The organism is Phorcysia thermohydrogeniphila, from assembly GCF_004339575.1.
GTDB lineage: Bacteria > Aquificota > Aquificia > Desulfurobacteriales > Desulfurobacteriaceae > Phorcysia > Phorcysia thermohydrogeniphila.
Genome location: NZ_SMFV01000001.1, coordinates 453,365 through 508,253, shown reverse-complemented (window position 1 = coordinate 508,253; position 54,889 = coordinate 453,365). Strand labels below are relative to the sequence as shown.

General features: G+C 45.7%; 57 protein-coding genes, 3 tRNA genes and 1 other RNA gene (2 of these 61 cut by a window edge). 26 read left to right on the top strand and 35 right to left on the bottom strand.

What is annotated here, in order from left to right:
* A protein-coding gene (locus CLV27_RS08615) for a septal ring lytic transglycosylase RlpA family protein (protein ID WP_132525494.1) crosses the window boundary here: on the top strand, positions 1-443 show its 3' portion. 253 nt of this gene lie to the left of the window's left edge; the window shows 443 of its 696 coding nt (coding positions 254-696); its start codon lies off the left edge, out of view; it ends in the stop codon at positions 441-443.
* Positions 444-451: 8 nt separating this feature from the next.
* Entirely contained in the window at positions 452-2,011 is a 1,560-nt protein-coding gene (gene nadB / locus CLV27_RS02540) for an L-aspartate oxidase (RefSeq protein WP_132525492.1), read from the top strand.
* Position 2,012: 1 nt separating this feature from the next.
* On the opposite strand, the gene dapE is transcribed toward nadB, so the two are convergent.
* From dapE to CLV27_RS02515, 5 genes are all read right to left on the bottom strand, one after another.
* On the bottom strand, positions 2,013-3,074 hold the full coding sequence (dapE, locus tag CLV27_RS02535; RefSeq protein WP_132525490.1) for a succinyl-diaminopimelate desuccinylase: 1,062 nt from the start codon (positions 3,072-3,074) through the stop codon (positions 2,013-2,015).
* A gap of 24 nt (positions 3,075-3,098) precedes the next feature.
* A tRNA-Ile gene (locus tag CLV27_RS02530) sits at positions 3,099-3,175 on the bottom strand.
* A 5-nt stretch (positions 3,176-3,180) separates the two neighbouring features.
* Positions 3,181-3,256: a transfer-messenger RNA gene (gene ssrA / locus CLV27_RS02525) on the bottom strand.
* A 12-nt stretch (positions 3,257-3,268) separates the two neighbouring features.
* Positions 3,269-3,346, bottom strand: a tRNA-Glu gene (locus tag CLV27_RS02520).
* Positions 3,347-3,353: 7 nt separating this feature from the next.
* Positions 3,354-3,429 (bottom strand) — tRNA-Lys (locus CLV27_RS02515).
* Between the two features lie 187 nt (positions 3,430-3,616).
* On the opposite strand from CLV27_RS02515, the gene CLV27_RS02510 reads away from it, so the two are divergent.
* Positions 3,617-4,738, top strand: a complete 1,122-nt coding sequence (locus CLV27_RS02510) for a KamA family radical SAM protein (RefSeq protein ID WP_132525488.1) — start codon at positions 3,617-3,619, stop codon at positions 4,736-4,738.
* A 37-nt stretch (positions 4,739-4,775) separates the two neighbouring features.
* Here CLV27_RS02510 and CLV27_RS02505 read toward each other — a convergent pair whose 3' ends face one another.
* The 4 genes from CLV27_RS02505 to sdhA (CLV27_RS02490) form a co-directional block, all read right to left on the bottom strand.
* Positions 4,776-6,938 (bottom strand): IGHMBP2 family helicase, encoded by a 2,163-nt coding sequence (locus CLV27_RS02505; protein ID WP_132525486.1) that lies wholly within the window; start codon positions 6,936-6,938, stop codon positions 4,776-4,778.
* A gap of 206 nt (positions 6,939-7,144) precedes the next feature.
* Positions 7,145-8,005, bottom strand: coding sequence for a CoB--CoM heterodisulfide reductase iron-sulfur subunit B family protein (locus CLV27_RS02500; RefSeq protein ID WP_132525484.1), 861 nt, complete (start codon positions 8,003-8,005; stop codon positions 7,145-7,147).
* Positions 8,005-8,970 carry a succinate dehydrogenase/fumarate reductase iron-sulfur subunit gene (locus CLV27_RS02495; protein ID WP_132525482.1) on the bottom strand — a complete coding sequence of 322 codons (966 nt, stop codon included), beginning with the start codon at positions 8,968-8,970 and terminating at the stop codon, positions 8,005-8,007. The genes CLV27_RS02500 and CLV27_RS02495 overlap by 1 nt, the downstream gene beginning before the upstream one ends.
* A 25-nt stretch (positions 8,971-8,995) precedes the next feature.
* The gene (gene sdhA / locus CLV27_RS02490; protein ID WP_132525480.1) at positions 8,996-10,696 is read right to left on the bottom strand and encodes a succinate dehydrogenase flavoprotein subunit; all 1,701 of its coding nucleotides are present in this window, start codon (positions 10,694-10,696) and stop codon (positions 8,996-8,998) included.
* 195 nt (positions 10,697-10,891) lie between these two features.
* On the opposite strand from sdhA (CLV27_RS02490), the gene sdhA (CLV27_RS02485) reads away from it, so the two are divergent.
* From sdhA (CLV27_RS02485) to CLV27_RS02475, 3 genes are read left to right on the top strand one after another with little or no spacing between them, the layout of a single operon-like run.
* On the top strand, positions 10,892-12,586 hold the full coding sequence (gene sdhA, locus CLV27_RS02485) for a succinate dehydrogenase flavoprotein subunit (RefSeq protein ID WP_132525478.1): 1,695 nt from the start codon (positions 10,892-10,894) through the stop codon (positions 12,584-12,586).
* A gap of 30 nt (positions 12,587-12,616) precedes the next feature.
* Positions 12,617-13,738, top strand: a complete 1,122-nt coding sequence (locus tag CLV27_RS02480) for a succinate dehydrogenase/fumarate reductase iron-sulfur subunit (RefSeq protein ID WP_132525476.1) — start codon at positions 12,617-12,619, stop codon at positions 13,736-13,738.
* Complete coding sequence (locus tag CLV27_RS02475; RefSeq protein WP_132525474.1) at positions 13,731-14,579, top strand: CoB--CoM heterodisulfide reductase iron-sulfur subunit B family protein; 849 nt, start codon at positions 13,731-13,733, stop codon at positions 14,577-14,579. Before CLV27_RS02480 ends, CLV27_RS02475 begins: the two co-directional genes overlap by 8 nt.
* A gap of 2 nt (positions 14,580-14,581) precedes the next feature.
* Here CLV27_RS02475 and CLV27_RS02470 read toward each other — a convergent pair whose 3' ends face one another.
* Both CLV27_RS02470 and CLV27_RS02465 read right to left on the bottom strand, forming a co-directional pair.
* Positions 14,582-15,631: an SO_0444 family Cu/Zn efflux transporter gene (locus tag CLV27_RS02470; protein ID WP_165863664.1), complete on the bottom strand. Its 1,050-nt coding sequence runs from the start codon at positions 15,629-15,631 to the stop codon at positions 14,582-14,584.
* Positions 15,628-16,281 (bottom strand): endonuclease III domain-containing protein, encoded by a 654-nt coding sequence (locus CLV27_RS02465; protein ID WP_165863663.1) that lies wholly within the window; start codon positions 16,279-16,281, stop codon positions 15,628-15,630. The genes CLV27_RS02470 and CLV27_RS02465 overlap by 4 nt, the downstream gene beginning before the upstream one ends.
* 134 nt (positions 16,282-16,415) lie before the next feature.
* Here CLV27_RS02465 and CLV27_RS02460 point away from each other — a divergent pair, with 134 nt between their 5' ends.
* Complete coding sequence (locus CLV27_RS02460; protein ID WP_132525470.1) at positions 16,416-17,186, top strand: hypothetical protein; 771 nt, start codon at positions 16,416-16,418, stop codon at positions 17,184-17,186.
* Here CLV27_RS02460 and CLV27_RS02455 read toward each other — a convergent pair.
* Genes CLV27_RS02455 through CLV27_RS02430 form a run of 6 tightly spaced genes read right to left on the bottom strand, consistent with a single transcriptional unit; the run spans position 17,179 to position 21,282 of the window.
* Positions 17,179-17,853, bottom strand: coding sequence for a uracil-DNA glycosylase (locus tag CLV27_RS02455; protein ID WP_132525468.1), 675 nt, complete (start codon positions 17,851-17,853; stop codon positions 17,179-17,181). The two genes, CLV27_RS02460 and CLV27_RS02455, sit on opposite strands and share 8 nt — an antisense overlap.
* Positions 17,846-18,661 carry a diaminopimelate epimerase gene (dapF, locus tag CLV27_RS02450; RefSeq protein ID WP_132525466.1) on the bottom strand — a complete coding sequence of 272 codons (816 nt, stop codon included), beginning with the start codon at positions 18,659-18,661 and terminating at the stop codon, positions 17,846-17,848. Before dapF ends, CLV27_RS02455 begins: the two co-directional genes overlap by 8 nt.
* Positions 18,662-18,665: 4 nt before the next feature.
* Positions 18,666-20,258 (bottom strand): AMP-dependent synthetase/ligase, encoded by a 1,593-nt coding sequence (locus CLV27_RS02445; protein ID WP_132525464.1) that lies wholly within the window; start codon positions 20,256-20,258, stop codon positions 18,666-18,668.
* 16 nt (positions 20,259-20,274) lie between these two features.
* Entirely contained in the window at positions 20,275-20,562 is a 288-nt protein-coding gene (locus tag CLV27_RS02440; RefSeq protein WP_132525462.1) for an RNA-binding S4 domain-containing protein, read from the bottom strand.
* Entirely contained in the window at positions 20,492-20,809 is a 318-nt protein-coding gene (locus tag CLV27_RS02435; RefSeq protein WP_132525460.1) for a lipopolysaccharide assembly protein LapA domain-containing protein, read from the bottom strand. The genes CLV27_RS02440 and CLV27_RS02435 overlap by 71 nt, the downstream gene beginning before the upstream one ends.
* A gap of 11 nt (positions 20,810-20,820) precedes the next feature.
* A complete protein-coding gene (locus CLV27_RS02430; protein ID WP_132525458.1) occupies positions 20,821-21,282 on the bottom strand; it encodes a DUF4149 domain-containing protein in 462 nt (153 codons plus the stop codon).
* A 123-nt stretch (positions 21,283-21,405) separates the two neighbouring features.
* On the opposite strand from CLV27_RS02430, the gene CLV27_RS02425 reads away from it, so the two are divergent.
* Genes CLV27_RS02425 through CLV27_RS02380 form a run of 10 tightly spaced genes read left to right on the top strand, consistent with a single transcriptional unit; the run spans position 21,406 to position 30,745 of the window.
* A complete protein-coding gene (locus tag CLV27_RS02425) occupies positions 21,406-23,877 on the top strand; it encodes a homocysteine S-methyltransferase family protein (protein WP_132525544.1) in 2,472 nt (823 codons plus the stop codon).
* Between the two features lie 58 nt (positions 23,878-23,935).
* Positions 23,936-24,457, top strand: coding sequence for an adenine phosphoribosyltransferase (locus CLV27_RS02420; RefSeq protein WP_165863667.1), 522 nt, complete (start codon positions 23,936-23,938; stop codon positions 24,455-24,457).
* 35 nt (positions 24,458-24,492) lie between these two features.
* Entirely contained in the window at positions 24,493-25,101 is a 609-nt protein-coding gene (thyX, locus tag CLV27_RS02415) for an FAD-dependent thymidylate synthase (RefSeq protein ID WP_132525454.1), read from the top strand.
* A complete protein-coding gene (locus tag CLV27_RS02410) occupies positions 25,101-26,429 on the top strand; it encodes a TldD/PmbA family protein (protein WP_132525452.1) in 1,329 nt (442 codons plus the stop codon). Before thyX ends, CLV27_RS02410 begins: the two co-directional genes overlap by 1 nt.
* Positions 26,429-26,728 (top strand): 30S ribosome-binding factor RbfA, encoded by a 300-nt coding sequence (gene rbfA, locus CLV27_RS02405; RefSeq protein ID WP_132525450.1) that lies wholly within the window; start codon positions 26,429-26,431, stop codon positions 26,726-26,728. The genes CLV27_RS02410 and rbfA overlap by 1 nt, the downstream gene beginning before the upstream one ends.
* On the top strand, positions 26,725-27,720 hold the full coding sequence (locus CLV27_RS02400) for a DHH family phosphoesterase (protein WP_243644840.1): 996 nt from the start codon (positions 26,725-26,727) through the stop codon (positions 27,718-27,720). The genes rbfA and CLV27_RS02400 overlap by 4 nt, the downstream gene beginning before the upstream one ends.
* 41 nt (positions 27,721-27,761) lie before the next feature.
* On the top strand, positions 27,762-29,021 hold the full coding sequence (gene ahcY / locus CLV27_RS02395) for an adenosylhomocysteinase (RefSeq protein WP_132525448.1): 1,260 nt from the start codon (positions 27,762-27,764) through the stop codon (positions 29,019-29,021).
* 7 nt (positions 29,022-29,028) lie between these two features.
* Entirely contained in the window at positions 29,029-29,382 is a 354-nt protein-coding gene (gene hisI, locus CLV27_RS02390) for a phosphoribosyl-AMP cyclohydrolase (RefSeq protein WP_132525540.1), read from the top strand.
* Positions 29,375-29,665 carry a phosphoribosyl-ATP diphosphatase gene (gene hisE, locus CLV27_RS02385; RefSeq protein WP_132525446.1) on the top strand — a complete coding sequence of 97 codons (291 nt, stop codon included), beginning with the start codon at positions 29,375-29,377 and terminating at the stop codon, positions 29,663-29,665. Before hisI ends, hisE begins: the two co-directional genes overlap by 8 nt.
* A 6-nt stretch (positions 29,666-29,671) precedes the next feature.
* Positions 29,672-30,745 (top strand): GGDEF domain-containing protein, encoded by a 1,074-nt coding sequence (locus CLV27_RS02380; RefSeq protein WP_132525444.1) that lies wholly within the window; start codon positions 29,672-29,674, stop codon positions 30,743-30,745.
* A 2-nt stretch (positions 30,746-30,747) separates the two neighbouring features.
* On the opposite strand, the gene CLV27_RS02375 is transcribed toward CLV27_RS02380, so the two are convergent.
* Both CLV27_RS02375 and CLV27_RS02370 read right to left on the bottom strand, forming a co-directional pair.
* Positions 30,748-31,089: a histidine triad nucleotide-binding protein gene (locus tag CLV27_RS02375; RefSeq protein ID WP_132525442.1), complete on the bottom strand. Its 342-nt coding sequence runs from the start codon at positions 31,087-31,089 to the stop codon at positions 30,748-30,750.
* Positions 31,089-32,351, bottom strand: a complete 1,263-nt coding sequence (locus CLV27_RS02370; RefSeq protein WP_132525440.1) for a penicillin-binding transpeptidase domain-containing protein — start codon at positions 32,349-32,351, stop codon at positions 31,089-31,091. The genes CLV27_RS02375 and CLV27_RS02370 overlap by 1 nt, the downstream gene beginning before the upstream one ends.
* A gap of 48 nt (positions 32,352-32,399) precedes the next feature.
* Here CLV27_RS02370 and CLV27_RS02365 point away from each other — a divergent pair, with 48 nt between their 5' ends.
* Genes CLV27_RS02365 through mnmH form a run of 3 tightly spaced genes read left to right on the top strand, consistent with a single transcriptional unit; the run spans position 32,400 to position 35,176 of the window.
* Positions 32,400-33,470 carry a DNA double-strand break repair nuclease NurA gene (locus tag CLV27_RS02365; RefSeq protein ID WP_165863662.1) on the top strand — a complete coding sequence of 357 codons (1,071 nt, stop codon included), beginning with the start codon at positions 32,400-32,402 and terminating at the stop codon, positions 33,468-33,470.
* Entirely contained in the window at positions 33,460-34,194 is a 735-nt protein-coding gene (locus tag CLV27_RS02360; RefSeq protein WP_165863661.1) for a class I SAM-dependent methyltransferase, read from the top strand. The genes CLV27_RS02365 and CLV27_RS02360 overlap by 11 nt, the downstream gene beginning before the upstream one ends.
* The gene (gene mnmH, locus CLV27_RS02355) at positions 34,151-35,176 is read left to right on the top strand and encodes a tRNA 2-selenouridine(34) synthase MnmH (protein ID WP_132525434.1); all 1,026 of its coding nucleotides are present in this window, start codon (positions 34,151-34,153) and stop codon (positions 35,174-35,176) included. The genes CLV27_RS02360 and mnmH overlap by 44 nt, the downstream gene beginning before the upstream one ends.
* Here the strand turns inward: mnmH and CLV27_RS02350 are convergent.
* The gene (locus CLV27_RS02350; protein WP_132525432.1) at positions 35,168-36,301 is read right to left on the bottom strand and encodes an SPOR domain-containing protein; all 1,134 of its coding nucleotides are present in this window, start codon (positions 36,299-36,301) and stop codon (positions 35,168-35,170) included. The two genes, mnmH and CLV27_RS02350, sit on opposite strands and share 9 nt — an antisense overlap.
* Positions 36,302-36,388: 87 nt before the next feature.
* Between CLV27_RS02350 and amrS the strand changes: the two genes are divergently transcribed.
* Genes amrS through CLV27_RS02335 form a run of 3 tightly spaced genes read left to right on the top strand, consistent with a single transcriptional unit; the run spans position 36,389 to position 40,192 of the window.
* Positions 36,389-37,390, top strand: a complete 1,002-nt coding sequence (amrS, locus tag CLV27_RS02345) for an AmmeMemoRadiSam system radical SAM enzyme (protein WP_132525430.1) — start codon at positions 36,389-36,391, stop codon at positions 37,388-37,390.
* A 19-nt stretch (positions 37,391-37,409) separates the two neighbouring features.
* Positions 37,410-38,666: an MBL fold metallo-hydrolase gene (locus CLV27_RS02340; protein WP_132525538.1), complete on the top strand. Its 1,257-nt coding sequence runs from the start codon at positions 37,410-37,412 to the stop codon at positions 38,664-38,666.
* Positions 38,663-40,192, top strand: a complete 1,530-nt coding sequence (locus CLV27_RS02335; protein ID WP_207891592.1) for a hypothetical protein — start codon at positions 38,663-38,665, stop codon at positions 40,190-40,192. The genes CLV27_RS02340 and CLV27_RS02335 overlap by 4 nt, the downstream gene beginning before the upstream one ends.
* On the opposite strand, the gene CLV27_RS02330 is transcribed toward CLV27_RS02335, so the two are convergent.
* Genes CLV27_RS02330 through pgsA form a run of 9 tightly spaced genes read right to left on the bottom strand, consistent with a single transcriptional unit; the run spans position 40,094 to position 47,055 of the window.
* A complete protein-coding gene (locus tag CLV27_RS02330; RefSeq protein ID WP_132525428.1) occupies positions 40,094-40,465 on the bottom strand; it encodes a hypothetical protein in 372 nt (123 codons plus the stop codon). The genes CLV27_RS02335 and CLV27_RS02330 overlap by 99 nt on opposite strands.
* Positions 40,440-41,366, bottom strand: a complete 927-nt coding sequence (gene lpxC, locus CLV27_RS02325) for a UDP-3-O-acyl-N-acetylglucosamine deacetylase (protein ID WP_132525426.1) — start codon at positions 41,364-41,366, stop codon at positions 40,440-40,442. Before lpxC ends, CLV27_RS02330 begins: the two co-directional genes overlap by 26 nt.
* 59 nt (positions 41,367-41,425) lie before the next feature.
* Positions 41,426-43,084 (bottom strand): radical SAM protein, encoded by a 1,659-nt coding sequence (locus CLV27_RS02320; protein ID WP_132525424.1) that lies wholly within the window; start codon positions 43,082-43,084, stop codon positions 41,426-41,428.
* Between the two features lies 1 nt (position 43,085).
* Positions 43,086-43,280, bottom strand: coding sequence for an ATP-binding protein (locus CLV27_RS02315; RefSeq protein ID WP_132525422.1), 195 nt, complete (start codon positions 43,278-43,280; stop codon positions 43,086-43,088).
* Positions 43,277-44,134 carry a bifunctional methylenetetrahydrofolate dehydrogenase/methenyltetrahydrofolate cyclohydrolase FolD gene (folD, locus tag CLV27_RS02310; RefSeq protein ID WP_132525420.1) on the bottom strand — a complete coding sequence of 286 codons (858 nt, stop codon included), beginning with the start codon at positions 44,132-44,134 and terminating at the stop codon, positions 43,277-43,279. Before folD ends, CLV27_RS02315 begins: the two co-directional genes overlap by 4 nt.
* Positions 44,100-44,909: a TIGR00282 family metallophosphoesterase gene (locus tag CLV27_RS02305; protein ID WP_132525418.1), complete on the bottom strand. Its 810-nt coding sequence runs from the start codon at positions 44,907-44,909 to the stop codon at positions 44,100-44,102. The genes folD and CLV27_RS02305 overlap by 35 nt, the downstream gene beginning before the upstream one ends.
* Positions 44,900-45,478: a dephospho-CoA kinase gene (gene coaE / locus CLV27_RS02300; RefSeq protein ID WP_243644850.1), complete on the bottom strand. Its 579-nt coding sequence runs from the start codon at positions 45,476-45,478 to the stop codon at positions 44,900-44,902. Before coaE ends, CLV27_RS02305 begins: the two co-directional genes overlap by 10 nt.
* Complete coding sequence (locus CLV27_RS02295) at positions 45,462-46,523, bottom strand: AI-2E family transporter (protein WP_132525414.1); 1,062 nt, start codon at positions 46,521-46,523, stop codon at positions 45,462-45,464. The genes coaE and CLV27_RS02295 overlap by 17 nt, the downstream gene beginning before the upstream one ends.
* The gene (pgsA, locus tag CLV27_RS02290; protein ID WP_132525412.1) at positions 46,504-47,055 is read right to left on the bottom strand and encodes a CDP-diacylglycerol--glycerol-3-phosphate 3-phosphatidyltransferase; all 552 of its coding nucleotides are present in this window, start codon (positions 47,053-47,055) and stop codon (positions 46,504-46,506) included. The genes CLV27_RS02295 and pgsA overlap by 20 nt, the downstream gene beginning before the upstream one ends.
* Before the next feature lie 25 nt (positions 47,056-47,080).
* On the opposite strand from pgsA, the gene nadC reads away from it, so the two are divergent.
* The gene (gene nadC / locus CLV27_RS02285) at positions 47,081-47,923 is read left to right on the top strand and encodes a carboxylating nicotinate-nucleotide diphosphorylase (RefSeq protein ID WP_132525410.1); all 843 of its coding nucleotides are present in this window, start codon (positions 47,081-47,083) and stop codon (positions 47,921-47,923) included.
* On the top strand, positions 47,920-48,507 hold the full coding sequence (locus CLV27_RS02280; RefSeq protein ID WP_132525408.1) for a CvpA family protein: 588 nt from the start codon (positions 47,920-47,922) through the stop codon (positions 48,505-48,507). The genes nadC and CLV27_RS02280 overlap by 4 nt, the downstream gene beginning before the upstream one ends.
* On the opposite strand, the gene gap is transcribed toward CLV27_RS02280, so the two are convergent.
* The gene (gap, locus tag CLV27_RS02275) at positions 48,485-49,489 is read right to left on the bottom strand and encodes a type I glyceraldehyde-3-phosphate dehydrogenase (protein ID WP_132525406.1); all 1,005 of its coding nucleotides are present in this window, start codon (positions 49,487-49,489) and stop codon (positions 48,485-48,487) included. The two genes, CLV27_RS02280 and gap, sit on opposite strands and share 23 nt — an antisense overlap.
* A 74-nt stretch (positions 49,490-49,563) precedes the next feature.
* On the opposite strand from gap, the gene CLV27_RS02270 reads away from it, so the two are divergent.
* Entirely contained in the window at positions 49,564-50,193 is a 630-nt protein-coding gene (locus CLV27_RS02270) for a Uma2 family endonuclease (protein WP_132525404.1), read from the top strand.
* Here the strand turns inward: CLV27_RS02270 and CLV27_RS02265 are convergent.
* The 5 genes in view from CLV27_RS02265 to CLV27_RS02245 are tightly spaced (at most 12 nt apart) and all read right to left on the bottom strand, a layout consistent with a single transcriptional unit that may run on beyond the window.
* Positions 50,172-50,591 carry a hypothetical protein gene (locus CLV27_RS02265; protein ID WP_132525402.1) on the bottom strand — a complete coding sequence of 140 codons (420 nt, stop codon included), beginning with the start codon at positions 50,589-50,591 and terminating at the stop codon, positions 50,172-50,174. The genes CLV27_RS02270 and CLV27_RS02265 overlap by 22 nt on opposite strands.
* Positions 50,592-50,603: 12 nt before the next feature.
* Complete coding sequence (locus tag CLV27_RS02260) at positions 50,604-51,674, bottom strand: PulJ/GspJ family protein (RefSeq protein WP_132525400.1); 1,071 nt, start codon at positions 51,672-51,674, stop codon at positions 50,604-50,606.
* On the bottom strand, positions 51,674-52,114 hold the full coding sequence (locus CLV27_RS02255) for a type IV pilus modification PilV family protein (protein WP_207891591.1): 441 nt from the start codon (positions 52,112-52,114) through the stop codon (positions 51,674-51,676). Before CLV27_RS02255 ends, CLV27_RS02260 begins: the two co-directional genes overlap by 1 nt.
* Entirely contained in the window at positions 52,111-52,548 is a 438-nt protein-coding gene (locus CLV27_RS02250) for a prepilin-type N-terminal cleavage/methylation domain-containing protein (protein ID WP_165863660.1), read from the bottom strand. Before CLV27_RS02250 ends, CLV27_RS02255 begins: the two co-directional genes overlap by 4 nt.
* 4 nt (positions 52,549-52,552) lie before the next feature.
* Positions 52,553-54,889 carry the 3' portion of a hypothetical protein gene (locus CLV27_RS02245; protein WP_132525393.1) on the bottom strand. It continues 1,791 nt past the right edge of the window, so only the last 2,337 of its 4,128 coding nucleotides appear in the window; the start codon falls outside the window, past its right edge; the stop codon is at positions 52,553-52,555.

The window sequence follows — 54,889 nt, the reverse complement described above, 5'->3', positions numbered from 1 at the left end:
TACCTTTGGGAACTTACGTTAGGGTGATAAACCTTGAGAATGGAAAAAGCGTAGTGGTAAAGATAAACGATAGAGGGCCTTTTGTTCCGGGTAGAATCATAGACCTTTCTTACGCTGCAGCTAAAAGAATTGGAATGCTGAGTAAAGGAACTGCAAGGGTCAAAATTATCGCCCTTGGAAGGAGAGTTGACCACCGTTATAGGCAGGAGAATTACGAAAAGGGAAGGTTCTACGTTCAGGTTGGAGCTTTTAAGAACAAGCTCAACGCCTACAGGTTTAAACACAAACTTTTGAGGAAGTACGGAATAAAGGCAAAGGTTGTGAAGCTTGAAGGTTACTACAGGGTTCTTGCCGGTCCCATTTTTACTTACTCTGCTGCCGAAGCGTATAGGAAAAAGCTTAAAAGGCTTGGACTAAGAGGCTCTTTCATTATTAGGTATTAGGGGGAAAGATGAAAAGCCTTCTGGATATAGATACTCTTGATTTGCCCTCTAAGGAGTACGATGCTGTAGTTGTTGGAAGTGGTGCAGCAGGTCTATTCTGTGCTATAAGGCTTTCTTTAGTAGGCCTTAAGGTGTGCGTAATAACTAAGTCTACTGCCGATGCAGGCTCAACCTCCCTTGCTCAAGGAGGCATAGCTGCTGCGCTACCTATGGAGGACTCTCCTGACCTTCACTTTAGCGATACGGTGAAAGCAGGGGCTGGCCTTGTTAAAACGAAGATGGCCAGAATTCTTGCTGAGGAGGGAGTGAAGAGAATCATAGACCTTATCCGTATGGGAGTTCGCTTTGAGACCGATGAGAGGGGGCTCCTTAGGTTTACGAGGGAGGCTGCCCACTCGGTTGCGAGGGTTATCCACTATAAGGATAAAACTGGAGAGGAGATAGAGAGAGCTCTCCTCCAGAATTACTCGGGCGACCTGATAGAGAACGCCCAGCTTAAGGAGTTAATAGTAAAGGACAACCGCTGTTACGGTGTTATTTACGAGAAAGATGGGAAGCTCCGGGCAATTTACGCTCCCGTTGTTGCAATAGCTACAGGTGGAGCTGCTGGACTTTACCTTAAGAACACCAACCCTCCAACGTCAACTGGTGACGGTATTGCCATTGCCCTCAGGTATGGAGCAAAGCTTGAGGACCTTGAGTTTGTCCAGTTCCACCCGACAGCCTTCTGTGATGATTCAGACTGTTTCCTCATTTCTGAAGCTGTAAGGGGAGAAGGAGCGATAATCGTTGACGAGCACGGAAGGCGTTTTATGGGGGATTACCACCACCTCTGGGAGCTTGCCCCAAGGGACGTTGTAACGAGGGCTATAGAAACCCAGAGGAGGATAACCGGTGGAAACATCTACTTAGACTTTCGTCCCATTGAGGAGAAGGGTATAGACGTTTATGAAAGGTTTCCAACTATAACTCAGAAGCTCAAAGAAAAGGGACTTGACCCAAAGAAGGATCTTATTCCCATAACACCGGTTGCCCACTACTATATAGGTGGAATAGCCGTTGACAGCTTTGGAAGGACAACCATTAAGGGGCTCTTTGCCATAGGAGAGGCCTCCTGTACCGGAGTTCACGGTGCAAACAGGCTGGCGAGTAACTCCCTCCTTGAGTGTATAGTCTTTGGGGATAGGGCTGCTTATGGGATGTACAGGGACTGGAGTTACTTAAGGTACAGCTTTGCTGAGGTAAGGGTAAAGTACCGTAGGTGGGCTCCCAAAAATAGTAAAACCTTTTCCCTTGAGGACGTGAAAGAAACTATGTGGAATAACGTAGGAATTGTGAGAAGCGCAAAGTCCCTAACTAAGGCTATAGACAGGCTCTCTGAAATTGTAAACTCAGACTCAGACTGGATAGTGAGAAATAGCGCCATTCTCGGCTTGGCAATCGCCATAAGCGCAATGAGGAGGGAAGAAAGTAGAGGTGGACACTTTAGGAGTGACTTCCCTTACGAGAGGGAGGAGTTCAGAAAGCACAGTGAGTTTACCCTGAGTGACCTTGAAAGGCTGATATAAGTTAAGCCTTTAAGAACTCTTTAAGGATTCGGTAGCACTCTTCTACTTTTTTGATTTCCACGTATTCGTTTCTCTTGTGGGCTTGGTGGGGCTGGCCGGGACCAAAGTTCACAGCATCTATTCCGTGGACTGAAAACTGGGCTACGTCGGTCCACGCCTGTTTTGGCTGTATGGGGATTGAAAATCTCTCCCTGAACTCCTGCAAGATAGGGTTATCTATACACGGACGCGCAGCTGGAGAAACGTCTGTAAACTCAACATCGTCGGCCTTGACCTTTTCTTTCAGGTCAACTAAGTCTGACATGGCTTCTTCCGTCGTTTTAAAGGGAGAGAACCTGTAGTTAAGGTTAACCTTAAACTCTTCAGGGATTATGTTCCTGCCACCGGAGTATTCAACCATCGTTGCGTTTAGAACCTCGTAGAAGGAGAGTTCTCCGACTTCTATTTTCTTTGGCTTTAGCTCCCTTAGATACCTTAGGAGCTCCCAGCCCTTGTGTATAGCGTTTTCACCCTCCCAAGGGCGGGCTGAATGGGCTCTTTTACCTTTAAACACGAACCAAGCGTGAATCACGCCAAGACAGCCGACCTGCAGGACGTTATCGGTAGGTTCAAGGACAAAGGCAAAATCTATTTTTTTTAGTAGCTCGCTGTAATTTTTAAAAACTGGCTGAAGGCCGTTTTCGGTGTAAGGACCTTCTTCCTTCTCGTACAGTATGAAAAAGAGGTTAAAGCGGGGGCTCTGTTTTGAAAATTCCTCTGCAAGCTTTAGTATAACGGCATCACCGGCCTTCATATCGCTTGCGCCAAGGCCGTAGAGTTTTCCCTCTATTACCTGTCCTTCATACTCATTCTCCCCGGGAACGGTGTCAAGGTGACCAACTAATGCAATAGTTTTCTTTTCTGGAATAAAGTCTGTAAAGGCTAAAACCGTGTTGTTTTCACGGATAAGGGTAAGGGAGGGGTTTTTCTCTTTTAGGAAATTTTCTACGAAATCGGCTATTTCCTTTTCGTTACCGTAAACGGAAGGAATGGAGATGAGCTTTTTCAGGAGGGATACGGGCATCTTTACCCCACTAAAATAAAAAAATGGTGGGCCCGGGAGGACTCGAACCTCCGACCAGCCGGTTATGAGCCGGCTGCTCTAACCAACTGAGCTACAGGCCCACTTTTGGTGGAGCCGGCGGGATTCGAACCCGCGACCTTCAGACTGCCAGCCTGACGCTCTCCCAGCTGAGCTACGGCCCCTAAATACGTAAATGGCGTCCCCGGCGGGATTCGAACCCGCGTCGCCGGCGTGAAAGGCCGGTGTCCTAGGCCGGGCTAGACGACGGGGACGCTTAAGTGGTGAGCCGGGGAGGATTCGAACCTCCGACCTACGGATTAAAAGTCCGTTGCTCTACCAACTGAGCTACCGGCCCACTTAATTGACGGTGGATAATATAGGCTGTGTTTTCTCGGTGTCAACTGCTTACCCTTAGAAAATGTGCATTTCCTTGGAAGGTTGACGAAAGCTTTTTATTTACTTATATTCTGAAATAACTTTACTTTTAGCTGTTAGCCCTTGTCCCACAAACGATTAAAAAACCAAATGAAGGGAGATGTACTATGCAAATACAAGGATTTTCTACACTTGAGGAAGTAGAAAAGGCCTTTAACGTCAAAATAGAAGATGCTGAAAAAGAAAAACTGCAGGAAGTAATAGAGAAGCACCCAATGTTTATTCCTGATTACTACGCCGGACTTATAGACTGGAACGACCCTAACGACCCGATAAAACACTTAATATTCCCCTCTTTGGACGAACTAGACCTTGCAGGTTCTTACGATACAAGTGGAGAAAAGGAAAATACAGTTCTTACCGGTTTACAGCACAAGTATAAAGAAACTGTTTTACTTTTAGCTACAAATCGTTGCGCTGGTTACTGCCGTCACTGCTTCAGGAAACGGATGGTGGGTATTCCCACCGATGAAACTATAAAGCTCTTTGACAAGGCCGTTGAGTACATAAAGGAACATCCGGAGGTAACGAACGTTCTAATTTCTGGTGGAGACCCTCTCGTTCTTCCGACAGACGTTATTGAGTACTTCCTTTCAGAGCTCTCCCAAATTCCCCACCTGAAGTTCATAAGGTTTGGAAGTAGAGTTCCTGTCTTTTACCCGATGAGGATATACGAGGACACTAAACTCCTTGAAGTATTCTCAAAGTACTCAACACCAGAAAGGAGAATCTACTTGGTTACCCACTTTAACCATCCAAAGGAAGTAACGGAGCAGGCAGGAAAGGCCGTTGATGCTCTCATAAGGAGTGGCGTGCCCGTTAGTAACCAGACCGTTCTCTTAAGGCACGTTAACGATGACCCCGAAGTTCTCTCTACACTTATGAAGAGGTTGACTTCCGTAGGTGTAATTCCTTACTACGTCTTCCAGTGTCGCCCTGTTAAGAGGGTTAAGACCCACTTTCAAGTTCCATTTAAGGAAGGTTACGAGATTGTAGAGAAGGCAAAACAGAAGCTTGACGGTCATGCAAAGCGCTTTAAGTACGTAATGTCCCACAGGACAGGAAAGATTGAAATCGTCGGAATAATAGGGGATGAAATTTTCCTTAAATATCATCAGGCGAAAGACCCAAGCAAGGTTGGAAAGCTCTTTAGAATGAAGCTCACTCCAAATGCAGGTTGGCTTGATGATTTAGAGCCCATAGAGGAAGCTGAAACTGCAACCGTTTAATCAATAAAACTGGCGGGAGCTCCCTCCCGCCACTCTACTAAACTCTTACAAACCTTCCATTTTCCTTCACGTAGTTAATAAACCTTCTATAAACTGGATGGTTCTTAAGGGTCTCTGCGTTTCCTATGCAGATTAGCTTTCTCCTTGCCCTCGTTATGGCAACGTTTAATCTTCTCAGGTCTTTTAAGAATCCAACCTCTCCTTCCTCATTTGAGCGGACGAAGGAGATGATTATCGCCTCCTTTTCCCTTCCCTGAAAGCCGTCAACGGAGTTTACTTCAACCTTAAAGTCCTTTTCTAAGAGGAGCTGTTTTATGAGCTTAACCTGTGCTGCGTAAGGGGTGATTATGCCTATGTCTTTATTCTCAAGTCCCATTCTGTGGAGCTCTTGGGCAATTTCTATTGCCAGCTTGGCTTCCTCGTAGTTCTCGTAGGAGGTTGAACCTTCTGGCTGAAACTCAAGGGCATTAATGCTTGACGTATCAAGGAAGGCTAAGGGCTCTCTGGGTTCTAACACCTCCTTAAACTTTTCGGGCTCTTTCAGGTTAAAGTCTGCTAAGGTATGCTCTTTAACGCTTTCGGCAGCCCTTAGTTTTCCTCCGTAGAACTCCTTATTCGGAAATTCCATTATCTTTTCGTTCATCCTGTACTGGACTTCAAGCATTGTGGAGAGTTCCGGGTGGCCGTTTATGAGCCTCTCAAAGAGGGTCTTCTCAAGCTCTTTTGCCTCTTCACTCATTACAGTCGGTGGAAGCTGTTTGTGGTCTCCGGCTATGTAGAACCTGTCTGCCCTCATTATCGGAATGAGGGTTGAAGGCTCAACCTGCTGGCTGCCCTCGTCTATAACTGCTACGTCAAAGTGGAAGCCTTCAAGGAGCTCCGACTTTACCATTGAGTTTGTTGAAACGACAACGTCGGCATCGGTGATTATTTCCCTGAAGATTATGTTCTCCATCTCTTTAAGAGCTTTAATCCTTACGTCAATCTCGTAGTTTGTGAGAATCCAGTTTGCCATTGAGCGCATTGTCTTTTTGGGAACTCCCCTGAAGCTCTTGCCCTTCCTGCCAAAGTAGACTATCTCGTCGTCGCTCATTCCCCTCCTAAGCTGTGGAACGGGCTTTTTGTACTGGTCTCTCTTCTCTATCAGCTCCCTCACTCTATCCCAGCCTTCCCTTACCTTAGCGGCCTTTTCGTGCTCCTCAAAGAGGGCAAAGATTGAGTATCTCTCAAGCTCCTCTAAGACCCGTGCAGGGTGGCCAATACGGACAAGCTTGAGCTCTGGGTACTTAGAAAGGTTAAGGAGAATGTTGTCTGCAGCTATGTTTGAATCTGCAGTTGCAAGGACCTTTTTACCCTGCTTTACGAGCTGAACGATGAGCTCTGTTATGGTGCTCGTTTTACCCGTTCCCGGAGGCCCGTGAATTAAGTAGAAGTCTTTTGCACCGAGAGCTCTCTTTACGGCCTTAACCTGAGTTTCGTTAAGCCTTTTATCAACAAGCTCAAACTCTACCTCTTCTGCAGGCTCAGGCTCTTTAAGTCCTAAGATAATGTTCCTTATTTCCCTCTGCCTTCCAACTGCATGGCGGAGCTCCTCTAAGTTCTCCTCCATCCTCTTAAAGGTTACGTCGTTAATGTACAGGTCAACCCTAACGCCTTTTTTATAAACCCAGTTTGGAGGCCTGTTTTCAAAGGCCACGGTAATCGTCTTTTCCGTAATCCTTGTAACAGTTCCTAAGAGGTCACTCTTTAGTGGATTTCCTCTGCTAACTAAAACAACGTCGCCAACGGCAATTTCTGTTTCTATGGGCTTTTCCCTCCAGAACCTAACAAGGTGGAGGTGAAACTTCGTCCCTGCCTTTGTTCCTTTTAGGTCAAGGACGGCGCGTCCGAGGAGCTCCCTCTCCTTTCCAGATAGCCTCTTTATCTCTTCCTCTTGGGCTTCTATCTCCGCGAGCCTTTCAACGTCAATGAGTAGCTTAAACTTCTCAACGTAGTTGTGGACTGTAACGATTTCTTTTACCGTTTCCTCATCTGGAACCATTCCCTCAAACAGCTTACAGAGAGACTCGTCCTTTAAGTAAACAAGGGTCTGCCCATTTGCAACGAAAGTTTTGCTAATATCGTGCTTCCTAAGCCCTAAGTGCTTTAACTCTCTCTGAAGCCTCTTTCCTTCAAAAATACCATTTAAAAGAATTGGCATTGGTATACCTCACTTTTATTTCCTAAATGTTTCAGTGCTCTGTTTTAGCTATTTAAATGATATACCTCAAAGTAAGTTATTCAATGTTTTCTGATTTGTCGTTTTTCTGTTGGGGGGGGGAACAGGGCTTAGGAGTGGAGATTTTTTGGTTCAACTCGCCTGACAGGTTAAAAAGGGAGAGCTCCGAGGGCTCCCCCTTAATTTATTTATACAAAGTTAAAGGAAACAAAGTTCCTGTGGAGGCCAAGCTCTTTTGGTTCTATTCCGAGGGCTAGGCCGACGAGCTGTGGAACATGGAGGACGGGAATCTGGAAGTTTTCGCCGATTGCTTTTAGAGCTCTCCCCTGATTTGCATCAAGGTTCATGTGGCAAAGTGGACATGGAGTTACTACGCAGTCTGCACCACTTTCTTTGGCATCTTTTAGGTTTAGCCCCGTTAGCCTCATTGAAATTTGTGGTGCAGGCCAGAAGGCGTGGAAACCACAGCACTCAAGCCTTCTAACGCCGGAAACGGGAGTTGCACCGAGAGCTCTTATAATCTTCTCAAGTGACTGAGGATTCTCTGAAGGTTCGTAACCGATAATATCCTTTGGCCTTACTGTATGGCAGCCGTAGAAGGGATAGACCTTGAGACCCCCTAATGGCTTTTTAACCTTTTCTTTTAGTCCTTCTTCTCCGAACTCTTCAAGGAGAACCCAGTGGAAGTGTTTAACATCAACTGTTCCTTTGTACTCAAGGTCTGCTTCTGCAAGTATCTCGTTTACCTGTTCCCTAAGGTCATCGTCGTTGTCAAGGTGATACTTAGCGCTTCTTAAAACGAGAAGGCAGGTGCTACAAACCGTAACGATATCCCTTCCCTCCTTCTCGGCGTAAGCCAAGTTCCTTGCGTTAACGGCTATGTCAAGGACGTCTTTTACCTCTTCAAGGACGCCTGCTCCACAGCAGCTAAACTGTGGAAGCTCAACCATGTCAATTCCGAGTTTCTTAGCAACTGCAACGGTTGCTTCGTAGAGCTCCTTAGACGCTCCCTTAGCTGCACATCCCGGATAAAAGGCGTACTTTCCCATTACTCAACCTCCATAGCAGCTTTCATTACCTTGCGAAGGCCTTCATGCTCGGCAATAGGCTTCATGATAGGGGAATGGGCCTTTCCTTTGAGAATCATCTTTATACCCATAGGCAGGTTCTCAAGGACTCCCTTAATACCCTTTGTTCTAAGTGGTAGGAGAACCTCATTGAGCATTCCAGACTCAAGGAGGGACTTGTAGAAGGCTGCAACGTGTCTTGCACCGGGGTTGTTCTTAAGGCCGATATCTATTGAGAGGCCTCTCAGCTTCATTATGCCGTTGACTGGGGCAACGTGTTTTGGACATACGTCGGCGCACTTTTCGCACCTTACACAGTTCCACATGTCAAAGGTGTAGCCAATCTTTGCCCTTTCTTTTTTGAGGGCGTCCCTTGGATCTACGGCGAACCTGTAAACCCTTGCGAGAGGGAAAGGTCCTCCGTAGTTGCTGTCAACTTTTACTATTCCGCATACAGAGTAGCAGGTTGTACAGAGAATACAGTCGGTAAACCTGTCAAACTTCTTAAGCTCGTTGGGGTAAACTTTGCACTCTTCATCAAGGGTCTTAGGTACAACTTCTGGGTCTGGAATCAGGTAAGGTCTCATCTTCTCCATCTTTTCAATGGCGCTATCCCAGTTAACGATTAGGTCCCTTATGACTTCCATGTTGTCAATTGGTTCTATCGTAAGGATGTCTGTCTTGTAAACCTCAAGCTCTCCGAACACCTGTGTTTTACATGCGAGCTTGGGGTAGCCGTTAATCTTCACTGAACAAGAACCGCAGATGGCGCTCCTGCAGAAGGCCCTGAAGGAGAGAGTTGGGTCTATGTTGTCCTTTATGAACTGAAGGGCCTCCAAAATTGTCATTCCCTTTACTACTTCTACTTCATACTCTTGATAGTAGGGTTGAGAGTCCTTCTTAGGGTTGAACCTTCTTATCCTGAAAGTGACCTTTCTTTTTTCCATCTCTACCTCCAATCTTTTAGCTCTATTAGTACTTCCTCTCCTCTGGCTGGAACTTTGTTATCTTGACCGGTTTCCAGCTTATCTTGAGCTCTCCGTCATCTCCCCTCTCAATTATGGAGTGCTTGAGGAAGTTCTCATCGTCCCTCTTTGGATAGTCAAGCCTAAAGTGAGCTCCTCGGCTCTCCTTCCTTTCAAGAGCTCCAAGGACGATAGTTTCAGCCACCTCAACCATGTTGAGGAACTCTAAGGTCTGCTGGAGGTTTGTGTTGAAGGTCATGTCTGTATCGTAGACCTTTATCTTCTTAGCCCTTTCCTTGATTTCCCTGACTTTCTCAAGGGCCTCCTTCATCTTCTTCTCTTCTCTGAAGATACCTGCCCCGTAGGTCATTACGTCGCTAAGCTCGTTTCTGAGGTCTGCGAGCTTTTCAGAGCCGTCGTTGTTGAAGAGAGCTCTAATCCTATCTTCCTGCTCCCTAACGGCAGATTCTTCAAAGGGAAGGAGTGAAACTTCAGATACGTAGTTGACGGCGTCCTCACCTGCGAGCTTTCCAAAGACAACTATGTCAAGTAGGGAGTTTCCTCCAAGCCTGTTAGCGCCGTGAACGGAAACGCATCCACACTCACCTGCAGCGTAAAGTCCCTTTATCCTTGTTCTACCGTAGATATCTGTGTCTATACCACCCATTGAATAGTGGGCAGTCGGTCTAATTGGAATGGGCTCTTCAATTGGGTCAACGCCCTCAAAGTCAATTGCAAGCTCTCTAATCTGGGGGAGTCTCTCTAAGATTTTCTTCCTTCCAAGGTGTCTTAGGTCAAGGTAAACGAACTTGTTGCCTTCGGCGTCTTTAAATCCTCTTCCCTCAAGGATTTCCGTCTCTATTGCACGGGAGACGAGGTCTCTTGGGGCGAGCTCCATCTTTTCAGGAGCGTAGCGCTTCATGAACCTTTCGCCGTCCTTATTTATTAAGTAACCTCCTTCACCCCTTGCACCTTCTGTAACGAGGATTCCAGTCCTCCTTAAGCCTGTCGGGTGGAACTGGACAAATTCCATGTCCTTTAGGGGAACCCCTGCCCTTAAGGCCATTGCTGGGCCGTCGCCTGTGTTACCGAGGGCGTTAGAAGTCCTCTTCCAGTAAATCCTTGCGTGTCCACCGGTTGCAAGGATAACTGCCTTTGCCCTAATTCCGACGATTTCTCCGGTTCTCAAGTTTAAAGCCACTATACCTGCAATCCTTTCTCCGTTGTGAACGAGGGAAAGGGCAAACCACTCATTCAGGAAATTAACGCCGTTTTTAACGCACTGCTCGTAAAGCGTCTGGAGCATTACGTGACCTGTTTTGTCGGCCGCGTAGCACGTTCTTGGGAAGGAAGCTCCTCCAAAGGGTCTTTGGGCTATTTTTCCGTTTTCAAGCCTTGAAAAAGGCAATCCCATGTGTTCCATTTCACGGATAATCTTAGGTGCCATCTGGCACATAAGTTCAACGGCGTCTTGGTCTGCAAGGAAGTCGCTACCTTTAACTGTATCGTAAGAGTGTTTTTCTGGATTATCTGGAGCAACGTTTCCAAGGGCTGCGTTTATTCCTCCTTGGGCGGCTCCTGTGTGGGAGCGAGTTGGAAATACTTTTGAAACAACAGCAACTTTTAAATTTTCTTTCTTGCTTGTTTCAAGGGCAGCGTAGAGACCGGCTCCTCCTGCGCCAACAATAATAATGTCATACTGAAGCATTCTTCCTCCCAGTCCTCTGGATTTGATTTTTCTTTATTCTAATGGAATTAACAGAGGTGCCTCAGAAGGTTGTAGTAGAATAGGTTAGAGGGACCAAATTACGTAGGGGTTACAAGCTTGTAAAAATTTTGTAAAATTCCGAGAGCATTCTTAATTTTATATGATAACGTGATTCTAATCATATAGGGGGTTTCAATGCTTGAGTACGACATAGTGATTGTTGGTGGTGGAGGTGCAGGACTTTACGCGGCGCTCTGGGCGGCAGAGAACACGATTCTAAAAGTAGCTGTTATGACAAAGGTCTATCCAACCCGTTCCCATACAGGTGCAGCTGAGGGAGGAATAAATGCCGTCCTAACGCACTCAGTTGGTGATAGTCCAGAGGCTCATGCCTACGATACTGTAAAGGGAAGTGACTTCCTTGCTGACCAAGATGCTGTTGACATTATGTGTAAGATGGGGGCGGCCGTTATCTACGATATAGCCCACAGAGGGGTTCCATTCTCCCGTAGACCAGACGGCAGAATAGCCCAGAGGCCTTTCGGAGGAGCCTCTTATCCAAGAACTTGCTATGCGGCTGATAAGACAGGTTTTTACATCCTTCAGACCCTTTATGAGCAGTGCTTGAAGAACAACGTAACCTTCTTGAACGAGTGGTTCCTACTCTCCATTATCCACAACGGAGAGAGAGTGGAAGGACTTACTGCGTGGGACATAAGGAACGGTGGAGTTCACCTGATAAAAACGAAGGCAGTCATCCTTGCAACAGGTGGTCACGGAAGGGTTTACTGGAACAGAACTTCCAATGCTTTAGGTAATACAGGTGACGGAACGGCAGCTGCTTTAAGAGCAGGGCTGCCACTTAAAGATATGGAATTCATCCAGTTCCACCCTACCGGCCTTGCGAAAACTGGAATCCTTGTTACAGAAGGAGCAAGGGGTGAAGGCGGATTCTTAAGGAATAAGGACGGTGAAAGGTTTATGAAGAGGTACGCTCCGGAGAGGATGGAGCTTGCCCCAAGGGATATCGTTTCAAGGGCTATCCAGACAGAGATAGATGAAGGAAGGGGATGTGGTCCAAACGGTGACTACGTTTACCTTGACCTTACTCACTTGGGAGAAGAGAAAATAAACGAGAGGCTACCCCAGACGAGGGAACATGCAATCCTTTACGAAGGTGTTGACCCAGTTAGAGAGCCTATACCTGTAGCTCCCACGGCTCACTACTCAATGGGTGGAATAGATACCGACAAGATGGGAAGGACTGAGATTAAGGGACTCTACGCTGCTGGAGAGTGTGCCTGCATTTCTGTTCACGGTGCTAACAGGCTTGGAGGAAACTCTCTCCTTGATATTCTTGTCTTCGGAAGGCTTACGGCTTTAGAGGCCGTTAAGTACGCTGATGACGCTCCAGAGACAAATCCTTCATTAGCAAAGCAGAAGGACGATGAGAAAAGAATTCTTGAGCTTATGGAGAACGATGGTAAGGAGAGCTTAGCAGACCTTCGTAGAGAACTTGGAAACGTTATGATTAAGCACTTTGGCGTATTTAGGGAAGAATCCTCTATGAGACAGGGTATTGAGAAACTCCACGAGATAAGAGAAAGGGCAAAGCACGTAAAAGTTCACGATACGAGCAAGAAGTTTAACACTGACCTTATAAGCGTTCTTGAGTTCCTGAACCTTGTTGACCTTTCTCTGCCTATTGCTATCGCTGCCATAGAGAGGAAAGAGAGCAGGGGAGCTCATGCAAGGAAGGACTACCCGAACAGGGATGACAAGAACTTCCTGAAGCACTCAATTGTTAGGCTCAAGGAAGACGGAGACTACGAGCTCTCTTGGAAGCCCGTTACGATTACAAAGTTTCCGCCGGAGGAGAGGAAGTATTAGTGGTAGAACAGAGAATGCATGGAGGTGAAAATGGAAACTGTAACCCTTAAGGTTTTTAGGTTTGACCCTGAAAAAGATAAGGTTCCTTATTACAAGGATTACGAAGTTCCAGTTGAAGGAACGCTTTTAAACGCTCTCCTTTACATAAAGGAAAACCTTGACCCGACACTCTCCTTTAGGGCTTTCTGTCGCAGTGAAGTCTGCGGTTCCTGTTCTGTAAGGGTAAACGGGAAGACAAAGCTTGCCTGCAAAACACCTCTGAAGGAACTAGTTAAGACGTGGAAGGGGAAACCATTGAGGATAGACCCTTTAAACCACCTGAATGTCATTAGGGATTTGGTTGTTGATATAGATAAACCTATAGAGAAGATGAAAACTCTTATTCCGTGGCTCGTTCCTGACCCAAGGGTTGTTCCTTCCGACCCAAGACACGAAAGTATCATTTACCCTGAGGAGATGGAACTTTATAAAGACCAAATTCACTGTATGCTCTGCTTTTCCTGTTATTCTGTCTGTGAAGCGGTTGAGGACAACGAGCGTTACAGGGGACCTTTTGCCTTTTCAAAGGCTTACAGGTTTCAAGTTGATAGAAGAGACATTGAGACAGCTAAAGAAAGGAGAATCAGGTACTCTATTTCTGGGGGACTTTGGAGCTGTGTCCAGTGTCAGAAATGTCTTCACGTCTGTCCAAAAGGCGTAAAGCCTGCCGAAGATATACAGAACCTTAGAGGACAGGCTGTTAAGAAAGGCTTTACTGACAAGCCGGGTGCTAAGAAGCTCAAGCACTACGTTGACTGGATTTACGCAACTGGACAGATCAACAGGCTCTACCTGCCAGAAGAAGTTTACGGAAATAAAGAGGCAAGGAAGAAGCTCATGGAAGCCTATGAAAAAATGGGAGTTGAGGTTTGGGAAGTTCCCAAGCCAACAAAAGGCCTTATGAAGTTTAGGGATATCTACCTTGAGATTCTTTCAAGGGAGGAAAAGGCCCTTGAGCTTGATTTCTCCCACGTAAGGAAGATAGACAAGATGGTTAGTGACATCTTCAAAGCAGATATCTGTACCGTTGTAGATAAAGCCCGTCAAAATGGAAAGAAGAGCAAAGGGCTAATTAGCAAACTTAAAGGACTCTTGGGAGGGAGTGATGATTAAGGTTGGTTTCTATCAGGGATGCTGTTTTCAGGGGCAGGACGCCTACATGTTTGAAACAATGAAAGAAGTTTTTAAAGCTATAGATGTTGACCTTGAACTCCTTGAGGAGACTACCTGCTGTGGTGGAAATACCATTGACGAGGAGAACAGGAAACTCTCCTACGCTATAAACGCAAGGAATATAGCCCTTGCAGAGGCAAAAGGCCTTGACATGCTTATCTCCTGTAACACCTGTTACATGGTTATAGCTAAGGCAAAACATGCTCTTGATAACAACAAAAAGTTAAGAGATGAGATAAATGAGCTCCTAAAAGAGGAAGGCCTTGAGTACAGGGGAACAAATAAGATTTACCACCTTCTTGATTTTTTCAGGGATGTTGTTGGTTATGACAGGATTAGGAAGGCCGTTAAGAGACCACTTAAGGGCTGGAGAGTAGGTGCTTACTATGGCTGTCACGTTCTCTACCCGAAGCACACGGCTATAGACGACGGTGATAATCCATCAACTCTTCAGGAAGTCCTTAAAGCATTGGGAGCTGAAGTTGTAGATGATTACGAGGCAAAGGATGCCTGCTGTGGTTACCACGCTTACTTTACGGACAAGACAATGACGATGAGGAAGTTGAACAGAATCCTTGGAAGTATTAAGAAAGTTGGGGTGGATATTGTTGCAACGCCGTGTCCTCTCTGCTTTAAGGCTTTTGATATATACCAGCTCCAGATGGAAAAACCTCCTATGATTCCATCGGCCTTTTTGCCGGAACTAATGGCTTACGCTTTCGGGCTTGATAAAGATGAATCGGGTCTTGGCCATCACCTTGTGGAGGTGAAAAAGGAGTAATTTTAAGTCCCCGCTGGGGGCTTTATTCTCAATTCCCAGAGGTTCTTAAAGAGGAGTATCAGGAATATAGCTGTAAACAGGAGCTTTACTGGGTTACCTGTGTCGTCAATGTGAACTATCTCCTTGACGTTGATTCTGTTGATTTCAAAGAACCAGTCAAGGAGTATCCCGAAGAGGATACTTCCAGCAATTACTGTTGATAGGTAGACAAAGAGGGATTTCCTGCCAAGAACCTTGTCTACTACCCCTATTGTAATGGCGTTTGTGGCGGGTCCCGCTGTTAGGAATACGAAAGCTGCCCCTGCCGGTACTCCGGCAAGAATAAGAGAGGCGGCTATAGGGAGGGAAGAGGTCGCACATACGTACATTGGGATAGCGGCCGCTAATACCAAAACGTAGCTGAAAACGGCGTTTTCTCTTAAGAAAGGTTCTATGTTCTGAGGTATTAGGGTGACGATTAAACTACCTATAAGTATGCCCCAGAAAAGAGGCTGGGCAGTTTCCTTAAAGAGCGTTCCAAATCCATACTTAAGGGCTTCTCTGAAGGAAAACTGTTTTTTTTCCTGACCTTGAGTAGGGGGAATGCTACATGAGCAGCTGCAACAACAGCTGCTCTCGGTGATTGGCTTCTCTTCGGAGCTCCTGTCAATAATTAGGTTTAAGAGCCCGGCAATTAGCGAAAGGATGACAGAGGTAACTAACCTGTATGCTGTAAAGAGAAATCCAAATATCCCGTAGGTAGCTAAGATGGAATCAATTCCTGTGATAGGTGTAGAGATGGTAAACGTTAACACAGCTCCTTTGTTGGCCCCTTTTCTCCTCAATGCCCCGATGAGTGGAATTACGCTACAGGAACAGATTGGTAACGGTATTCCAAGAACAGCTGCTTTAATTAATGATCTTAAGTTCCTTTCTCCAAGCTGTTTCCTTATAAAGTCGTCAGGGAGTAGTTCGTGTAGGATTCCAGCTATGAAGAATCCAATGATTAAGTACATTGCTATGGAGTTTGTGAAGAGGAAAGCATTCGTGAGAAACTCTATTAGGTAATTCACTCCTGCCTCCGAGTCTTACACATTTCCTTCAGAGGGCATCTTTCACACTCTGGTTTTTGCGCCTTGCAAATGTTTCTTCCGAGTCTAATAAGGTCGTAGTGAAGTTTTCTGTTAAAGGTTGCTGTGAAGTGCTCTTCCATAAATTCTGAAATCCTGTCCTTGTCCCAGTTTTCTGGAAATACGCCGAGCCTTTTTAAAATCCTAAAGCAGTGGGTATCTATCGGGAAAGTATTTTTTCCGAAGGCAAAGGTCAAGACAACCCGTGCTGTTTTACTCCCGATAAACGGGTAGCTGGTTAGTAGCGATATACCTTCAGAGGTGGGAAGTTCCTTAAGTTTTTCTTCAAGGATAGGCCAGTCTTTCATCACTGAGGTGAGAGCTCTGAGCTTCTGTCTGAACATCCCGCATGGACGAATTGCGGATAGGAGCTCTTTTTCCGAAAGTTCTGGAATTTTCAGGAAATTGTTGCCGGTTGTTTTTTTCAGGTTTTCAAGGCACTTTTCTGCGTTTTTATCTGTTGTATTCTGGCTAAGGATGGTAAAGACCATCTGTTCTACTGGAGTTCTGTTAGGACGGTGTGGGTGAGGAAACGTAATTTCAAGAGCGGCTGCGATTTTTTTTATTTTTTGGAGGAGCTCCTTTTTGAGCATGCCTCCTAATCCTCCAGTTGGGGGGATACAGATAAGCCTTTCCATTGTAGCACAATCTGAAATCGTTTGAGTTTGACATAACCTTCTTCTATTTGTTAAAACAGGAAAAGGAAACAATTCACGAGGGACGAGGGATGAAAAAAGCTATTTTGCTCCTAATTCTATTCCTGATTTTTCCACTTTTGAGTTGGTCTAATTCAGCAAAAGCTGATTGTGGAAACTACAGGAAAGGGATTTATATCTGGTCAAAAGCCTTTAGAGTTTATTCCTTAGAGGAAATCAATGAATTTATTGTCTCAAGAGATATTGTAGCAGTTAAGGTATCTGCCAGTGCTGTTATAGGTAGCAAGGAGGTAAAGCAATTTATTGAACGTCTAAAGAGTGAAGGAATAGAAGTTGAGCTCGTCTTGAGCGAGCCTACTTACATTTTTCCAGAGAAGTGGGAAAAGGTCAAAGCTAAAATGGAAGCAATAATGGAGATGGGGTATGACGTTCACTTTGATGTGGAACCTCACACTCTACCGGACTTTAAGGAAAACAGAGAGCTCTACTTAGCCCTTTTTGTGGAGCTCCTAAAAAAAGCCTACGCTTTAACTAAGCAGTACGGTCACAGGTTAACTATTGCGGTTAATCCCTACCACTACCGTGAAGTAATACCGGAGGTTATTAGTAACTGCGACGGTACAGTTGTGATGATATATGGTACAAAAAGCGTTAGAAGAATCGCGAAACTTCTATCACCTTTTCTATCTTACGAACCGGAAAGTAGTGTAACTTTGGCTCTTAGAGCAAGAGATTTTGAAGGCGAGTTAGAAATGAAAAGCCTTATGGAAAAAGTGTGTGAAAGAACTGGCGTTAGCTCTTTTGTCGTTCACAACCTAAGGCAGTGGAAAAAACTTAGATAAAGCCGGCAAGCTTGAGGGCCATTTCCAAATCTTTTTGAAATTCGGGTTCTCCTCGCCTGTTTCTTAGGAGGTATGCTGGATGGAAGGTTGGAATTACAGTTATCTCCTTTCCGCCGATGTTTACTTTTTGAGGTTTACCTCTTAGCTTGGAGATGGCAGCTTTTTCTGGAAGGTTGAGAATTGTCCTTGTGGAGAAGGCGCCAAGGCAAAGGATAACGTCCGGTGATATGAGCTCTATCTGCTTTTCAAGGAATGGGTAACAGGTGCTGATTTCGTCTGGAGCTGGGTTTCTGTTCCCCGGCGGGCGGCACTTGACGATGTTGGTTATGTAAACCTTTTCTCTTGCTACTCCAAAGAGGTTCAGAAACTTTGTTAGTAGCTGTCCTGCCCTTCCTACGAAAGGCCTTCCCTGAAGGTCTTCCTGCTCTCCGGGAGCTTCCCCTACGAACATGAGCTTTGTCTTTGGGTCACCTTCACCGAAGACGACGTTCGTCCGTTTTTCGCAGAGCCTACACTTACAGCACTTGAGAACCTCTTCCTTTAAAGATTCAAGCTCCTCCTCAAAGTTTCTATCCTTTACCGGCATACTCTTAACTCCCTCTTTGAGTCTTAGTTCGTTAAAGCCAATGAGCTTTAGAAATTCAAGGTATTTCCTGAGCTCATCCATCAAGGAGCTCCCTTCTCAGTTCTCCCTCGTAAACGTAAACCGTTTCACCTTCAAGGAAAACCTCTTCAAAGTCCTCGTCAAAGTAAACCTTCAATCGTTCTCCGCTCCTTGTTTCAACCGTAACCGGAGAGGAGAGGTTGAATACCTTAGCGGCGATGAGGGCAGAGGCAACAGAGCCCGTTCCGCAGGCAAGGGTCTCGTCCTCAACGCCCCTTTCGTAGGTTCTTACGAGAATCCTGTCAAGCCTTACTTCTGCAAAGTTAACGTTCGTTCCGTTGGGCTTAAAGAGCTCATCGTTCCTTATTTTTCTGCCAAGCTCTTTAACGTTAACCAAGTCAACCCTGTCCGCAAAGACGACGAAGTGGGGAACTCCCGTATTTATGAAGTGTCCGGTAAGTCCGCAGACTTTAATGTTCTGTTTTAGGTCCTTTGGCTTGGAGAGCTTAACCTTAACGCTTCTGCCCTTAACCTCTGCCTCAATAATTCCGGCCAAGGTCTCAAACTTCATCTTGTCTGGGGCTATTCCCTTCTCTTTGGCAAATCGGGCAGCGCACCTTGCGCCGTTTCCACACATCTCTGCAACAGAGCCGTCGGAGTTAAAGAACCTCCAGCGAAAATTGGCAATGTTAGAAGTCTCTATCAGGATTAAGCCGTCTGCTCCGACCCCCGTCCTGCGGCTACAGATTCTCTTTACCGCTTCCCTTTCGGGTATTCCCTTACAGAAGGCTTCAAATATGTTTTCCCTGTTGTCTACTATTACAAAGTCGTTTCCCGTCCCCTGAAGCTTTGAGAAGGGAAGTCTATCCATCCTCTCACTCCTTGATTTCTTTCCAGAGCTCCGGTAGCAGAAACCTTCTGAGCTTTCCGATACGGGTTCTGGGGAGCTCCCTGTCCACCAACTTAAACTCCTTTACCTTCTTGTAGGGCTGAAGGTGTCTCGTAGTCCTCTGAATCTCCTTCTTTATAAACTCCCTTACGTCCTCTATACCGTCCTCAACTAAGAGCTCAAAGTCTGGCCTCACGATTGCTTTTAGCTTTCCGTCCTGATAGAAGATTCCAACCTCTAAGATGTAGGGGCTTTTGAGTATCTCCAGCTCAATGTCCTCTGGGTAAACGTTCTTTCCGTTATCAAGGACTATAACTTCCTTAGCCCTTCCGGTTATGTGGATAAAACCATCCTCATCAATGTAGCCAAGGTCGCCTGTGTAGAACCAGCCGTCTTTTATAACCTTTGCTGTCTCCTCGGGCTTGTTGTAGTAGCCCTTCATAACGTTTGGGCCACGAACGATTATTTCCCCTTTCTCAGTTACCTTTACCTCTACCTCGTCAACTGGAGGCCCTGCAGTTCCTATCTTCTTTTTGTCAGGTCTATTGACGGAGATTAACGGGGAGGTTTCCGTTAGTCCGTATCCTTCAAGGATGTTGAAGCCGAAGGCCTCGAAGTCTCTCCAGACCTCCTCGCTTAGCTTTGCCCCACCGCTTATCATGAAGCGCAGAGATTTTCCGATACGGTTGTGAATTTCTTTAAACACTTTCTTCTCAATAGGCTTTACGTCAAACTTCCTAAAGAGCTTTAAGGCCGTCATAACGGCCCGTCTCTTTACTGCCGGTAGCTTCTTTATCTCGGCCATTATGTTGTGGTGAATCACCTGATAGAGCTTTGGAACTCCTACTAAGATGGTAACACCCTGCTCGTTGATAGTTGAGAGGATGTCGGTAGGAGTGAGCTTTTCAATGAAGACGAGAGGGAGTCTTAACGTCACAGGTAGGAGAACGGTTGCCATTAGGGGGTAGGTGTGGTGGAAGGGTAGGATTGCGACGAACTTGTCATCTTCCTTTAAAAAGCCGAGCTTTTCAACTGCCCTAACGTTGTGGTCAAGGTTTCTCGTTGTAAGCATTACCCCCTTTGGGTTTCCGGTTGTTCCTGAGGTGTAGAGTATGACTATTACGTCGTCTATGTTTCTCTCTGTGAACTTGAACTTCCCACTGCTTGTAGAAAAGTCAAGCTCGTCTGTATTTATGACGTGGACGTGGTAGCCGATGTTCTTGATTGCTTCCTTAACCTTTCTTAGGTTTTCCCCTGAAGTTACGATGTAGCGTGGCTGGGAGTCCTTTAGGATGTTAAAGAGCTCCCTTGCAGAAAGTAGGTAGTCAACTGGAACGGCTATACCACCTTTAAAGAGAACTGCGAAGAAGGCCGATACCCACTCAGGACGGTTCTCCATGAAGATAACTACGCGGTCCTCCTCACCAAGATTTTCCATAGCCTTCTGGAAGGTTGAAATCTGTTTCCCGAAGTCACCGTAAGTTAACGGGAAGTACTTTCCGTTCCTTTTTCCTATGAGAATTTCCTTCTCTGGGTGTTCTCTTATGTTTTCAAATGCTCGTTCTACAAAGGTTTTCATTTACGACCTCTCACGATTAGATTAGGTCTATTATGTCCCTGATGTCTTTCTTACGGTCAACGAGGATTTCTACAAGTTCTCTGGCCTTTTTCTTTGAGACGTTCTTAGAGTTGGGCACTTCTAAGATGCGAAACTTGAAGTAGCGGGAGATGGTGTCTATCTCTACCACATCTCCGGGCTTTACGCTTTTAGAAGGTTTGGCAGGCTGGCCGTTTACCTTAACTACCCCGTGGTCACACAGTTCCTTTGCCTGACTCCTTCTCTTGATTACCCTTGAGAGTTTCAGGAACTGGTCCAGCCTCACCGCTTCTCCTCTTCTTCTCTTTTAGAGTTGACGGAAAGGTAAATATCTTCAGTATCAGTGAGAGGAATCCAGCAGTAAGGAAACCTGCCAGAAACGAGAAAACTATAACAACAAAAACTTTGGTGTGGAATACTCCCACAAAAGGTATGGTTACGTCAACATCCTGAAAGTTCTGGAGAGCAAAAAGGGTTACCCCAACGACTATTAAGGCGACTATCAGTGAGTAGATGTTCTGTTTGAGAGTCATAATGAGCCCCGCTATAAGCTTAGGTAAAGCGATGTAACTCCAATAGCCATAAGCCCAAGAATCAGCGTTAAGGCATTAAGAACCATAGAGACTCTGTGGAGTTTCAGGAATTTATTGTAGTAGCTTTCCTCTTTACTCCTGTAGAACTCAGCTTTTAAAAGGCTTGCTTTGGGAACGATTACGAGGCCGTTTACCACGTTAAGGAGGTTCATTAGGAGCAGCAAAAGGAGCACTAAGGATGATAGTAGTGTAAGAGTGTTTTTTGTAAGGAGGTATAGGCTAACGAGGGCTGTTAGCCCGAAAATGTAGCCAAGGCCAAAATACTTAGGAAAAACCGTGCCTGTGTACTTTCCGGCTTCCTCTTTAGGTAGAGCTCTAAAAGCGGCTGGAGCTCCAACTGCGGAGAAAAAGAACAGAGAGCCCACCCACAAAGATATGGAATAGAGGTATAGAGACTTTAGCAACACACCCATCTTTTCTCTCTCCTGCTAAAATGTTAACACAACTATTCCTCTAAACTAAGTGATTTGGAGGCAAGGAAGTTGAATGAGAATCCCTTTAAGGACTCAGAAAAGATATGGGTTCTTGACGGTGGAATGGGAACGATGCTTATGAAAAAGGGCCTTGACGTCAATTTTGCCCCAGAACTTTTAAACGTTGAAAGGCCTGAAGTTCTCATAGAGATACACAGGGAGTACGTAGAAGCAGGGGCGGACATAATAGAGACGAACACCTTTGGTAGTAACCGTATAAAGCTCTCCCACTACGGGCTTGAGGACAGGGTAAAGGAGTTAACTGCTGCCGGCGTAAAGCTTGCAAAGGAAGCAGCGGCCGGTAGAGCTTTGGTTGCTCTTTCAGTTGGTCCAACGGGGGTTTTTGTTGAGCCTGTCGGCGATTATACCTTTGATGAGATGGTTGAAATCTTTAAGGAGCAGATAGAGGCAGGGGCAGAGGCCGGGGCAGACTTAATTCTGATAGAAACGATGTCTGACACTAAGGAGGCTAAAGCTGCAGTTGTCGCTGCAAGGGAGGTGTGTGACCTCCCCGTAATGGTGAGTATGACCTATCAGGAGGACGGCAGAACCCTCCTTGGAACTCCTCCAGAGGTTGCAGCTGCCATTTTTGAAGGCTTTGACGTTGCTGCTGTAGGGGCGAACTGTTCCTTAGGTCCTGAAAGTTTCGTTGAAATTGTCAGGAAGATGGCAGAGGTAACGGAAACTCCCATCATTGTCTATGCAAATGCGGGACTGCCCGTTCTAAGGGATGGTAAAACCATCTACCCTGAGCCTCCCGAAACCTTTGAAAAGGTAGCAGTTGAACTTATTAAGGCAGGAGCAAACATCATAGGTGGTTGCTGTGGAACAACTCCGGAGCACATAAGGGCTATAAAGAGGGCTGTTAAGAACCTTAAGCCTGCTAAAAGGAATCCAGTAAGGGGAGTCAAGGTTGCAAGCAGGACGGAGCTTGTTTTTATCGGCTCTGACCATCCGACAAGGATAATCGGCGAGAGGATAAATCCGACGGGCAAAAAGAAGTTGCAGGAAGCCCTCAAAAAAGGAGATTTTTCCCTCGTAAAGGAGGAGGCGAAGAAACAGGTAGAGGAGGGGGCAGAAATCCTTGACGTGAACGTTGGAGTTCCGGGAATAGATGAAGCTGAGGCTATGGAGAAAGCCGTAAAAATAGTGATGGAGACGGTAACAGTTCCAATAATGATAGACAGTAAAAACCCAGAGGCCATAGAGAGAGCTCTCAAGATGTGCGACGGAAGACCTATAGTTAACTCCTGCTCTGGAGAGGAGAAGGACATAAAGGAGATACTTCCCCTCGTTAAAAAGTACGGAGCAAACGTTTTAGCCCTTGGGATAGATGATGAAGGTTTAAAAGAGAAGGCGGAAGACAGAGTTGCTGTAATAGAGAGGATAATAAACGAGTGTGAAAAGGTAGGGATTAGAAGAGATGCTGTTATAGCCGATGTTTTGAACTTGGCTGCCAGCGCAATGCAGGAAGCGACGGTAGAAACTCTAAAGGCTATAAGGCTCGTTAAGGAAAAGTTTGGTGTTGCTACCACCTTAGGGGTTAGTAACGTCTCTTTCGGCCTTCCTGCAAGGTCACTTATAAACTCCGCCTTTATGGCAATGGCTATTGAGGCCGGTCTTGACTCTGGTATCGTTAACCCCGGTGATTCCCGTATGGTTGAAACCATATACGCCTCTGACGTTCTCGTCGGCAAAGACAGAGGGGCTACCCGCTACGTTGAAAAGTTTACGGGCTACAAGCCGAAGGCAGAGGATAGGGAGTGTAGGGAGCTCCTTAAGAAAATCTGTACCCTTACCTGTTCTTTCTTGGAGGGGAAGAAGGTTTCTGTTGAAGTTGGAGGGGAAGAGAGGAAAAAGGAAGAGAAAGGTGAGAAGGCTGAAGAAGAGGGAGCTCCAGAAGGAGTACTTGGGGAGATTTTCAAGAAGGTGATTGAGGGAGACAAAGAAGGAATCTTAAAGCCAACGGAGGAAGCGTTAAAGAGTTACGAACCTATGGAAATTAGCGATAGAGCCTTAATTTCTGCCCTTGATGTCGTCGGTAAGCGGTTTGAAAAGGGAGAGATTTTCCTCCCTCAGATGCTCCGTTCGGCACAGGCAGTTCAGGCCGCCTTTGAAATTCTCAAGAAGGAGATGAAAAAGAAAGGGAAAAACCTTAAGACGAGTGGAAAAATTGTAATGGCTACCGTTTACGGTGACGTCCACGAGATAGGTAAGAACATAGTCATAACTATGCTTGAAAACAGCGGTTTTGAAGTAGTAGACCTTGGAACGAACGTTCCCCCTGAAAAGGTGGTAGAGGCCGTAAAGAGGGAAAAGGCTGACCTTGTAGGTCTCAGTGCTCTAATGACTACGACACTACCGGCTATGGAGGATACGATAAAGGCCCTCAGGGAGGCCGGCCTTGATATTCCGGTAATCGTTGGTGGAGCCGTCGTTACCCCTGAGTATGCAGAGAAAATAGGAGGCCACTACGGGGGTGATGCTCAGGAAGCTGTTAAAATTGTAAAGAAACTTCTTGGGATAGAAGACTAACCGGAGGAGACAGATGGGAAACTACGTAAATGAAACGGACCTCAACCTTCACAAGGAGATTGAGGAGCTCAAGTCCCTCATAAGGGATGTTCCAGACTTTCCAAAACCGGGGATTGTCTTTAAGGACATAACCCCCCTGCTTCATAAGCCTTGGGCCTTTCAGAAAGTCATAGACTACATAGGAAACAGGTACGTTGGTCTCGGCATAGACATAGTTGCCGGAATAGAGTCAAGGGGATTCCTGCTTGCAGCAGCCCTTGCCTACAAGATAGGTGCAGGGCTTGCAATTATCAGGAAGCCGGGAAAGCTCCCCTACAAGACAATTAGCGCCACCTATACCTTAGAGTACGGTGAGGACAAGATAGAGGTTCACGAGGACGCAATTCAGGAAGGAATGAAAGTTGTTCTCATTGACGACGTTCTCGCAACCGGCGGAACTATGAACGCGGCAATTGACCTTGTTGAGAGGCTTGGAGGAAACATCATAAGTGTAGATTTCCTCTTGGAGCTAACTTTCTTAGGGGGAAGGGAGAGGATACAGAAGAGGGGATACCCTGTATTCTCCCTGATAAAGTTCTAAACCTTACCGCTTGAAATAACGTAGGGGCAAACGTAATGAAAGTCCTTTTGCTTTCTAAAAACGTTCCAAAGGTAAATGCCGATAGGGATACCCTTTTAAGGCACTCATACTTTACTTTTCTCGTTGATGGGATATCCCGAGCCTGTTCCCACCAGCTTGTAAGGCACCGTCCGGCCTCTTACAGCCAGCAATCCCAGAGATACGTGGCAATGAAGAATTTTCCCTTTGTAGTGCCGGACTCTGTAAGAGGTAAAGAGGTTACGGTAGAAGGTAAGACGTTGACTTATGACGACTTGATGTCTCTTATAGGTAAGTTCTACGAGGGTCTCGTTGATGCTGGAGCTCCGAAGGAGGACGCAAGGTTTGTCCTCCCGAATGCCTGCACAACGAGGGTTCTCTTTACGATGAACGGCGAGGAGCTTGTCCACTTTTTAAGGCTTAGGACGTGTACAAGGGCTCAATGGGAGATTAGGAAGATGGCCGTTGAGATGCTTAGGATACTGAGGGAAAAGTTCCCTTCCCTCTTTAGTCACGTTGGTCCAAACTGCTACTACTTGGGACACTGTACTGAAGGAGAGAAGAGCTGCGGTAGACCGGAGGATGTCAGGAGGTTCTTTGCCACTCTCGGCAAAAGGGGTGCGTAATGTTTAAACTGATTGAAAGAACTGCCGGAATCCTAAAAAAACAGAACGTTGAGAACTTTGATATTTACGGTGTTGAGTCTTCAGGCTTTTCAGTTGAGGTCAAGAAGGGAAGCGTAGAGAAGGTGAAAACTTCTATTAAGAAAGGGGTAGCTATACGGGTTGTTGTAGATGGAAGGCTTGGATTTGCGTATACCACGGACGTTTCGGACGATGGAATCAGGATAGCGATTGAGTGTGCTAAGGAAAACGCCAAGATGGCCTCTCAGGATGAGTATTCTCTCTCAATGCCGGCCTCTGCTACCGTTGATTTTCCTCTTTATGACGAGAGTTATCCCCAGATACCGGTAGACAGGAAAGTTGAGCTTGCCCTTGAGCTTGAAGCAAAAGTTATGAACTTTGACAGGCGGATAAAGAGGGTCAGAAAAGCTTCCTACGGTGATGCGGTAACTACGGTTTACTACTTTAACTCAAACGACCACAGTTTTTCCTATACGACCTCCAGTTTCTCCCTGAGTGTCCTCCTTGCTGCTGAGGAAAACGGCGATTCCCAGATGGGATGGGACTACGATGTAAGGCGTTATTTTTCTGAGCTTAACGTTGACTTGGTTGCTGTAAGGGCAGCTGAAAGTGCTTTAGAGCTCCTTGGCGCCAAGCCAATGAAGACCAAAAAGCTTCCGGTGATTTTCAAGAATACCGTCTTTGCCGAAATTATTGAGGCACTCTCCCCTGTTTTTCTTGGGAACAACGTCCTAAGGGGTAAATCTCTCTTCGCCGATAAGCTCGGCTTTGAGGTTGCAAGCCACGTCTTTAACCTGTACGACGACCCCCTTCAAAAGGGTGGAATTGGCAGTATTCCCTTTGATGATGAAGGAACGGTAACGCGGAAGAAAGCAGTTATAGAGAGGGGAGTTCTGAAAAACTTCCTCCTTGACATTTACTCGGCGAGAAAACTTGGCATGGAACCAACCGGAAACGGAATTCGTTCTTCCCTTTCGTCTCTTCCTCAGTCTGGCATAACTAACCTCGTGGTTGAGAGTGGAGCTTTAGGACTTGAGGAGCTAATAAAGACACCAGAAGAGGTTCTCTTAGTAACGGATGCTATGGGAATACATACGATAAATCCTATATCCGGTGAGTTTTCCATAGGTATAAGCGGTATATACTACAGGGATGGAGAGAAGGTTCAGCCGGTTTCTGGGATGACTGTTGCAGGAAACCTTAAGGAGCTCCTCACAGGCATAACCGAGGTTGGAAGGGACCAGCGCTGGGTGGGCAGGGTTTCAAGTCCATCGGTTCTCGTTAAATCACTGACGGTAAGCGGGGTGTGATGAGAGAGAGAAGGAGAGAGAGGCTAAGGTCGCTTCTTATAAGAGAACTCTCTGATATTATACGGAGCGAAATAGACTTACCCGAGAACCTTTTTATAACGGTTCGTGACGTGCACCTTTCAAAGGACGGGAGTAAGGCCACAGTATTCATTTCCGCCCTCAAGAAAGAAGACGCCTTAACGGCAGTTGAAACCTTGAACAGAGCTGCAGGTTACATACATCACCTTTTAGGTAAGCGTCTAAAGATAAGGATTGTTCCAAGGCCTGAATTTGTCGTTTCGCCGGAGGAGTTACTGTGAAACTGTCAAGGAAAGAAATGGCGGAGCTCCTTAAAGGTATTGATGGAAAAATCCTGATAACGACCCACAAAAATCCTGATGGAGATGCGATAGGGAGCTCCCTTGGCTGGTTTAGCTTCCTAAAAAGCTTGGGGAAGGATGTAAGAGTAGTTTACAGGGATAGAATCCCCTACTTTTTTGACTTTTTGCCGGGGATTAACAAAGTAGAGGTTAAAGAGAAACTGGACGAACAGTACGATTGGGTGATAATAACTGACGTTTCAGAGCCGAAGCGTACAGGTTTTGAAAGTATCCCTGCAGAAAAATCCATAGTCATAGACCACCACATAACAGCTGAGCCCTTTACCAACTTTGCCATAGTTGAACCTAACATATCAAGTACGTGTGAGCTTTCCTACGAGCTCATGGTCCTAATAGACCCGGAAAAAATTACCTACGAAGTGGCTCTTCCGATTTATACCGGAATATTTACCGATACCGGTGGCTTTAGCTATAACAATACCTCTCCAAGGACCCACGAGGTAGCGGCGGAGCTCCTTAAAAAGGGGGTAGACCCTTACGTTGTTAGGTTTAACCTGTTTGAGAGAAATAGGATAAACCGCTTTAAACTCTTAGAGCTTGTTCTAAAAACTCTTGAGTTTGCTCTTGATGGAAAAGTGGCTCACATCACGGTTTACAGAAAATTCCTTGAAGAAACAGAAGCTTTTCTTGAAGAAACAGAAGGTTTCATCAACTATCCCCGCTCAATAGCAGGCGTTGAAGTTGCTATCTTTTTCAAAGAAATTGAAAAGGAGAGCTGGAAAGTTTCGCTTAGGTCAAAAGGAAAGATTAACGTAGCTGAGATAGCTAAAAAACTTGGTGGCGGTGGCCATAAGATGGCTGCCGGTTACGAGACAAAAGGAAGTCTTGAAGAGGTAAAGAAAAATCTCTTTAAGGAGCTTGAACTGGCATTTGAATCCTTAGATTTTGAAGAATTAGAGATGCTTTCGTAGTCTGATAAAATTTTTTTACCCTAAACTTGCAAGGAGGAAGAATGGATTTTCACGTTAAGGACCTCTCATTGGCAGAACAGGGGAAGAATAGGATAGAGTGGGCGGAAATTGATATGCCCGTACTTAGAAAGGAAATAAGGGAGAGGTTTATAAAAGAGAAACCCCTTAAGGGGATTCGCATAGCTGCTTGTCTCCACGTTACAACAGAAACGGCAAACCTCATGAGGACCCTGAAAGAGGGAGGAGCAGAAGTTTACCTGTGTGCCTCTAATCCCCTTTCAACGCAGGATGACGTGGCGGCTGCCCTTGTTAAGTACTACGATATTCCGGTCTTTGCCATAAAAGGAGAAGACGAGGATACCTACTACAGCCACATAAGGGAGCTTCTTAAGAGAAAGCCCCACATAACGATGGACGACGGCGCTGACCTCATTTCAACCCTTCACAAGGAGTATCCAGAGCTTACAAGTGAAGTTATCGGTGGAACGGAAGAAACGACTACCGGCGTTATCAGGCTTAAGGCAATGGCAAAGGATGGAGCCCTTAAGTATCCCGTTATAGCGGTAAATGAGGCTCTCACAAAGCACCTCTTTGACAACAGGTACGGAACTGGTCAGTCAACTATAGACGGAATCTTAAGAGCTACCAACAGGCTTATTTCCGGTTCTGTCTTTGTCGTTGCCGGCTATGGCTGGTGCGGTAAGGGCGTTGCAATGAGAGCCCGGGGAATGGGGGCAGAGGTTATAGTAACTGAAGTTGACCCGATAAAGGCCCTTGAAGCGAGAATGGACGGCTTTAGAGTTATGCCAATGATAGAGGCCGCTAAGGTTGGAGATATCTTCTGTACAGTTACGGGGAACATAAACGTCATAAGGGAAGAGCATTTCAGAGTAATGAAAGACGGTGCGATTATCTCCAACTCTGGACACTTTAACGTTGAGATAGATATCCCTGCCCTTGAAAGGATGGCCGTTAAAAAGAGGAAGGTAAGGGAGTTTGTGGAGGAGTACACCCTACAGGACGGAAGGAGAATTTACCTCCTTGCAGAGGGTAGGCTCGTTAACCTTTCTGCGGCGGAAGGACACCCAGCCTCTGTTATGGATATGAGCTTTGCAAATCAGGCTCTCTCTGCAGAATACATCGTTAAAGAGGGTAAGAACCTTAAGCCAGACGTTTACGTTGTTCCCGGCCATATAGATAGGCGGGTTGCAGAGCTTAAGCTAAAGGCTATGGGTATCGCTATAGATGAGCTTACTCCCGAGCAGGTTGAATACCTGAACTCATGGGAGATGGGGACTTAGGGTGGCAATGCTAAACTGCGATAGGGAGCTCTTAAATAGTATTGACTTTGAAAAGGGGAAAGGGTTAGTTCCGGTAGTTGTTCAGGACGAAAAGAGCGGTAGCGTTTTAATGGTTGCCTACGCAAACAGGGAAGCTCTTGAAAAAACCATAGAAACCGGCTACGCCCATTATTACTCCCGCTCAAGACAGAAAATATGGAAGAAAGGGGAAACTTCGGGGAACGTTCAGAAGGTAAAGAGAATTCTCCTTGACTGTGATTCTGATACGCTCCTCTACGTTGTTGAGCAGGAGGGAGTTGCCTGTCATACTGGGGAGTACTCCTGCTTTTTTAGAACCCTTGCGGAGAGAGAGGATGAATGATTTTGGCACAGTTATTTCAGAACTCTACAGGATAGTGAAGGAAAGGAAAGAGAAGCTTCCGGAAGGTTCATATACAGCTAAGCTTTTTAAGAAGGGAGAGGACAAGATTCTCCAGAAAGTTGGTGAAGAAGCAGTAGAAGTTATTTTAGCCTTTAAATCAAAGGATAAGGAGCACGCAATTTATGAGACAGCTGACTTACTTTACCACCTAACAGTTGCTCTGGTAAACTCTGGTATAACGTGGGAAGAAGTAGGAGAAGAACTTAAAAAACGAATGAAGTAGGGGAAGATGAAGGCGGGAAAGCTTGAAGAGTTCATTTCTGCAGAAGAGGCAGGGAGGCTTTTCCAGAAGTTCTTCATGCCTTTGGGAGCCTCCACAATGCTCTGGGACGAGGAAGGAAACCTCGTTTTTTCCGATTTTATGGCTCCGAAAGCTGAGGAGTATGAGTCTGAACTTAAGGAGTGGCTTGAAAGGGCAAAAAGGGAGAAGAGACCTTTCATCTGCAGGTGTTACACTGGTAGCTTGAACTGCGTTATTCCCCTCATCTACCGGGAAGAGGAGGAGGAGTACTTCTTAGGGATAGCAAGTGGCTGTCAGGGGATGAAGCTCGTTACCAACAAGGTAATAGAGAAGATAGACCACTCCCAGATGCTCTTTCAGGCCAACCTCTTCCTTAATGCTTTTCAGAGAAGAGTTACTATAAGGCGGAAAAAGAGGTTTAGAAGTGACTACTTCCTCATTCTAAACAGAATAGAAGAGCTAACCGCTGAGCATGTTGTGAAAAGGTACCCTCGTTATAGGAACTTGGGACTAAGGACAATCTTTGAGGCTTTCAACGATTTGGCCGATTCCATAAACTTTTTAACCACCCTCGTAGTTCCAAGTAAGATAAAGTACTACGCTTTTAGGGACCCTCTGACGGACACTTACAATAGACACTTCTTAAACGAGCAGCTCAAGCTTCTGAGAAAACATAGGGAGATGTTCCCCGTAGGAATTCTCTTTGCCGATATAGACGACCTCAAGCTCATAAACGATACCCTCGGCCATAAAGAGGGAGACCGTTACATTGTTAGAATGGTTGAAGTCCTCAAAGCTTCGTTAAGAGGAGGAGATAGGATATTTAGGGTTGGAGGAGACGAGTTTATTGTCTTGATTCCAAGGGCGAATGAAGAAGTCATGGAAAAGATCGTTAAGAGAATAAGGAACAACTTAGGCTACGTTAATGAACAGGAGGGGCTAACGCCCCCCTTAAGTGTTTCCTTGGGCTATTCTTTGTGGAACTCGCCGGAGGAGTCTTTTACCGAAGCCCTTGATAAAGCAGATAAGGCTATGTACGAAGAGAAGAGGAAAAGTGGATAGGTTTATCTGCAGAGCATTGGACCCAGTGGTTTCCCTGCAAGAAGGTGAAAGTGAATGTGGTATACCTCCTGTCCACCATCCCTGTTGCAGTTGATTAGTATACGGTAGCCATTTTCTGCAAAGCCCATGTCTTGGGCTATCTTCTTTGCAACGAGGAAGATGTGTCCAACCACCTCGGCGTGTTTCTCCTCAAGGTCGTTGACTGTAGGTATGTGCTCCTTTGGAACTATTAGGATGTGAACAGGGGCCTGAGGGTTGATGTCGTGGAAGGCTATGACCTTTTCATCCTCGTAAACTACCTTCGCAGGGAGCTCCCCGTTAATAATCTCGCAGAAGACGCACATCATCTCCCCCTTACGGCAAAGTTTCTGTAAAGTTTAGCAAAATCTGCGGAAGCTACGGCAGCTATCTCATATCCTGTTATGTAAAAGTAGTGGTTGTTAACGGCAAGGGAGGAGAAAGCAATATGCCTTCCGTTATACTCCATGAAACCTGTAAACCACTCGCATCTCCCTTCCGGGTAAGTGAGCTCCGAAAGAGTTCCCGTTTTTCCACCTATAACTATTCTCGGGTAGAACCTCCTTAGTCTCCTAAAGTGTCTCTTGTCGGACACCGTTCCCTGCTTGACGGTAAGGAGCATCATTTCTCTAATTGCTCTGGCTGTACCAACGGATACAACACGTCCGAAGAGCTCTTTCCTAAAGGTGTATAGCGGCCTTCCGTCTGTAGTGAGTACTTTTTCTATTAGCGTAGGTTTTACCATGATTCCTTCGTTCTCTATTACGGAGGCTATGAGGGCTTGGTGGAAGGGGCTCGTTCTCGTTTCTCCGAGTCCTGCTGCAGTCAGGGCTATGTCATAATCGTCAAGGGGTTCCCTAAGTATTCCCCACGGAAAACCGTAGTCCTTCCTGTTAAAACCGAACTTTCTGGCAAACTCTAAGAGTGTCTCTTTCCCAAGGAGTCTTCCCAAGTTACCAAAAAATGGATTGGCTGAAGTAGCAAAGGATTCAGCAAACCTCCGTTTAACCTTGTAGCGGCTGTTAAGCCAAACAGACGGGGAGCATGAGTCTCCCGTTCCACCGCAGACCATTTCGGTATTAGGGGTTGCTAATCCAGTTTCAAGGGCTGCTGCAGCAGTAACTATCTTGAAGGTTGAAGCTGCCGGGAAGGTTCTCTTAAAGGTAAGGTCTGGATAGTCTGTGCTTGAGACAGCGGCGAGGACTTTTCCGGTATCGGCATCTATTGCAACGTAAGCTCCGTACTTTACGCGAAAGCGTTTAAATTCCTTTTCTACAGCTTTTTGAAAAAGAGGGTCTACAGTGAAAATTACAGTTATATTTCTGTCCTTGTAAACGTATCTGTTATTCTCAAGAGTGGACTGTTTGAACAGAGAAAACTGTAATGAAAAGTCGGAAAGGAGTTTTTTTACAAACTCTTCTTGAGGATTCTCTTTCTTTTGGGGACGAGAACGTGAAAGTTGGCTTTTATTAATGGTCTGTTCAGCCCTTTCTGTAACCGTTTCTTTTCCGTCAGAGCTCTTTAAAAGAAATCCTCCTGCGAAAGCTAATAGGCCAGCAAATAGTAGAAACGTCCAAACCTTTTTCATTCTTACCTCCTGCAGGGCATATAATATATGCCGTTAGGAGGGGTTAAAATGGCTATAAAGAGATACCTTATAGAAACAGCCCTTAGAAAAAAAGACCGGCTCAAGCTTATTGAGGGGAATTACGCTACTTTAGAAGAGAGAGTGTGGGAAGTCTGGATTTCTGAACTGCCGGAAGAGTTTAGGCCAGACTCTACTGTTGCGGTTGACGGCAGCAGGAACAGAAAGTCTTTTGCTGGTTACGTCCTCTACGCCGTTGGAGCTGGGAGCGTCCTGTATAGGGATGGTCAGAGGGTTAAAGGAGGGGAAAGGTTTTTAGTGGACATAGACCTCCTTAAGCCTGAGGAGTACTCAGACGCAAGGATAAGGATACTTATGGGTATATTGGAGTTTAAGACGGCCCTCCTTAACTGTGACAGCGTCTCGTACATCCTCCTTGACGGTTCTATAGTCGGCGCAATGGTGAGGCCTTCGGTTTTTAATCAGGAGGTTCCTCCAGAGCTTAAAGCAAAAGTAGAGGAACTCTTTAAAGACTTTTTAGTTCCTAACTTTTCTCTTTCTTCAGAGTTCCCGATTGATTCAGCAAGGTACTACGGCGAGCTCAAAAAGTTTGCCTCTGGCAGAGAATTTGCTGTTGTTGCAGGTTACTTGGAGTACTTAGAGTACCTTTATTCCCTCTACCTCTTGCTTAAAAAGGGGGTAGATAAAATCATTTCTGTGTCTAAACACTCCGATTCCCGAAATTATTCCTTTGACCCGCTCCTTCCTGACGTTGCAGTCCTTAATTCCCTTGACCTTCCTCCGGGTTACACGAAGCCTATCAGGGTTTCTGTGACAAAGGAGAAAAAGTTTAAGTTTCCTGAAAAATTTGAAGAAAAGCTGAGGGGTTTTGAGTTTTACTCCTTTTTCTTCCGCCTTCCAAAGGGAAGCGTCCTTAAGGTTGAAACGGCTCTAAAACCGCAGGATGCTCTGTCTATACTTAGATACTATGCGGTTAGGGGGTATCCATACCCTTTAAGGGACGTCCACGAGCTCGTTAAGATAAAAAGCAGTGACGTTGAATTTACCGTTGAGCTTCTTAAGCACAGAGGGGTAACTGGGAGGGAGTCCCTTGGAGAGTAATGCTTTCTGCGGAAAAGTAGCCGAGGAGTACGATAGCTTTTTTGAAACGGAATTCGGTAAGAAGGTCTTTAGCTTTGAGAGAGAGCTCCTTCTTAAGGTTCTTGAGGATAAGAGGGATAAAGAAATTCTTGAAGTAGGATGTGGTACCGGTATTTGGATAAAAACCTTAGTGGAGGAAGGGTTTAAAGAGCCAATAGGAATTGACATCTCTGAGGATATGTTAAGAGTTGCAAGGAGAAAAGGCCTTAAAAAGCTAGTTAGGGGCGACGCCCACCACCTTCCTTTTAAGAAAAATAGCGTAGATGTTGTCCTCTTTATAACGAGCCTTGAGTTTATCGGTGATGGGAGGAAGGCCTTTGTTGAGGCCGTAAAAGTGGCAAAGGAAGCTGTTGTCGTGGGTTTCCTTAATAAGTATTCCCTCCTTTCCGCCTACCGCTATTTTAAGTCCCTGCTAAAAGCAACAGCCTACAGGAAGGCTAACTTTCTCTCCCTTGACGAAATAAAAAGCTTTGCGCGTTTTGCAAGGGAGATAACTGACAAAATTGTCACCTTTGACACCTTTTACACGACTCTTAATTTATGTGTGGATGGATTCTTAAGCGATAGGATAGAGAGGAAACTCGGTTTTAACTTGCCAATTGGAGGATTTGGGGTCGTCCGTTTTAGGGTCAAGGAGAGGGATGGAGCTGGTAAGAGAGGTTACAGTAGAAGAGGCCTTAAGTAAGGGCTTTAAGCTGGTAGATGTAAGAACGAAGGAAGAGTTTGAGGAGTTTCACATTCCGGGAGCTGTGAGCGTCCCCCTCTTTAGTAAGGAAGAGCGTGAGGAAGTTTCTAAGGTTTACTACGAGAAGGGAGAGAAGGAGGCAAGACTTTTTGCCCTGAAGCTGATTGGCCCAAAGCTCCACGCCATAGTGAGCAGAATCCGAGAAATCAGGGAAAGGGAAGGTCAGGTTGCCGTCTACTGCTGGCGGGGAGGAATGAGGAGCTTGGCCGTCGCTACTATATGCAACCTGACAGGCGTTCACGTTTTTAGGCTTAGAGGGGGGTATAGGGCCTTTAGGCAGTTTATCCTGAAGAGGATAGAGGAGATATCGGAAAATCTTAAAGTAGTAGTTCTCTACGGCCCTACTGGAGCCGGGAAGACGAGAATCCTGAGGGAGCTAAAAGAGGAAGGTTACCCTGTAGTAGACCTTGAAGGGCTTGCCGGTCACAGAGGGTCTGTTTTTGGCGGAATAGGCTTAAAACAGCCTTCACAGAAAATGTTTGACGCCTACCTTTGGCAGGAGCTTGAAAGGTTAAAAGGTGCTCCTTACGTCCTCGTTGAAGGGGAGAGTAAAAAGATAGGAAAACTCTTCATCCCGGACGCTTTTTGGAGAGCTATGGAGAGGGGAAGAAAACTCCTTCTTACCCTTCCCCTTGAGGAAAGGGTAAAAGTGTCCTTAGAGGACTACGGCGTCGGAGACTTTCCACCTTCTGTTTACCTGCAGGCCTTAAGTAGAATAAGGAAGATACTTGGTGAGGAGAAGTACAGCCACATCAAGAGCCTCATAGAGACTGAAGACTATAAAGAAGCCGTAAAGGAGCTTATGGTCAACTACTACGATAAGCTCTACAGCCGTTCAACCCCTGAAACCGAGTACACGGTAGAGGCAAGAACCCTACAGGATGCTAAGGAGAAGTTAAAGGAGCTCTTAAGCTCACTCTGAATGAACCCACCTCTTGGGTCTGTAAGCGCAAGTTCTCATAAAGGCTCTTGGGTAACGTTTCTTAATTTCTCTTAAAACCTTTTTAGCCTCTTCTCTCTCTTTAAAGAAGCCTACTCTTAAGGTATAGGCGTTTCCTATTTTTTCTACCCTGACGTAAGGGAATGCTTTTAGTTCCTCTGAAACCTTTAAGAGCCATGACGGTTTCCTATCGCTTGCGACCTGTATGCAGATGTAATCCTCACTTTCTGAAAGCTGGGGCTTTTCCATTTCCTCTTCTTTCTCTATGGTTTCTTTTTCTTCTTTTTCCTCATTTACCTCTTGTTTCTGCTCTTTTAAGGGTGGAGCTTGTAACGTTTCCTTTGTGGACACAAGGGTTTGCTCTTTTTGCTCCTCTTTAGCTACTGTCTCTTTGGGTGCTGACTCGCTTGGGTTAACGGGGTTAAAGTAGGGTGGAACTTTTCCCATCGTGTTTATGTTGTTCCACTCAACCTTAGAGACAACCAAATCTTCCGGAAGGCCCTCTATCGTGTCCGGAATCTCTTCCGTTTCTGTTTGTTCTGTTTGACTTTCAGAAGTACTTTGGGAGACTTCTTTTTGATTGACTTCTGCTACCTCTAAGGGTTTACCGACGGGTCTAAGGGGAAGCACAAATAGCTTAAAAAAGACTGCGACTATGAGGAGTCCGAGGGCTACAGCTAAGGTGTAGGACAGAAGTCTCAGTTTCTTCTTCCGCTCTTCTTCTATGAAGGAAAGGAGGAGTTCCCTCGTCCTCTCTTCTTTTGTATAGTTCATAAACTCCTTCTCTGAAGGGACGAGCCTTTTCCAGTTGCACTCTCTAAGGAGCATTTTGATAGCTTCGTTTTGACTTTTTGAGAGCTCCCTAAAGTAGCATACTGTTTCGCCGTTTCCGTAGCTACAGACGAGCTTTAGACCTTTTATTTCAAGCTGGTTCTGTCCGTCAAAGGGAACTGTTAAAGTTACCCTTTTTGACTTTCCTTCTACTAAGGCCGGTATTCTTCCTTCCAGAATTACACCCTCAATCCCCAGCTCCCTTACCCTATACTGTCCGTCGTCAACCCTTATGTAAGCGTTAATTCGCGTTCCTTGAAATCTTTCCTCCCCCATTTCTTTCTCCGGAGTTTGCAGTTAGAAGCTATGGGAGAAATAAATTAATTCGTAGGATAGGAAATTATACAAAACAAGGAGGGAAAAATGCCTACGCTTGAAGCTGAGTACTACGTACCGCTGGAGGGTAATAAGGTAAAGTGTGTACTCTGTCCAAGGGAGTGTACTATACCGGATGGAGGGCAAGGGTTCTGTCTTGTGAGGAAGAACAGGGGAGGTATTCTCTACACCGTAGTTTATGGAGAAGTAACCTCGGCGGCCTACGACCCGATAGAGAAGAAACCCCTCTACCACTTTTATCCCGGCTCTGTCATTTTCTCCATAGGAACTAACGGCTGTAACCTTGACTGTAAATCCTGCCAGAACTGGGAAATCTCAAGGCAGGAAACTCAGCGCCAGTTCTTCCCACCGGAAGCGGCTGTAACTTACGCAAGACGCTACGGTTCCATAGGTATAGCCTACACCTATAACGACCCGATTATCTGGTTTGAGTACGTGAAAGATACGGCTAAGAAGGTAAAGGAAGCTGGACTTGTCAACGTGATGGTGACTAACGGTAACATTAACATTAATGCCTTAAGGGAGCTCCTTCCCCTCATAGATGCCTTTAACGTTGACCTTAAAGGAATGGACAGTGACTACTACCTTAAGTTTTCCTCTTTCCCAAGCCCAAACGTCTGGAAGGTGTGTGAGGAGATAAGGAAGGCCGGAAAACACTTAGAACTTACAAAACTCATTGTTCCCGATTTTGATGAGTTTACACCTGAGTATTTTGAACGTTTTGGAAGGTGGGTCGCAGAAAACCTCGGCAAAGACGTTCCGGTTCACTACTCAAGGTTCTTCCCGGCCTATAAGCTACTTTCCACCCCTCCCACGCCGGTTGAGGTTTTAGACTTAGCCTATGACGTTACAAAGGAGTACCTATACTACATTTACGTTGGTAATGTAGTAGACCCTAAGAGGGAATCTACCTACTGTCCTTTCTGCGGGGAGCTCTTGGTGAGGCGGGAAGGCTACGACGTGAGGGTTCTCTTTACTTCTGACGGTAAGTGTCCTAACTGCGGGAGAGCTGTGGACTTTGTCTTCTGAAATGTTAAACTTCCTTCCCATGGAGAACTTACTTGTACCCATAGGTGGCGGGAATGAGATAGGTGCTAGTGCCTACCTCTACTTGGTTGGCGGGAAGAGGATCTTAGTAGATTCTGGGATTCGCTTTAACCCGGAGGACCCTTACCCGGACTTCTCTCTCCTTAAGAGCCTCTCTCCTGAGCTTGACGCGATAGTTATTACCCACGCCCACGTTGACCACTGCGGCAGCGTTCACCTTCTCTCTTCCCTCTACCCAGAAACTCCCATATACACGACTCACGAGACGGCTCAGCTCCTCTCCCTTATGGTTGAGGACGCGATAAAGGTGAGGTACATAAGAAACAGGAACTCCCCAGATGAGTGGAGGGAGTATAGGCTCTTAGACGAAGCCCTTTCGCGTCTTGAGAGGAGGGACTTTTACGATAGGATTGTCCTCGGGGACGTGGAAATTGTTTTCTACCCTGCAGGTCACATCTTGGGAGCTGCTTCTGTGGGTATTTTCTACGGAGATTCCGGTTTTGTCTACCATACCGGCGATATATCTTTAACCCCGCAGCTTACTACTGGTGGAGCTGAGTTACCTTCAGAGAAGCCAACCCTTTTGGTTTCGGAGAGTACCTACTACTACTCAGATAGGAAGTTTAGCAGAGAAGAGGCTATTGAGGAGTTCTATTCCACAGTTAAAGAGACCGTAGAGAGGAAGGGAAAAATACTTATTCCCGTCTTTGCCCTTGGAAGAGCTCAGGAGATTATGCTCCTCCTCTCACAGGGGATGAGGGAAGGGAAAATACCGCCACTAACGGTTTACGTTGACGGGTTAGCAAAGGAAGTCTCCGTTATATACGAGAACCTCCTTGAGAGGGAGCTCTTTAACTTCTATGTTCAGCCAGCTCCAAGGTATGAGGGGCTTAGCTTTGAAGAAGCTTGCATGGAGAACCTGAGAGAAGCCGACTGTATAGTCTCAACCTCTGGAATGCTGATGGAGGGAACTCCTTCTTTTGTTTACGCTCAGCTTCTTTCTAAGCGGAGCTCCGCAGCGATAATTTTCAGCGGCTACATGGTTGAGGAAAGCTTTGGGTATAGGCTCCTTCACGATAGGAACGTTTTAAGGAGTTTCCGCTGCCGAATAGAAAGACACCACTTTTCGGCACATGCAGATAAAGGAGAAATTGAAACGATAGTGGAGAGGCTATCGCCAGAGAAGACTGTGTTTGTTCACGGCTACCCGAATAGCCTCAAACAACACGGACTAAACAGAGAGGTTATAAGGTTTTGAGGCTTTACTTAGGTTACCCTGAGTCTTTGAGCTCTTATGGAAGGTTTAAGCTGAAGGACCTGTTCCTTGAAGAGGTAAACGTTGACTACCTTAGCGTTCCCGTAGAGGTAAAGCGAAAGCTCCTTTCCCTTTTAGAGAACCTTGAACAAAAAGCCTACATCTTCATAGGGAACGTCATATACGACGCTATTGACATACTTGAATTTGCTCTTTTCTCCTGCGAGCCAAGGAGTGTAAAAGAACTCGTCCTTCCGGGATACCTCTACGGTAAACCTACCTTCCTAATAAGGAACCTTTTTGAGAAGACCTTTGCGAGTAAAGTTTCAATTTACTACGACTTTAACCTCTTTCCGCCAGAGACCCTTGTTCTTAACGTTGGCTACACGAAGAGCTCTTTCTCCTTAGGGGGGATTTTCCTCTCCGTTATCCCTGTAGGCGAGTTTCACATGGTTGACCTCTTAGGGAACTACCTCTTTAACAGATTTATCTTAGAGAAAGGAATATCAAACACGGAACTCCGTAAAAAGGGCTTGAGGGGGGAGCTCCTTGACCGCTTTAGAAGCTTTGCAGGTAAGATACTCTTTAAGGGCTTAAAGAGGGTAGAGCTCCAAGAGTACGGTTATAGCAGGGAGGTAAGTCCTAAGGAAGTTGATTTAGTCCTTTCGCCACTTACAGGCTCATCAAACTATGGGGATTTTGTAGAAAGGGCTGTAGATTTAGCCTCTGCCCTCGTTCTATCCCTTTACCAGTTTGAGGAGATTCTTAGGGAGAGGCCAAAAGTTAAGGAAGTTGCCGTTATCGGTAGGTTAAAGTTTCCCTTTATCAAAGTCCTTCAGAGGATATTTCCAGTTCCTGTAAGGGAGGTTAGTGAGGAAGAACTCCTTTCCCGTTCTCCTCTTAACAGAAACTTTAAGGTGCACCTTAGGAGAGTAGATTTTCCTTCCTACAGAGAACTTTTTGGCTGCGAAACGGAAGCTTTTGGCGTTAGCGAGGTTTCAATTAAAGACTTGAGGTACTTCTTTAACAAGAGGGACCTTAGGGGAGTCAAGCTTATAGAGGAGCTTACAGGGAGGGATTTGAGTAGGAAGGAGCTTGAGAGTTTTGTTTACGAGCTCCTATACATAATGAAGAGGAGTTCTTTTCGCACCAAAGAGGAGATTGCCTACCTTAACCACGCTATCGTAGCCCTTTCAAGGCTCTCAATACCTGAAGAACTTTTTGATAAAGTTCTTGAGGAGATGGCACAGAAGGCCTTTAACTGGCTCCTCCCTTTAAAGACAAAACTTAACATCCTCTATTTTTGTTACAGGTTTGCAGATAAAATAGGGGATACCGACCTTAAGGTGTTTCCGCCTCTTCTACTTAGCTACATAAGGGACAAGAAGCTCTCTGAAGGAGAGAGAAACTTTGTTAGAACTGCTGCCCAGTCAATCTACGCCGTTGAACCTAACCTTTATCAGGGTAAAGGCGAGGAGAGAAGTAGAGATTACGGCCGTTACTGTGAAGGAGACAAGGAGAAGGAGTGAGAGCTTGTCTTTAAACAGCATATATGTAGTTGAGAATAAAACACCCCCTGCTGGAAAGAGGGACAGAAAGCGCCGCTTTTCTTTTCCAAAGATGGCGAAGACCACTATGGAGAGTATGTCAAGTACAAGGCACCTAACGGTAAGAACCTTTAACTGGTAATTCTCTGGTACTGAAACGCTTGAGAGAGGTAAAAGAAACGTAAGCGTCAGGAAGAAGATGAAAATAGTTATCTGTAAGAGGTATTCATCAATTAGTTTGGTAAGCTTCTTCATTATTAAAGGCCACAAAGGGTTTGTTTTCCTCTTGAACTTCCTCAAGCTCAACTATCTCGTAAACTTTCTCCTGATATATTCTCCTAACAAGAGCAGCGTTAAGGGCGTGGCCGGTCCTGTAAGCTGTTACTTTTGCAAGGAGCGGATATCCCAAGATGTAAAGGTCGCCAACGAGGTCAAGGGTTTTGTGAGCTACAAACTCGTTTTCCATCCTGAGGCCTGACTCGTTGAGGATGCCGTACTTGTCAATTACTATAGCATTTTCTAAGCTTCCTCCCTTTGCAAGTCCAGCTGCCCTTAAGGCTTCTACTTCATGGTAAAAGCAGAAAGTTCTTGCTTTTGAAATTTCCTTGAAGTTCTCAAGGTTGTGAACGTATACGAGCCTCTGATACCTAATCTTTTTGTAGGTGTGGTCAAAAGATATGGTGTTGTCAATGACGAGCTGGTCAGCAGGCTCTGCCTTTATCCTCTTGTTGTCGTGCTCAACGATTATCTCCTTTTTTAGCTTTAGGTATTTTCTCTTCCTATGGGGAAGGTCCTTTACGCCTGTTTCTTCAAAGAGGTAGACGTAAGGGGCAGAGCTCCCGTCAAGTATCGGAAGTTCCTCAGAGTCAAGGTAGACGAACAGGTTGTCTATTCCAAAGGCTGAGAGGGCTGCCATAAGGTGCTCTACTGTCTGAACCGCAATCTCTCCGTTGGATAAGTTTGTAGCGTAAAAGAGCTTAGATAGGTACTCGGGAGAGGCTTTTATGGAGGGTGCTCCCTTTAGGTCGGTCCTTACGAAAACTATCCCTGTATCGGCAGGTGCGGGGACTAAGCGAACGTTTACTTTTTTCCCCGTATGGAGGCCTATTCCGCTAAAGGAAACTTCTTTTTTGAGTGTGCGCTGATAGACCTGCATTTGCTTCTCCCAACAGTCCTTTTACGGCTGGAATTATAGTTTAGGAATTTGAAAATTTTCTAAACATCAGCCTTTTCCTTTTGCAAAGTTGCACAAATACCGCACACCTTGCATCCGGGAAAACACGTTGGCGTTGATTTTCTCTCCAAGGCCATCCTGTATTCTCTCCAGAGGTATTTCCTGTTTATTCCGCTTTCCACAATTTCCCACGGGAAGAGCTCTTCCTCGTCCCTTTCACGGGTGTAGAGGCTCTCTATGTCAAGTCCCTGTTCTTTTAAGGCTTTGCGGAAGTTTTTGCCCTCAACTGCCGAACTTACTGCGGCAACTCCCACTCTGGGGTCTCCTCTTGAAACGACGGACTGAAGAACGTAGCTTTTGGAGCTCTCCCGTGAAAGCTTCACTCCGGGGATTTTCCTGAGGAGTTTGGAAAGGAAACGGAACTTTTTTTCTACCTGCGACTTTGAGTTTTGACCGTACCACTGGAAGGGAGTAAAGGGTTTTGCAACTACAGGGTTAACGCTCAAAATGACCTCTCCGGCTTTTCCCCTTTCTCTCCAGAACTCCATTGCCAGTTCTCTGAACTTCTTTGCCATTAGGGCAATACCCTCAATGTCCTCGTCGGTTTCTCCCGGCAAACCGATGAGAAAGTACAGCTTAATATTCTCTGCACCGTGTTCAAAGGCTTTTCTGGCGAAGGAAAAGTACCTTTCATCAGGAACCTTCTTGTTTATGGCGAACCTGAGTTCCTCAGTTCCGGCTTCAGGGGCAAGGGTTACCGTTTTTTGGCCGGACTCTTCAACGATTTTGAAGATGTACTCCGAGGTTGAAGAGGCTTTCATAGAGGAAAAAGAAGCTTTAACGCCGTACTTTTTGAGTATTTGGTAGAGCTCTCCCATCCGGGAGTAATCTGTCACGCCAGCCCCTATGAGTCCTACCCTATCGGTATACTTTGAAGCTAGCTCTATTTCTTTTTCAATGACTTCTATACTCTTTTCTCTGTAAGGTAATCCCATATAGGAAGCGATGCAGAAACGGCACTTCTCTATGCATCCCCTGTTTAACTCTATGAGGAGCATGTCCTTAAAGGCCGTATCCCCTGAGATGAAGCAGGAGTGGGAGAAAGTAAGGGAAAAGAGAGGAGACCTGAAGATTTTTTTCTTCTCTCCCTCTATTCTTTTGACCCTTTCTCCTTCATACTCAAAGAGGTAATCCTGACAGAAGATAACGTTATCAAACTCCCGGAGGATTTTGGGATTTCTCGTATCTTTTAGCTTTGAGAAGACTTCTTCTATACGGCCTTCAGCTTCTCCTAAGTATATTGCGTCAAAGATTGGCATAAAGGGCGTTGGGTTGTAGAAGAGGCCTATGCCTCCTCCAAAGATGATTGGAGCTCCTTCTTCCCTTTCCTCCCTCAAAGGGGGAATGCCTGCTTTACTTAAGATTTTTGCCAAGGAGAATATGTGTTCCTCGTAGGTTATAGAAACGGCGATAACGTCAAAGTCTTTAAGCTCCCAACCGAGGAAGTAGGAAACTTCTGAGTCCTCAAAGTAGAGGTCGCAAGAGACGCCCTCTATTCCGTTCAGTATGGAGTATATCCTATGAACGGCAAGACTTGAGAGGCCTGCCCTCTCTTCGCCGGGGTAGATTAAGCAGACTTTAAGGTCGTCTTTTCTTAAGTTTAGGTGGCAACACTCTTCTATGAAAAGGAGCTCTGACATTCTACAGGTCTGCCCACCTTAAGGTTATTGCGTCAACTGGGCAGTTCTCAACGCAGATGGCACAGCCGTTACACTTTTCTGGATACATGACAACGGCCTTATCCTCACCCATTATGAATACGCCTGAGGGGCAGACCTCAACGCAGATTTCACAGCCCATACACGTTTCTTGGTCAATATTGGGTATTACCTTCAATAACCCATCCTCATCTTAAATGCTTTAACTGTGTTGTAAAGGAGCATCGTTATCGTCATTGGGCCGACTCCGCCGGGTACAGGCGTTATGGCTGAAGCTTTTTCCTTAACCCTTTCAAAATCTACGTCACCAACTATTTTACCGTTTACCCTGCTGATGCCGATGTCTATGACGACAGCTCCCTCTTTCACCATGTCCGCCTTTATGAGGTGGGGAACGCCTGTTGCCACACAGAGTATATCTGCGTTTCTCGTGTAGTGGGCAAGGTCGTCTGTATAAACGTGGCAGACAGAGACGGTCGCGTTTGCGTTAAGGAGCATGTTGGCAAGGGGTTTCCCTACAATGTTGCTGTGGCCTACCATAACGGCGTTTTTGCCCTGTAACTCTATTCCGTACTCTTCAAAGAACTTCATAACACCTGCCGGAGTGCACGGCATGAGTCCTTCATCGTAGAGGCCAAGTAAGCACTTACCGGCATTAACGGGATGGAAACCGTCAACGTCTTTTTCCGGTGAGATGTAGTTTATTACTTCCCTGCAGGAGAGGTGCTCTGGGAGTGGAAGCTGAACTATTATGCCGTCAACTGTATCGTCCTCGTTGAGCTCCCTTACTACTTGGTTAAGCTCTTCCTGAAGTGTGTTAGCGGGGAGCCTTCTCTCTATGGAGCGGATGCCCACTTCCCCACACGCCTTTATCTTGTTCCTAACGTATATTTCACTTGCCGGGTCGTTCCCTACTAAGACAACTGCCAAGGCTGGAGGCCTTCCTGCCTTTTCCTTTAGCTCCTTAACTTCTTCCTTTAGCTTACCCCTTATCTTCTTAGAGAGCTCCTTCCCGTCTAATATAACTGCCATCCTCTCTCCTTTCGTAAACCTCGTAGATTCTCTCGTAGTTTACCACTTTATTGCTGTCATCTACTTCAAAAATAACGCCACAGAACTGGATAAGAGAAGGCTTTTCTGGAACTTTAAACCTGACAGGAAGCTGTCTTAAAAAGCGGTCAACTCCTTCTTCTTTTCCCATGCCTATAACTGTATCAACAGCGCCGCACATTCCAACATCTGTTATATACAGAGTTCCCTTTGGGAGTTTTCTTAGGTCTGCCGTTTGAACGTGGGTGTGGGTTCCACAAACTACCGTTGCTCTACCGTCAACGTAAAGGCCAAAAGCCTGCTTTTCAGACGACGCTTCCGCGTGAAAGTCAACGATTACAATGTCGGCAGGATTTTCTTCGTAAATCTGGTCAAACTTCCTGAATGGGTTGTCAAGACACTCCATAAATACCCTTCCCATGAGGTTCACTATTAGAACCTTCTTTCCACAGACCTCAAGAAGAGTAAAACCTTTTCCGGGAATACCTTCTGGGTAGTTAGCTGGCCTTAGGATTGGGTATTTGTCTATGAACTGGTAAATCTCTTTCTTGTCAAAGGTGTGGTTGCCGCCGGTTATTACGTCAACTCCGTAGGAGAGGAGGTTTTTAGTGATTTTCTCCGTCAGCCCAAACCCACCTGCCGCGTTCTCACCGTTGGCTATACAGAGGTCAATCCTTTTTCTGTTTTCCTCAAGCCAGCTATGGACAGCTTTCCTTCCCGGTCTTCCTACAATATCGCCTATGAAAGCTATCCGCACGTTTCCTCCAGTGCTTTCACGAGCTCCTCAACTTGGAGCCTTAAATGTAACATATCCTTGGTGTTACAGATAAGGTAGTCTGTCTTTCTGAGCTTTTCTGAGTAGGGGAGCTGGAACTTATCCCTTCTTATAGCTTCTTTTAAGCCGAACCTCTTGGCGGCACGGAGTAACCTCTGTCCCCTGTAGGCAAAGACTGTTACTATTTTGTCAAAATGCTTTTCCCACCTATACTCAAAAAGAACAGCAGCTTCTAAAAAGGCCAAGTCTTCCTTGTAGAGTTCCCTTATGGCTCCAATTTCTCTGAGTACCAAGGGATGTGTTATTGACGTTAAAAGGTTTAACTTTTCCCTACTTGAAAAGACGATTTCCCCGAGCTTTTTGGTATCTATCTCTCCGTCTTCTCTAAGAACCCCCTTTCCGAAGGCTTCTACTACTTTGTTGTAAGCTGGAAAACCTTTAAGCAGTAGTCTTTTAGCGATGAAGTCAGCGTTAAAGACGTGATATCCCATAGCCCTTAAAAAGTTAGAGACCGTTGACTTGCCAGCTCCTATGTTACCCGTTATCCCCACCAGCAAGGAAGTTCTCCTTCTTCTCAATAAAGCTCTCAAATACTGGAACTACCATAACGGCTACGGGAACGGCGATAACGATTCCCAAGAAGCCACCCAAGTACCCGCCAATGAAGATAGATAGCAGCACGAGTAGCGGGTTAACGCCCGTGGTTCGGCTCATGACTATTGGGTAGATGAGGTTCTCTATGCCGACCTCTGTGAGGAATACTATTAATACGCCTATTACGTAGGCAAGGTCTCCGTTGTCAAGGATAGCAAGAAGAACGGAGGGGATTAAGCCGGAGAAGAATCCAACGTAAGGAATCATGTTTAGGATACCAGCTACAAAGCCTATGAGCAGGGCGTACTTAATTCCGACGAAGTAGAGACCGACTGCTATGTAGATTCCTACAAAAGTTGCTACAAGCATCTGTCCTATAAGGTAACTTGAGAGAGCCCCGTGGACTTTGTCTATTAGGACTCGGAGTTCTTCTCTAATGGAGGTGGGGGCTACGAGGAGGTAAGTTTCCTTTATCTTCTTAGCGTTTACGAGGAGGTAGTAGGTGATGAGTGGAACTAATACAAGGTTAATCAGGACGCTTATGACTGAGAAAACGCCTGAGAATAGGCGCTGGACGATGTTGCCGACGGGGAGCTCCCCAAGCTGCAGATAGGCGCTCCTCACAATAGCCTGAAAGGTGGATGCGTCAAAGTTCATCTTCTTGAAGAAGTGTTCTCCGAGGAACTTGTAAATAAAGGCGTCAAGTTTTTTAACAAGCTGAGGAAGGAAGTTTATAAAGCTCTGAACCTGAGATATGACGGTAGGCAGGACAACGAAGAGGACAACTGCCAGTATTAGGAGTATGGAAAGGAGCGTTAGAATAGCGGCTACCCTTCTCCTGCACTCTGTAAGGCGGCAGTAGAGTTCAAAGAGGGGATAGGAAACGTAGGCAAGTGCGGAACCGAGAAAAAAGGGCATAACGGCCGGCTTCATAAAAAATAGGGACGCTATGAGTATCAGGAGAGTTACTAAAAAGTAAAGCTCACTGAGATATCTTCTCACTATTTAGCTCCCTGATTCCTCGGGCGCTGTAGCTAACAGCGGAGATAACTGTCAAGCAGGCAGTTATAGCGTAAGCTGTCATAATACAACTACTCAAACAAACCTTAAAATTCAAGTTAAGCAGCGTTAGAAAGATTGTAAAGAATTGCGAAAATGCAGTTAACTTTCCAACCAAAGTCGGCCTTATCTTGTTTATTTTCCCAAAGGCCGTTAAAAGCCATCCGCCAACTAAAATCAGAATGTCCCTGCTTATGACCAAAACGGTGAGCCATACAGGTATTATCCTGTCAACGTACGAAAGGAGTATGAAACCCGAATTTATGAGGGCTTTATCTGCAATAGGGTCTAAGATAACGCCAAGGGTTGTTACTTGATTTAACCTCCTTGCGAGGAAGCCGTCAAGGGCGTCGCTCACTGAGGCAACCAAGAAAACCGCAAGTGCCAGCTTGAAATTCCTGTAGAAAACGGCCATAATGAAAACTGGAACGAGGAAGGCTCTAAATAACGTTATCAGGTTCGGTAGATTTACCATTCTATTCCTCTCCGTAGGAGGCTGGATGAACGACCTTTACTTGAGAAAGTTAATCCTATCCTTCCTTGAAGAAGACTTAGGAATTATAGGAGATTTAACGTCGGGAGTTCTACCCGAAAAGCAGGCCGAGGCAGAACTCATTGCCGGCGAGGACTTTATACTCTGTGGAGCTCCAGTATTTGAGAAGGTCTTTACCCTCCTTGACGGTAGAGTTTCCTTTTCTTGGTTTTACGGTGAGGGAGCTCCTGTTAAAAAGGGAGACGTAATAGGAAAAGTTAGCGGTAGCATAAAAACCCTCCTTACTTGTGAGAGGACGGCCCTTAACCTCCTTCAGAAGCTTTCAGGCATAGCTACAGAGACCCGCCGTTACGTGGAAATCCTGAAAGGCTCAAGAGTTAAGCTTCTTGATACGAGGAAGACAACGCCGGGACTTAGGCTTTTGGAGAAGTACGCGACGAGAGTCGGGGGAGCTCTCAACCACCGTTTTGGTCTTTACGACGCTGTAATGGTGAAGGACAACCACATTAAAGCCTTTGGTGGCGTTCAGGAAGCTGTAAAGAGAGTTGCCCAAAGTATCCCTGTAACGACAAAGATTGAAGTAGAGGTGGAAAGCGACGAACAACTTACAGAGCTCCTTGAGGTAATAGACCTTGTGGACATCGTTATGCTTGATAACTGGGAGCTTAAAGGTGTTGAGGAAGCAGTAAAGAGACTGAAAGAGGCAAAACCCTCTGTTAAGGTGGAGCTCTCGGGAGGGATAACCTTAGAAAAGTTAAGGGTAATCAGGGAGCTCCCTGTAGACTACGTTTCAACGAGTAAAATAATAACAGCCGCAAAGTGGGTTGATGTCTCTTTGGAGGTAGTATGAACCTGCATCCCTTAAACGTTTTGGATGGCCTTGTCATAATCATCTTAGGCTGGAACTTCGTTAGAGGATTTAATAAAGGCTTTATAGAAGAGGTAGTTTCTGTTGTCGGTCTCGTCCTGAGTGCGGCAGCTGCCGTTTTTGTATCCCCCTTGGTTGTTAATGAAATCACCAAGTATGTTAACTACCCGATTCCCGTTTACTCCGTTGCTATCTTTATATTCTTTTCAACTTACGTCATTTTCAAGTTCCTTGCTTCCTTTATCAATAGTAAGTTTAACGGAGGTTTTGTTGGTTTTATGAACAACTTCCTCGGTGTAGTCTTTGGGGTTTTAAGGGGATACGTAATCGCCTCTTTGGTCGTTGCCTTTATCTCTTTTGTAGCTCCAGAAAGCTACCTCATAAAGAAGAGCTTCTTAGGAGGAATCACAGTACCCCTTATAGATAAGGTTCTCAGCTACGTTCCTGAAAACTTAAGGGGAGGCTTTGAAGAAAGGTGGATGGTAGCCCGTGGATACCTTTGGGAGAACATTAAAAAGTGGAAAGAAAAAGGGGGCGAGGACACTACACCCCCCTCTCAGCCATGAACTTGATTAGGTCTCCAAGCCTTGCAGCGTAACCCCACTCGTTATCGTACCAAGCGAGTATCTTAACGAGGTTTCCGTTTATAACGTCTGTGCACTTACCGTCAACTATTGAAGAGTGGGTGTCTCCCATAAAGTCAACAGAGACGAGCTCCTCTTCCGTGTAGGCAAGGATACCTTTGAGTTCCTTTTCGGAAGCTTCCTTTAGAGCCCCGTTTACCTCTTCTACAGTAACTTCCTTCTTGACAACGCACACAAAGTCAATGAGGGATACGTCAGGGGTTGGAACTCTTATGGAGATACCGTTGAACTTCCCTTTGAGCTCAGGGATGACAAGGCCTACCGCTTTTGCCGCTCCAGTTGTAGTTGGCACCATAGATAGGGCTGCAGCCCTTGCCCTCCTCAAGTCCTTATGGGGAGCGTCAAGAAGCCTCTGGTCTGCCGTGTAGGAGTGAACAGTTGTGAGGAAACCAGACTCTATACCGAAGTTTTCAAGGAGAACCTTAGCAACCGGAGCTAAGCAGTTTGTAGTACAGGATGCGTTGGAAACTATGAAATGCTTTTCAGGGTCGTAGCTTTCGTGGTTAACGCCAACGACAAAAGTTGCGTCGGGATTTTTAGCAGGAGCGGAAATTACAACTCTCTTTGCACCAGCTTTAAGGTGCTTTTCGGCCTTTTCCCTTTCTCTAAACTTTCCGGTTGACTCAAGGACAACGTCAACTCCGAGCTCTCCCCAAGGGAGTTTTTCGGGGTCTGGTTCAGAGTAAACTCTTATCTTTTTGCCGTTTATAACGAGGTATTCCCCGTCAACCGCAACTTCTGCGGGAAACTTTCCGTGAACAGAATCGTACTTTAAGAGGTGAGCAAGGGTTTTAGCGTCTGTAAGGTCGTTGATTGCTACGACCTCAATGTTTGGGTCGTTAAAGTAGATTCTGTGGAAACATCTTCCTATCCTTCCGTACCCGTTGATTGCTACCTTAACCATTAGAACCCTCCTTTTTTCTTTGTCGTGAAAATTATAGGATATATTTAATAGAAACTCCTTCCGTAGGAGAAAAAATGGCACTTGAAACAGTAACTAACACCGCAAAGACCAAAAAAGCAAAAGTTAGAGTTCCCAAAGAACTCATATACGAGATGAGGCACGGCTCTCCCATCTACTATAGGGACTACGACAAAGTTCTTTCAGGAGAGAAGTCTTTGGAGGAGGTGATGGGGAGTAGTGACCTTCATGCTTGGTTTTTATACGTACTAATGAAGTTCCTCATAAAGAGCCTTGACGAAAAGAAATATATAGTCTTAGTGGGAGAGCTTGGATATAGATTTTCAAAACGTAGCTGGTATAACCTTGACTTAGCGGTTTACAGGCGGGAAAAAATAGGAAAGTTGAAAGGAACGTTCACGGATGTTCCACCAGAGGTGGTGATAGAAATAGACACGAAGGCAGATCTTAGAAAGTTTGAGAACCCGCAGGACTACTTCCACAGGAAGACGCAGGATTTACTTGACTCTGGAGTGAAGAAGGTTATCTGGATTTTCACGAAGGACAGGAAAATCTGGGTCGCACAAAAAGCAAAACCTTGGCTGATTGTTGACTGGGACTATGAGTTTGAGGTTATAGAAGGGATAAGGTTGAACTTTGCGGAGCTCCTTAAAGGCGAAGGTTTTCAGGGAGAAGTCACCTCGTAAACAAAGTATATTTCAGACCTTTCCTTTTCGTTGTTCTTGTTTTTAACGACTACCTTAAAGGAATAAATCCCCTCTGGGGAAGTTGTTGCAGGAACTTTCCTTAAGAGGTAAGCTTCAACTTCATAGTTCCCCACGTTTTTGAATCTAAAACTTCCGCTTTCGCTTATCTCTTCACCGGTTTTTGTGCAGTCAACCATAGAACAAAGGTCTCCCTTTGTCGCAATCTGCATTATGTAAGAGGAAACCCCTTTACCAACTTCTAAAGCGTTTGTATACCTCTTTTCTGCTCCGCTTATTCCCGTCTCGCTCGTTATGAGGTATAAAAGAGCTCCCGTAAACGCAAGGGCTACCAGAGATACTACAACAACGGTCATTAGAACGAGACCTTTCCGAAACATACCTGTAGCTCCTTAATACCTTAGAAGGTTCATAGGTTTTACTGCGATTTTCACCACCCTCCATCTAAATTTAAGGGGGTCGTGTCCATCTTTTGTGTAGTAGTCCAAGTTCACTGGGAGGTTTAAAGTTACCCCGTCAACGTTGAAGCTCGTTCCGTACTTGAATCTAAAGTCCTTGTCTTCTTTCCCTTCCCTTAGAAGAAGGTAAACGTAGACCATCTTTAAATTGTTTCTCAGCTCTGTAGCGTTTGAGGGAACTGGACATGCTGGAAGGTTGGGGTCTTGACCGCTCGGGTCGCACAGACTACCGTTCCAGTCGTAAACAACCTTAAAGTCTCCCACGCAGTCTAAGAAAGGTTCTTCCCTTCTGTCAACCCTTCTTTTTAGGACGTAGGTTCCCTCGCAGTAGGGGCTCTGGGCGTCAGAGTCTTCATCCAAGTAGTACTCAATAACGTTACAGAACTGGTTCTGGCAGCTTGGAACAATGGTGTTGTCACACCTTTCCCATTCTCCTGAGCCGCTTATGGGAAAAGCGAGCAGGGTAGAAACTGTGCTTGAACACCTATCCCCTGAGTCGTCAACTATAAAGTACGTTGGAGGGTGACCACCTTTGGTAGGCGATTGAGGAGGGAAGAAACTTCCGTCGGGTCTTAAAAGAACAGCTTCCGTTGCTGCCCTTTCTCTCGGACAGTAGGGGAAGTTGTAGTAGGCTAAACAGTGGGGAACATCGCCGGCGTTACAGCTTAAAACGGCCCATCCTTGAGTATCGTCATCGGAAGTCTTGTAAGTAGAGCGAATTACCAAGTGAACAGAAGGAGCTTGACAGTTTGGAGGTGTCTTCGGAAGGTGAAAGACCTCTAAAGGGAAGTTCGTCTCATCTTTGCTTATACCGTATCCAGCGTGTTCAAGGTCCTGACGTAAAACTTCAAGGCCTATAGTACTTTCCATCTGGGTGGTTATAGCCGTGCCTTCCTTCTTGTAGCTTTTAAAAAGGGTAAGGTATGCAGAGTAAACGGCTGCTAAAACTACGAGGCTCAAAACGGTGGCAATTAGAAGTTCCAGTACTGTGATACCTTTTCTCATCACTCCTTCCTTACAACCATAGAACCTATAAGGTGTTCTTTTCCTCCTGCTCTCTTCCAACAGACATCAACGTAAACAGTCTTTATGTTTAAAGTGGTATCCTCTGTCATACAGCTTGAAACTGCAAATTCAAGGTTAATGTTCCTTGCAATTCTAACCCTTATGTCAGTTCCAGAGTCCAAGTTATTGGAGCAAGTTGTTTTTAAGAAGTTTTCCCTGTTTGTATCACTTGGGGGGCAATTAGGGAGAGTGACGTCATCGTAGTTTTTTGCGAGGAAAGAATCAAGTTCTTCTTTTAAGAGCCTTGTAGCTTCCTCTCTCTTTAAGGATGAAAGGTTCTCTTTTTGAGAAACCACAATTGCACCAAGAAGTCCAAGGAGCGTTATCGCCAGAATGGCCGTTGCAACAAGAACCTCTAAAAGGGTGAAACCTTTCCTCACAAGCACCTCTCCATTCTTATTCTGTTCCTGCTTACAACAACGCAGTCATAAGCGGGAGAAGAGGAGTAACTTCCGTCATAAACTATTGTGCCAGTTATGGAGAAGAGTCCTTTCTCGTTTATCTTTATCTTGTGGTAAGAGTTATCTACCTTGAAGTTATTTTCAAGCTCTAAGGTAAGAGTTTTTGGCGTTCCGCTTCCGTCGTCTTCCTCCACCGTTAACGTTTTGTCGCTACAGGTAATTACAACGGTTAGCTTGTTTGTGAAGGCTTTCATCCTTTCCTTTTGCAGTAGTGTGTAGATTCTTTGAACGTCCCCCTCAATGCTGACAGCTTCTCTCCACTTCTTGAAGCTGTTGTAGCCGTAAGTCAAAATTATGGCGGATACTACAAAAACTACAAGGAGTTCTGCTAAGGTAAACCCTTTTCTCTTCACCCTTTTACCTCTCAAGCCAAAGCAGGAGTTTTCCAACTAAAGAGGTCGGCGACGGAGAAATAAATGGAGCAGCACTTTCTGAAGTTATACCGTTGTACCAAGCGGTTGCCATTCCTCCCTCTTCTGGTAGTGGTGAACCTCCGTTTTCTTGCGACCAGTTGACAGAAATCTCTTCTATGTTCGCTCCTGAAAGCTGAAGTAGTAGAGTTCCACTCAGAGAAGAAACGCTGTATTCAGAGCACTTGTCTGCTATGCTGCCTCCAAGGGCACAGTTTAGTATCCACGCTCTTGAACGGCCTCCATATTCGCAAACGTCTGCAGTTGGCTCAGTGGTGGAGAAGATTATTACGTTCTTATCCGTTACAGTCGGATCTGAAATTACCCTTTCTTTAAGGTAGCCTTCGGTGTTCCCTTCAAGCTCCAAGTACCATCCTCTAAGGACGCCGTTCTTAAGGTCGTTGCATATACCATCTGTCCCGTAGGTTACGTCGGCAACGTTCGTGATTAGTTCACACTCGTTACCTGAACATTTAAGGGGTAGTCCGTAAATCCTCTCTCTCATACCTTGTAATGGGTTGTCCATCTTGAAGAACCATTTACCAGTTCCAAAGTATAGGTAGTAGTTGTTGAAGCACTTCATTACTTCTACTTTGGCAGTTACTGGAGGAATTGCTCTAACAAAGAAGGTTTTTACTTCCCAATCGTCAGGGTCCTCATCCCTTACGTCAATCATAGCAAGTCCACCTTTTTGTTCTGTTCCATCCTGAATAACTATTCCAGCAAAGACGTAGTCGGTGTTTCCGTCGTTATTTGCGTCAAATCCTTCCGTAAAGAGTCTACCGGAGAAAGCGCTGTCAACTTTTCCGTCTATTTCTTCTAAGAGCTTTCCATCTTTGAGCCTTACGGCGAAAAACTTGAGCCTTTTAACGGAAGTTCCTTCATAGTTTGTTGGACCTGAACCAAAGAGAACTATTGTCTCGTTACCTTTCTTGATAAGTGCAGGACCTGAGTAGGAGAATCCGAGGTCCTTGTGGGAGAACTCCCACAGGAGCTTAGGGGAAGTGGGGTCTGTAACGTCCAAGGCGAAGTAAGAGGAAAGTCCAACGCAGGACTCGTCCTCTACATCAGAGCAGGTATCACTTGGAGGAGAGATGCATTCACTTTCTGTGCAACCTACACCTCCTCCAAGTCTTAGCCCTCCTATGAGAACAACTTCATCTTCCCCGTCATTGTCGTAGTCAGCTTTAAACACCGTTGGCCTCAGGTCAACCAAGTAGATGTGCTTGTAGTCAGGGTCTGCCAAGAATCTAAGGTATGGAAGGACGTTCTTTGGAATGAAGGCCCAGAGCTCCTCTCCAAGCTCACTACTTCCCTCATCTGCGGCGTCATTTTGAAGCTTTATCGGGTGAGAACTGTCGCTTTGTACTTTAACGTATCCAACCTTAAAGGCGTGGAGCATTCCGTCGTTTGCGCCTACAAATACAACGCTAAAGTCTCCGTAGTTCTCAATAGTTGGTGATGAGTTGATGATGTCCCCGAGTTTCCAGACCTTTCCATCTTCAGTTTTTCTGCTCCTACACCCGTCAAAGTCTTCACCCCTTATGTATTCAACAAGCTTGGCATAGTCTGGCTTTCCGTCTTTCAATAGGCAATCGGGGTAGAGCATACTGCCGTTGCCCAAGAGTTCTGCGAAGTCATCTACCCTGCTTGCTTTAAACTCTACAAGCTTTCCATCCTTGCTAACGGTGTATATCTTCCTGCTGTCTGCCGACCTTTCTGCAAGTTTTTTACCGGCCTCCCAAAGTGGAGAGGTTTCATCAAAAGAGGAGTAGACTTTCTTAAGGTTTGTGGGATTACCCTTAGAGTCGCTTCCGTAGGCTTCTATCGTGAGCTCTCCGTAGGAGTTGAGAATCCAGTTTAAGATGTAGTCACTTTCAACATCAAGAACGAGGTTTTTATTCGTGTCTTCCCTTGCGTTCTGTACAGAAGAGGAAACGTAGAGCCACCAAGCGTATAGGTATCCGGGCCAAGAAACGGCATTGTCTCCAAACTCTTTCTTGGGGTAGAAAAGAGCTTGATGTATAACGGTTGAGCCTTTTAAGCTGCAAGGGGAGGCGGAGCTCCCAGAAAGTGGGTCGTTCATAAAGACGGGAACTGAGCTCCCAGCAGAAGAACGTTTCATTATGTCATCAATCGCTTTAAGTAGGCTGTCTTTAAGCAGAACAGCGTTTGAAGCTGTGTAGAAGGTATCTGGAACTCCATCACCGTTTGCATCCCAATCAGGAGAGGAAGAAGGTAGAGGCGTACAGAGGCTTCCCTGACAGTCGTAGTCCCAACAGTC

What these genes read in the sequence shown, in the direction of transcription:
- CLV27_RS02505 (WP_132525486.1), bottom strand. Translation starts at nt 6,938, where the DNA reads ATGCCAATTCTTTTAAATGGTATTTTTGAAGGAAAGAGGCTTCAGAGA.
- dapE (WP_132525490.1), bottom strand. Translation starts at nt 3,074, where the DNA reads ATGCCCGTATCCCTCCTGAAAAAGCTCATCTCCATTCCTTCCGTTTAC.
- rbfA (WP_132525450.1), top strand. Translation starts at nt 26,429, where the DNA reads ATGAGAGAGAGAAGGAGAGAGAGGCTAAGGTCGCTTCTTATAAGAGAA.
- sdhA (WP_132525480.1), bottom strand. Translation starts at nt 10,696, where the DNA reads ATGCTTCAGTATGACATTATTATTGTTGGCGCAGGAGGAGCCGGTCTC.
- CLV27_RS02365 (WP_165863662.1), top strand. Translation starts at nt 32,400, where the DNA reads ATGGCTATAAAGAGATACCTTATAGAAACAGCCCTTAGAAAAAAAGAC.
- CLV27_RS02480 (WP_132525476.1), top strand. Translation starts at nt 12,617, where the DNA reads ATGGAAACTGTAACCCTTAAGGTTTTTAGGTTTGACCCTGAAAAAGAT.
- CLV27_RS02500 (WP_132525484.1), bottom strand. Translation starts at nt 8,005, where the DNA reads ATGGGAAAGTACGCCTTTTATCCGGGATGTGCAGCTAAGGGAGCGTCT.
- CLV27_RS02510 (WP_132525488.1), top strand. Translation starts at nt 3,617, where the DNA reads ATGCAAATACAAGGATTTTCTACACTTGAGGAAGTAGAAAAGGCCTTT.
- nadC (WP_132525410.1), top strand. Translation starts at nt 47,081, where the DNA reads ATGAACGACCTTTACTTGAGAAAGTTAATCCTATCCTTCCTTGAAGAA.
- amrS (WP_132525430.1), top strand. Translation starts at nt 36,389, where the DNA reads ATGCCTACGCTTGAAGCTGAGTACTACGTACCGCTGGAGGGTAATAAG.
- CLV27_RS02465 (WP_165863663.1), bottom strand. Translation starts at nt 16,281, where the DNA reads ATGCTCAAAAAGGAGCTCCTCCAAAAAATAAAAAAAATCGCAGCCGCT.
- sdhA (WP_132525478.1), top strand. Translation starts at nt 10,892, where the DNA reads ATGCTTGAGTACGACATAGTGATTGTTGGTGGTGGAGGTGCAGGACTT.
- CLV27_RS02260 (WP_132525400.1), bottom strand. Translation starts at nt 51,674, where the DNA reads ATGAGAAAAGGTATCACAGTACTGGAACTTCTAATTGCCACCGTTTTG.
- CLV27_RS02425 (WP_132525544.1), top strand. Translation starts at nt 21,406, where the DNA reads ATGGGAACGATGCTTATGAAAAAGGGCCTTGACGTCAATTTTGCCCCA.
- CLV27_RS02475 (WP_132525474.1), top strand. Translation starts at nt 13,731, where the DNA reads ATGATTAAGGTTGGTTTCTATCAGGGATGCTGTTTTCAGGGGCAGGAC.
- pgsA (WP_132525412.1), bottom strand. Translation starts at nt 47,055, where the DNA reads ATGGTAAATCTACCGAACCTGATAACGTTATTTAGAGCCTTCCTCGTT.
- lpxC (WP_132525426.1), bottom strand. Translation starts at nt 41,366, where the DNA reads ATGCAGGTCTATCAGCGCACACTCAAAAAAGAAGTTTCCTTTAGCGGA.
- hisE (WP_132525446.1), top strand. Translation starts at nt 29,375, where the DNA reads ATGAATGATTTTGGCACAGTTATTTCAGAACTCTACAGGATAGTGAAG.
- CLV27_RS02280 (WP_132525408.1), top strand. Translation starts at nt 47,920, where the DNA reads ATGAACCTGCATCCCTTAAACGTTTTGGATGGCCTTGTCATAATCATC.
- gap (WP_132525406.1), bottom strand. Translation starts at nt 49,489, where the DNA reads ATGGTTAAGGTAGCAATCAACGGGTACGGAAGGATAGGAAGATGTTTC.
- CLV27_RS02435 (WP_132525460.1), bottom strand. Translation starts at nt 20,809, where the DNA reads ATGACTCTCAAACAGAACATCTACTCACTGATAGTCGCCTTAATAGTC.
- dapF (WP_132525466.1), bottom strand. Translation starts at nt 18,661, where the DNA reads ATGGATAGACTTCCCTTCTCAAAGCTTCAGGGGACGGGAAACGACTTT.
- CLV27_RS02265 (WP_132525402.1), bottom strand. Translation starts at nt 50,591, where the DNA reads ATGTTTCGGAAAGGTCTCGTTCTAATGACCGTTGTTGTAGTATCTCTG.
- CLV27_RS02330 (WP_132525428.1), bottom strand. Translation starts at nt 40,465, where the DNA reads ATGAAGAAGCTTACCAAACTAATTGATGAATACCTCTTACAGATAACT.
- CLV27_RS02340 (WP_132525538.1), top strand. Translation starts at nt 37,410, where the DNA reads ATGGAGAACTTACTTGTACCCATAGGTGGCGGGAATGAGATAGGTGCT.
- CLV27_RS02380 (WP_132525444.1), top strand. Translation starts at nt 29,672, where the DNA reads ATGAAGGCGGGAAAGCTTGAAGAGTTCATTTCTGCAGAAGAGGCAGGG.
- CLV27_RS02350 (WP_132525432.1), bottom strand. Translation starts at nt 36,301, where the DNA reads ATGGGGGAGGAAAGATTTCAAGGAACGCGAATTAACGCTTACATAAGG.
- CLV27_RS02495 (WP_132525482.1), bottom strand. Translation starts at nt 8,970, where the DNA reads ATGGAAAAAAGAAAGGTCACTTTCAGGATAAGAAGGTTCAACCCTAAG.
- CLV27_RS02270 (WP_132525404.1), top strand. Translation starts at nt 49,564, where the DNA reads ATGGCACTTGAAACAGTAACTAACACCGCAAAGACCAAAAAAGCAAAA.
- CLV27_RS02410 (WP_132525452.1), top strand. Translation starts at nt 25,101, where the DNA reads ATGTTTAAACTGATTGAAAGAACTGCCGGAATCCTAAAAAAACAGAAC.
- mnmH (WP_132525434.1), top strand. Translation starts at nt 34,151, where the DNA reads ATGGAGCTGGTAAGAGAGGTTACAGTAGAAGAGGCCTTAAGTAAGGGC.
- nadB (WP_132525492.1), top strand. Translation starts at nt 452, where the DNA reads ATGAAAAGCCTTCTGGATATAGATACTCTTGATTTGCCCTCTAAGGAG.
- CLV27_RS02375 (WP_132525442.1), bottom strand. Translation starts at nt 31,089, where the DNA reads ATGTGCGTCTTCTGCGAGATTATTAACGGGGAGCTCCCTGCGAAGGTA.
- thyX (WP_132525454.1), top strand. Translation starts at nt 24,493, where the DNA reads ATGAAAGTCCTTTTGCTTTCTAAAAACGTTCCAAAGGTAAATGCCGAT.
- CLV27_RS02460 (WP_132525470.1), top strand. Translation starts at nt 16,416, where the DNA reads ATGAAAAAAGCTATTTTGCTCCTAATTCTATTCCTGATTTTTCCACTT.
- ahcY (WP_132525448.1), top strand. Translation starts at nt 27,762, where the DNA reads ATGGATTTTCACGTTAAGGACCTCTCATTGGCAGAACAGGGGAAGAAT.
- CLV27_RS02430 (WP_132525458.1), bottom strand. Translation starts at nt 21,282, where the DNA reads ATGGGTGTGTTGCTAAAGTCTCTATACCTCTATTCCATATCTTTGTGG.
- CLV27_RS02455 (WP_132525468.1), bottom strand. Translation starts at nt 17,853, where the DNA reads ATGGATGAGCTCAGGAAATACCTTGAATTTCTAAAGCTCATTGGCTTT.
- hisI (WP_132525540.1), top strand. Translation starts at nt 29,029, where the DNA reads ATGCTAAACTGCGATAGGGAGCTCTTAAATAGTATTGACTTTGAAAAG.
- CLV27_RS02445 (WP_132525464.1), bottom strand. Translation starts at nt 20,258, where the DNA reads ATGAAAACCTTTGTAGAACGAGCATTTGAAAACATAAGAGAACACCCA.
- CLV27_RS02320 (WP_132525424.1), bottom strand. Translation starts at nt 43,084, where the DNA reads ATGTCAGAGCTCCTTTTCATAGAAGAGTGTTGCCACCTAAACTTAAGA.
- CLV27_RS02370 (WP_132525440.1), bottom strand. Translation starts at nt 32,351, where the DNA reads ATGAAAAAGGTTTGGACGTTTCTACTATTTGCTGGCCTATTAGCTTTC.
- folD (WP_132525420.1), bottom strand. Translation starts at nt 44,134, where the DNA reads ATGGCAGTTATATTAGACGGGAAGGAGCTCTCTAAGAAGATAAGGGGT.